Source organism: Pseudomonas sp. Irchel s3f19, from assembly GCF_900187555.1.
GTDB lineage: Bacteria > Pseudomonadota > Gammaproteobacteria > Pseudomonadales > Pseudomonadaceae > Aquipseudomonas > Aquipseudomonas capeferrum.
Genome location: NZ_FYDW01000004.1, coordinates 338,986 through 396,499, shown reverse-complemented (window position 1 = coordinate 396,499; position 57,514 = coordinate 338,986). Strand labels below are relative to the sequence as shown.

At 62.2% G+C, this 57,514-nt stretch carries 50 protein-coding genes (2 of these 50 running past the window's edge); 33 read left to right on the top strand and 17 right to left on the bottom strand.

Going from position 1 to position 57,514, the window contains the following annotated elements:
• The 4 genes from CKW22_RS13715 to pdeM form a co-directional block, all read left to right on the top strand.
• Window positions 1-1,116 carry the 3' portion of an ATP-dependent DNA ligase gene (locus CKW22_RS13715; protein WP_033702650.1) on the top strand. It extends 543 nt beyond the left edge of the window, so the window shows 1,116 of its 1,659 coding nt (coding positions 544-1,659); the start codon falls outside the window, past its left edge; the stop codon is at window positions 1,114-1,116.
• A gap of 83 nt (window positions 1,117-1,199) precedes the next feature.
• A complete protein-coding gene (locus CKW22_RS13710; RefSeq protein ID WP_095064238.1) occupies window positions 1,200-2,315 on the top strand; it encodes a succinylglutamate desuccinylase/aspartoacylase family protein in 1,116 nt (371 codons plus the stop codon).
• A 68-nt stretch (window positions 2,316-2,383) separates the two neighbouring features.
• Window positions 2,384-4,837, top strand: a complete 2,454-nt coding sequence (locus tag CKW22_RS13705; protein WP_095064237.1) for a ligase-associated DNA damage response DEXH box helicase — start codon at window positions 2,384-2,386, stop codon at window positions 4,835-4,837.
• On the top strand, window positions 4,834-5,487 hold the full coding sequence (gene pdeM / locus CKW22_RS13700) for a ligase-associated DNA damage response endonuclease PdeM (protein ID WP_047583671.1): 654 nt from the start codon (window positions 4,834-4,836) through the stop codon (window positions 5,485-5,487). Before CKW22_RS13705 ends, pdeM begins: the two co-directional genes overlap by 4 nt.
• Before the next feature lie 10 nt (window positions 5,488-5,497).
• Here the strand turns inward: pdeM and CKW22_RS13695 are convergent, their stop codons facing one another.
• A complete protein-coding gene (locus CKW22_RS13695) occupies window positions 5,498-5,722 on the bottom strand; it encodes a hypothetical protein (RefSeq protein ID WP_033702655.1) in 225 nt (74 codons plus the stop codon).
• 94 nt (window positions 5,723-5,816) lie between these two features.
• Window positions 5,817-6,383, bottom strand: a complete 567-nt coding sequence (gene dcd, locus CKW22_RS13690) for a dCTP deaminase (RefSeq protein ID WP_012313046.1) — start codon at window positions 6,381-6,383, stop codon at window positions 5,817-5,819.
• 337 nt (window positions 6,384-6,720) lie between these two features.
• Between dcd and CKW22_RS13685 the strand changes: the two genes are divergently transcribed.
• Window positions 6,721-6,930 carry a cold-shock protein gene (locus CKW22_RS13685; RefSeq protein WP_012273869.1) on the top strand — a complete coding sequence of 70 codons (210 nt, stop codon included), beginning with the start codon at window positions 6,721-6,723 and terminating at the stop codon, window positions 6,928-6,930.
• Between the two features lie 132 nt (window positions 6,931-7,062).
• On the opposite strand, the gene apbC is transcribed toward CKW22_RS13685, so the two are convergent.
• Window positions 7,063-8,157 (bottom strand): iron-sulfur cluster carrier protein ApbC, encoded by a 1,095-nt coding sequence (gene apbC, locus CKW22_RS13680; RefSeq protein WP_033702656.1) that lies wholly within the window; start codon window positions 8,155-8,157, stop codon window positions 7,063-7,065.
• A gap of 158 nt (window positions 8,158-8,315) precedes the next feature.
• Here apbC and metG point away from each other — a divergent pair, with 158 nt between their 5' ends.
• From metG to CKW22_RS27535, 7 genes are all read left to right on the top strand, one after another.
• The gene (metG, locus tag CKW22_RS13675) at window positions 8,316-10,361 is read left to right on the top strand and encodes a methionine--tRNA ligase (RefSeq protein WP_033702657.1); all 2,046 of its coding nucleotides are present in this window, start codon (window positions 8,316-8,318) and stop codon (window positions 10,359-10,361) included.
• Between the two features lie 87 nt (window positions 10,362-10,448).
• On the top strand, window positions 10,449-10,997 hold the full coding sequence (locus CKW22_RS13670) for an Rnf-Nqr domain containing protein (protein ID WP_033702989.1): 549 nt from the start codon (window positions 10,449-10,451) through the stop codon (window positions 10,995-10,997).
• On the top strand, window positions 10,994-11,962 hold the full coding sequence (locus CKW22_RS13665) for an RnfABCDGE type electron transport complex subunit D (RefSeq protein WP_033702658.1): 969 nt from the start codon (window positions 10,994-10,996) through the stop codon (window positions 11,960-11,962). The genes CKW22_RS13670 and CKW22_RS13665 overlap by 4 nt, the downstream gene beginning before the upstream one ends.
• 8 nt (window positions 11,963-11,970) lie before the next feature.
• Window positions 11,971-12,561, top strand: a complete 591-nt coding sequence (locus CKW22_RS13660) for an RnfABCDGE type electron transport complex subunit G (RefSeq protein WP_033702659.1) — start codon at window positions 11,971-11,973, stop codon at window positions 12,559-12,561.
• Window positions 12,554-13,078, top strand: a complete 525-nt coding sequence (locus CKW22_RS13655) for an Rnf-Nqr domain containing protein (RefSeq protein ID WP_033702660.1) — start codon at window positions 12,554-12,556, stop codon at window positions 13,076-13,078. The genes CKW22_RS13660 and CKW22_RS13655 overlap by 8 nt, the downstream gene beginning before the upstream one ends.
• A gap of 4 nt (window positions 13,079-13,082) precedes the next feature.
• Window positions 13,083-13,721 (top strand): endonuclease III, encoded by a 639-nt coding sequence (gene nth / locus CKW22_RS13650; RefSeq protein WP_095064235.1) that lies wholly within the window; start codon window positions 13,083-13,085, stop codon window positions 13,719-13,721.
• A gap of 104 nt (window positions 13,722-13,825) precedes the next feature.
• Window positions 13,826-14,002, top strand: a complete 177-nt coding sequence (locus tag CKW22_RS27535) for a PA3496 family putative envelope integrity protein (protein WP_033702662.1) — start codon at window positions 13,826-13,828, stop codon at window positions 14,000-14,002.
• A gap of 45 nt (window positions 14,003-14,047) precedes the next feature.
• Here the strand turns inward: CKW22_RS27535 and CKW22_RS13640 are convergent, their stop codons facing one another.
• Window positions 14,048-14,674: a response regulator transcription factor gene (locus CKW22_RS13640; RefSeq protein ID WP_033702663.1), complete on the bottom strand. Its 627-nt coding sequence runs from the start codon at window positions 14,672-14,674 to the stop codon at window positions 14,048-14,050.
• A 369-nt stretch (window positions 14,675-15,043) separates the two neighbouring features.
• Here CKW22_RS13640 and CKW22_RS13635 point away from each other — a divergent pair, with 369 nt between their 5' ends.
• Window positions 15,044-15,487: a hypothetical protein gene (locus tag CKW22_RS13635; RefSeq protein ID WP_033702664.1), complete on the top strand. Its 444-nt coding sequence runs from the start codon at window positions 15,044-15,046 to the stop codon at window positions 15,485-15,487.
• A gap of 70 nt (window positions 15,488-15,557) precedes the next feature.
• Here CKW22_RS13635 and CKW22_RS13630 read toward each other — a convergent pair whose 3' ends face one another.
• Both CKW22_RS13630 and CKW22_RS13625 read right to left on the bottom strand, forming a co-directional pair.
• Entirely contained in the window at window positions 15,558-16,775 is a 1,218-nt protein-coding gene (locus CKW22_RS13630) for an argininosuccinate synthase (RefSeq protein ID WP_033702665.1), read from the bottom strand.
• A gap of 169 nt (window positions 16,776-16,944) precedes the next feature.
• On the bottom strand, window positions 16,945-17,910 hold the full coding sequence (locus CKW22_RS13625) for an OmpA family protein (protein ID WP_033702666.1): 966 nt from the start codon (window positions 17,908-17,910) through the stop codon (window positions 16,945-16,947).
• A gap of 130 nt (window positions 17,911-18,040) precedes the next feature.
• Here CKW22_RS13625 and pyrC point away from each other — a divergent pair, with 130 nt between their 5' ends.
• Both pyrC and rnt read left to right on the top strand, forming a co-directional pair.
• Window positions 18,041-19,087 (top strand): dihydroorotase, encoded by a 1,047-nt coding sequence (gene pyrC / locus CKW22_RS13620; RefSeq protein WP_033702667.1) that lies wholly within the window; start codon window positions 18,041-18,043, stop codon window positions 19,085-19,087.
• A gap of 59 nt (window positions 19,088-19,146) precedes the next feature.
• A complete protein-coding gene (rnt, locus tag CKW22_RS13615) occupies window positions 19,147-19,758 on the top strand; it encodes a ribonuclease T (protein ID WP_371097688.1) in 612 nt (203 codons plus the stop codon).
• Window positions 19,759-19,893: 135 nt separating this feature from the next.
• Here rnt and CKW22_RS13610 read toward each other — a convergent pair whose 3' ends face one another.
• Complete coding sequence (locus CKW22_RS13610; RefSeq protein WP_033702669.1) at window positions 19,894-20,496, bottom strand: peroxiredoxin; 603 nt, start codon at window positions 20,494-20,496, stop codon at window positions 19,894-19,896.
• Between the two features lie 213 nt (window positions 20,497-20,709).
• Here CKW22_RS13610 and CKW22_RS13600 point away from each other — a divergent pair, with 213 nt between their 5' ends.
• Complete coding sequence (locus tag CKW22_RS13600) at window positions 20,710-20,928, top strand: bacterioferritin-associated ferredoxin (protein ID WP_095064234.1); 219 nt, start codon at window positions 20,710-20,712, stop codon at window positions 20,926-20,928.
• Window positions 20,929-21,129: 201 nt separating this feature from the next.
• Window positions 21,130-21,603, top strand: coding sequence for a bacterioferritin (gene bfr, locus CKW22_RS13595; protein ID WP_027594191.1), 474 nt, complete (start codon window positions 21,130-21,132; stop codon window positions 21,601-21,603).
• Window positions 21,604-21,660: 57 nt separating this feature from the next.
• On the opposite strand, the gene grxD is transcribed toward bfr, so the two are convergent.
• Together grxD and CKW22_RS13585 are read right to left on the bottom strand one after the other, a co-directional pair.
• On the bottom strand, window positions 21,661-21,996 hold the full coding sequence (gene grxD / locus CKW22_RS13590; protein WP_033702671.1) for a Grx4 family monothiol glutaredoxin: 336 nt from the start codon (window positions 21,994-21,996) through the stop codon (window positions 21,661-21,663).
• Between the two features lie 91 nt (window positions 21,997-22,087).
• Window positions 22,088-24,196, bottom strand: coding sequence for a molybdopterin oxidoreductase family protein (locus CKW22_RS13585; RefSeq protein WP_047583667.1), 2,109 nt, complete (start codon window positions 24,194-24,196; stop codon window positions 22,088-22,090).
• A 364-nt stretch (window positions 24,197-24,560) separates the two neighbouring features.
• Here CKW22_RS13585 and argF point away from each other — a divergent pair, with 364 nt between their 5' ends.
• Both argF and CKW22_RS13575 read left to right on the top strand, forming a co-directional pair.
• Window positions 24,561-25,481, top strand: a complete 921-nt coding sequence (gene argF / locus CKW22_RS13580) for an ornithine carbamoyltransferase (RefSeq protein WP_033702673.1) — start codon at window positions 24,561-24,563, stop codon at window positions 25,479-25,481.
• The gene (locus CKW22_RS13575; protein WP_033702674.1) at window positions 25,478-26,587 is read left to right on the top strand and encodes an ABC transporter ATP-binding protein; all 1,110 of its coding nucleotides are present in this window, start codon (window positions 25,478-25,480) and stop codon (window positions 26,585-26,587) included. Before argF ends, CKW22_RS13575 begins: the two co-directional genes overlap by 4 nt.
• 41 nt (window positions 26,588-26,628) lie before the next feature.
• Here CKW22_RS13575 and ybaK read toward each other — a convergent pair whose 3' ends face one another.
• Window positions 26,629-27,099 (bottom strand): Cys-tRNA(Pro) deacylase, encoded by a 471-nt coding sequence (gene ybaK, locus CKW22_RS13570; RefSeq protein ID WP_095064233.1) that lies wholly within the window; start codon window positions 27,097-27,099, stop codon window positions 26,629-26,631.
• A 302-nt stretch (window positions 27,100-27,401) separates the two neighbouring features.
• On the opposite strand from ybaK, the gene CKW22_RS13565 reads away from it, so the two are divergent.
• From CKW22_RS13565 to glpD, 4 genes are all read left to right on the top strand, one after another.
• Window positions 27,402-28,253 (top strand): MIP/aquaporin family protein, encoded by an 852-nt coding sequence (locus CKW22_RS13565; RefSeq protein ID WP_095064232.1) that lies wholly within the window; start codon window positions 27,402-27,404, stop codon window positions 28,251-28,253.
• A gap of 51 nt (window positions 28,254-28,304) precedes the next feature.
• The gene (gene glpK / locus CKW22_RS13560; RefSeq protein WP_095064231.1) at window positions 28,305-29,804 is read left to right on the top strand and encodes a glycerol kinase GlpK; all 1,500 of its coding nucleotides are present in this window, start codon (window positions 28,305-28,307) and stop codon (window positions 29,802-29,804) included.
• 129 nt (window positions 29,805-29,933) lie between these two features.
• Entirely contained in the window at window positions 29,934-30,689 is a 756-nt protein-coding gene (glpR, locus tag CKW22_RS13555) for a DNA-binding transcriptional repressor GlpR (RefSeq protein ID WP_033702678.1), read from the top strand.
• A gap of 520 nt (window positions 30,690-31,209) precedes the next feature.
• On the top strand, window positions 31,210-32,739 hold the full coding sequence (gene glpD / locus CKW22_RS13550) for a glycerol-3-phosphate dehydrogenase (RefSeq protein WP_047583643.1): 1,530 nt from the start codon (window positions 31,210-31,212) through the stop codon (window positions 32,737-32,739).
• A gap of 35 nt (window positions 32,740-32,774) precedes the next feature.
• Here glpD and CKW22_RS13545 read toward each other — a convergent pair whose 3' ends face one another.
• Window positions 32,775-36,902, bottom strand: coding sequence for an NEL-type E3 ubiquitin ligase domain-containing protein (locus CKW22_RS13545; RefSeq protein WP_095064230.1), 4,128 nt, complete (start codon window positions 36,900-36,902; stop codon window positions 32,775-32,777).
• 319 nt (window positions 36,903-37,221) lie between these two features.
• Between CKW22_RS13545 and CKW22_RS13540 the strand changes: the two genes are divergently transcribed.
• The 6 genes from CKW22_RS13540 to CKW22_RS13515 all read left to right on the top strand — a co-directional run bounded on the left by CKW22_RS13540 (window position 37,222) and on the right by CKW22_RS13515 (window position 43,728).
• The gene (locus tag CKW22_RS13540) at window positions 37,222-38,139 is read left to right on the top strand and encodes a glutamate/aspartate ABC transporter substrate-binding protein (protein WP_033702990.1); all 918 of its coding nucleotides are present in this window, start codon (window positions 37,222-37,224) and stop codon (window positions 38,137-38,139) included.
• Between the two features lie 142 nt (window positions 38,140-38,281).
• Window positions 38,282-39,028 (top strand): amino acid ABC transporter permease, encoded by a 747-nt coding sequence (locus CKW22_RS13535; RefSeq protein ID WP_033702681.1) that lies wholly within the window; start codon window positions 38,282-38,284, stop codon window positions 39,026-39,028.
• On the top strand, window positions 39,029-39,700 hold the full coding sequence (locus CKW22_RS13530) for an amino acid ABC transporter permease (protein WP_033702682.1): 672 nt from the start codon (window positions 39,029-39,031) through the stop codon (window positions 39,698-39,700). It abuts the gene before it with no gap.
• Complete coding sequence (locus tag CKW22_RS13525; protein ID WP_033702683.1) at window positions 39,697-40,431, top strand: amino acid ABC transporter ATP-binding protein; 735 nt, start codon at window positions 39,697-39,699, stop codon at window positions 40,429-40,431. The genes CKW22_RS13530 and CKW22_RS13525 overlap by 4 nt, the downstream gene beginning before the upstream one ends.
• A gap of 67 nt (window positions 40,432-40,498) precedes the next feature.
• Window positions 40,499-42,403, top strand: a complete 1,905-nt coding sequence (locus CKW22_RS13520) for an ATP-binding protein (RefSeq protein ID WP_033702684.1) — start codon at window positions 40,499-40,501, stop codon at window positions 42,401-42,403.
• Window positions 42,400-43,728, top strand: a complete 1,329-nt coding sequence (locus CKW22_RS13515; RefSeq protein ID WP_033702685.1) for a sigma-54 dependent transcriptional regulator — start codon at window positions 42,400-42,402, stop codon at window positions 43,726-43,728. Before CKW22_RS13520 ends, CKW22_RS13515 begins: the two co-directional genes overlap by 4 nt.
• Window positions 43,729-43,765: 37 nt before the next feature.
• Here CKW22_RS13515 and CKW22_RS13510 read toward each other — a convergent pair whose 3' ends face one another.
• Window positions 43,766-44,761: an alpha/beta fold hydrolase gene (locus CKW22_RS13510; protein WP_033702686.1), complete on the bottom strand. Its 996-nt coding sequence runs from the start codon at window positions 44,759-44,761 to the stop codon at window positions 43,766-43,768.
• A 207-nt stretch (window positions 44,762-44,968) separates the two neighbouring features.
• Between CKW22_RS13510 and metR the strand changes: the two genes are divergently transcribed.
• Window positions 44,969-45,886: a transcriptional regulator MetR gene (gene metR / locus CKW22_RS13505; RefSeq protein ID WP_033702687.1), complete on the top strand. Its 918-nt coding sequence runs from the start codon at window positions 44,969-44,971 to the stop codon at window positions 45,884-45,886.
• Here metR and CKW22_RS13500 read toward each other — a convergent pair.
• A complete protein-coding gene (locus tag CKW22_RS13500; RefSeq protein ID WP_095064229.1) occupies window positions 45,870-46,310 on the bottom strand; it encodes an NUDIX domain-containing protein in 441 nt (146 codons plus the stop codon). The two genes, metR and CKW22_RS13500, sit on opposite strands and share 17 nt — an antisense overlap.
• A gap of 129 nt (window positions 46,311-46,439) precedes the next feature.
• On the opposite strand from CKW22_RS13500, the gene CKW22_RS13495 reads away from it, so the two are divergent.
• Together CKW22_RS13495 and CKW22_RS13490 are read left to right on the top strand one after the other, a co-directional pair.
• On the top strand, window positions 46,440-50,723 hold the full coding sequence (locus tag CKW22_RS13495; RefSeq protein WP_095064228.1) for a DEAD/DEAH box helicase: 4,284 nt from the start codon (window positions 46,440-46,442) through the stop codon (window positions 50,721-50,723).
• Between the two features lie 126 nt (window positions 50,724-50,849).
• Window positions 50,850-52,460, top strand: a complete 1,611-nt coding sequence (locus CKW22_RS13490) for an FMN-binding glutamate synthase family protein (protein ID WP_033702690.1) — start codon at window positions 50,850-50,852, stop codon at window positions 52,458-52,460.
• A gap of 13 nt (window positions 52,461-52,473) precedes the next feature.
• Here the strand turns inward: CKW22_RS13490 and CKW22_RS13485 are convergent, their stop codons facing one another.
• From CKW22_RS13485 to CKW22_RS13470, 4 genes are all read right to left on the bottom strand, one after another.
• Window positions 52,474-53,985 (bottom strand): glycosyltransferase family 39 protein, encoded by a 1,512-nt coding sequence (locus CKW22_RS13485; protein ID WP_095064227.1) that lies wholly within the window; start codon window positions 53,983-53,985, stop codon window positions 52,474-52,476.
• On the bottom strand, window positions 53,985-54,947 hold the full coding sequence (locus CKW22_RS13480) for a glycosyltransferase family 2 protein (RefSeq protein WP_033702691.1): 963 nt from the start codon (window positions 54,945-54,947) through the stop codon (window positions 53,985-53,987). Before CKW22_RS13480 ends, CKW22_RS13485 begins: the two co-directional genes overlap by 1 nt.
• Window positions 54,932-55,315 (bottom strand): GtrA family protein, encoded by a 384-nt coding sequence (locus CKW22_RS13475; RefSeq protein WP_033702993.1) that lies wholly within the window; start codon window positions 55,313-55,315, stop codon window positions 54,932-54,934. The genes CKW22_RS13480 and CKW22_RS13475 overlap by 16 nt, the downstream gene beginning before the upstream one ends.
• A 146-nt stretch (window positions 55,316-55,461) precedes the next feature.
• Window positions 55,462-56,880, bottom strand: coding sequence for an amino acid permease (locus CKW22_RS13470; protein ID WP_033702692.1), 1,419 nt, complete (start codon window positions 56,878-56,880; stop codon window positions 55,462-55,464).
• A gap of 424 nt (window positions 56,881-57,304) precedes the next feature.
• Here CKW22_RS13470 and CKW22_RS13465 point away from each other — a divergent pair, with 424 nt between their 5' ends.
• On the top strand, window positions 57,305-57,514 hold the 5' end (the start) of the coding sequence (locus tag CKW22_RS13465; RefSeq protein ID WP_047583636.1) for a biosynthetic peptidoglycan transglycosylase. 2,928 nt of this gene lie beyond the right edge of the window; the window shows 210 of its 3,138 coding nt (coding positions 1-210); it begins with the start codon at window positions 57,305-57,307; its stop codon lies off the right edge, out of view.

Sequence of the window (57,514 nt, the reverse complement as noted above, 5' to 3'; positions counted from 1 at the left end):
GGCCACCGCCCCAGCGCCGCCGATTACCACCGTTTGGTGGCCGCCGAGTCGGCCGATGAGCACAGCCAGCGCGGCGGCCAGCCGTATCCATTCTTCCTGGCGCATGCGTTGCAGGCGCCAACCGAGCAGTTCGATGCGCTGCTCGGGCCACCGAGCGATTGGCAGGTCGAATGGAAATGGGACGGCATCCGCGCCCAGGTGGTCAAGCGTGACGGCCAGCTGTGGGTCTGGTCACGCGGCGAAGAACTGGTCACCGATCGCTTCCCCGAGCTGCACAGCTTGGCGCAAACCTTGCCGGATGGCGTTGTGCTCGATGGCGAGATTCTGGTCTGGAAGCCTGGCGCCACCCGCGGTGCGCTGGCCGTGCAGCCCTTCGCCCTGCTGCAACAGCGCCTGGGCCGCAAGACCTTGGGCAAGAAGCTGTTGGCCGATGCCCCCGTGGTGCTGCAGGCCTACGACCTGCTGGAATGGCAGGGCGAGGATTGGCGCAACCGCGCGCAGCACGCGCGTCGTCGGCAACTGGAGCGCCTGGTGGCAGAATACCCACTGGCGCCGGTGCTGCTCTCGCCGTTACTCGAAGGGCTGAGCTGGGCCGACCTCGCCGAGCAGCGTGAGCAGTCGCGTAGCCTGGGCGTGGAAGGCCTGATGCTCAAGCAGCGTGAGGCCCTGTATGGCGTAGGCCGCACCAAGGACATGGGCACCTGGTGGAAATGGAAGATCGACCCGTTCAGCGTCGATGCCGTATTGATTTACGCCCAACGCGGCCATGGCCGCCGCGCCAGCCTCTACAGCGACTACACGTTTGCCGTGTGGAACGCGCCCCCGGGCAGCCCCGAGCGGGCCTTGGTTCCCTTCGCCAAGGCCTATTCCGGGCTGAGCGATGAAGAGATGCGCAAGGTCGACGCGATCATCCGCAAGACCACCGTTGAAACGTTCGGCCCGGTGCGCAGCGTGACCCCAACCCTGGTCTTTGAACTGGGCTTCGAGGGCATTGCCCTGTCCAGCCGCCACAAAAGCGGCATCGCCGTGCGCTTTCCGCGCATGCTGCGCTGGCGCCTGGACAAACCGGTGGAAGAAGCCGACGACCTGGCCACATTGCAGGCATTGCTGATCTGAAGAGGCACAGAGTGGCAAACTATGCTTCTATCTTTGTGCCGACCCGTGTCGCAGACCGTTTTCGCCACGTAGCCAGGACCCCCATGCACCATTCGACCCACGACCTGCTTGCCCCCGTACCGGGCATCTCACGCCAACTGCACAGCTTCCACTTTGGCCCACGCGGTGGCGGCAAGGTGTACATCCAGGCCTCGCTGCATGCCGACGAACTGCCCGGCATGCTGGTGGCGTGGCACCTCAAGCGGCGGCTGGCCGAGTTGGAGCAGCAGGGCCGTCTGCAACGGGAAATCATCCTGGTGCCGGTGGCTAACCCGGTAGGCCTGGAACAGGTACTGCTGGACGCACCGCTGGGGCGCTTCGAACTGCAAAGCGGCGAGAACTTCAATCGCAATTTCGTCGACTTGTCGGACAGCATCGGTGATCAGATCGAACAGCACCTGACCCAGGACCCGGCCCACAACATTGCCCTGATCCGTGAATACCTGCGCCGCGGGCTGGACGCATACCCCACCCGCACGCCCCTCCAGGCCCAGCGCCTGATCCTGCAGCGCCTGGCCTGTGACGCCGACCTGATACTGGACCTGCACTGCGACTTCGAAGCCGTCGAGCACCTGTACACCACACCCGAAGCCTGGCCACAGATCGAGCCACTGGCCCGTTATTTGGGGGCCCAGGCCAGCTTGCTGGCCACCGACTCCGGCGGGCAATCGTTCGATGAATGTTTGAGCCTGGTCTGGTGGCAGTTGCAGCAACGCTTCGGCAAGCGTTTCCCGATCCCGCTGGGCTGCTGTGCGGTGACCGTCGAGTTGCGTGGGCAGGCGGATGTTAGCCACGAACTGGCCGGCAAGGACTGCCAGGCGATACTCGACTTCCTGACCCATGCCGGCGTCATCGAAGGGGCCCACGCGCCCCTTCCACCGCTGCCCCGCCCGGCCACGCCGTTAGCCGCCGTGGAACCGATATCTGCACCGCTGGGCGGCTTGCTGGTGTACCACGCCCGCCCAGGCCAGCACCTGCAAGCCGACCAGTTGATCGCCGAAGTCATCGACCCGCTCAACGACCGGGTAACCGCCGTGCGCAACAGCCAACCCGGCCTGCTGTACGCCCGCAGCGTGCGGCGCATGGCGACGGCGGGCATGGTCATCGCCCATGTGGCCGGCGAGCACGTGTGCCGCAGCGGCTACCTACTGGGTAACTGATCCGGTAAAACCAATCGGCCGGGCAAGCGGTCAGTAGAAGCACAACCTTCGAAGGATCGCCTGCCCCCATGCCCGCCTCCACCGACCTCGCCAATGCCTGGTTCGCCCAGCGCGGCTGGAAGCCGTTCGCCTTCCAGCGGCGTGTCTGGGCAGCCGTCGAGCGCGGTGAATCCGGGCTGTTGCACGCCAGTACCGGCGCCGGTAAAACCTACGCGGTCTGGCTGGCAGCGCTTCGCGCGTTCGCCACCAGCCCCTCTGGCCGCCAACCGGCCCCCTTGCAGGTGCTTTGGGTCACGCCCATGCGCGCCTTGGCCGCCGATACCGCGCGCGCCTTGCAAGCACCGCTCAATGAACTGGGGCTGAACTGGAGCGTTGGAGTCCGCAGTGGCGATACCCGCAGCGCAGAGCGTGCGCGGCAGGCAAGACGCCTGCCCAGCGTATTGATCACCACACCCGAAAGCCTGACCTTGCTGCTGACCCGGGCGCAGGCCCGCGAGGACTTCGCTGGCCTGCGCCTGGTGGTGGTGGACGAGTGGCATGAGCTGCTCGGCAACAAGCGTGGCGTGCAATTGCAGCTGGCCTTGGCGCGCCTGCGCCACTGGCACCCGCAGTTGCTGACCTGGGGGCTTTCGGCGACCCTCGGCAACCTGCAACACGCGCTTGAAGTGCTGTTGCCTCACGAAGGGTTGCTGGTGCAAGGCCGACAGGACAAACACCTGCAAGTCGACACCCTGCTGCCGCCAGAGATCGAGCGTTTCCCCTGGGCAGGGCACATGGGCCTGAAGATGCTCGACCAGGTCAGCACGCAAATCGACAATAGCGCCAGCAGCCTGGTCTTCACCAATACCCGCGCCCAGGCCGAACTCTGGTACCAGGCATTGCTCGATGCACGCCCAGACTGGGCCGGCCTGATCGCCCTGCACCATGCCTCACTGGCCCGCGATACCCGCGACTGGGTCGAACGCAACCTGAAGCAAGGCACGCTGAAAGCGGTCATCTGCACCTCCAGCCTGGACCTGGGCGTGGACTTCTTGCCTGTGGAGCGGGTGTTGCAGATCGGCTCGGCCAAAGGTATCGCCCGCCTGATGCAGCGTGCCGGGCGCTCCGGGCATGCACCCGGGCGCCCCTCGCGGGTGACCCTGGTGCCCACCCACAGCCTGGAGCTGGTGGAGGCGGCGGCGGCCCGAAAGGCGCTGCTTGCCGGGCAGATCGAGGCCAGAAGTTCGCCACGCCTGTGCATGGATGTACTGGTGCAACACCTGGTCAGCATGGCCCTGGGCAGCGGCTTTCGGCCCGATCAGTTGCTTGACGAAGTGCGCAGCACCTGGGCCTTTCGCACGTTGCGCGACAGCCAGTGGCAGTGGGCGCTGGACTTCGTCTGCCACGGCGGCAACTCGCTCAGCGCCTACCCGGACTACCAGCGTGTCGAGGCCCAGGCCGACGGCGTCTGGCGGGTTGCCAGCGAGCGCCTGGCACGCCGGCACCGCATGGGCATCGGCACCATCGTCAGCGACGCCAGCCTGCAGCTCAAGTACTGGAGCAAGGGCGGTGGCGGCAAGTCGCTGGGCAGTGTCGAAGAGGCCTTCATCGCCCGCCTGCGTCCGGGTGACAGCCTGGTCTTCGCCGGCCGGGTGCTGGAGTTGGTGCGGGTCGAAAACATGACCGCCTACGTACGTCGCAGCACCTCGCGCAAAGCCGCCGTGGCACGCTGGAATGGCGGGCGCATGCCACTGTCCAGCGAACTGGCCGATGCCCTGGTCGAACAGCTCGATGCCGCCGCCCACCAACATTACGACGGCCCGGAAATGCGCGCCGTACGCCCCCTGCTGGAGCTGCAGGCGCGCTGGTCGGCCCTGCCAACCACCGGCACGCTGCTGGCAGAAACCCTGAAATCACGCCAGGGCTGGCACCTGTTTCTCTATCCGTTCGCCGGGCGCATGGCCAACCTGGGGCTGGCCAACCTGATTGCCTGGCGAGTCAGCCGGGTACAGCCACTGTCTGTGTCCATCGCCGTCAGTGACTATGGCTTTGAACTGCTCAGCCCGAGCGCCGTGGACTGGGCGGCGCACTTGCCCACTGCGCTATCGCCCGAGCAGCTGCTGGAGGACGTATTGGCCAGCCTCAACGCGGGCGAGATGGCGCTGCGGCGCTTTCGCGAGATCGCCCAGATCGCCGGGCTGGTGTTTGGCGGCTACCCGGCAGCGCAAAAGAGCACCCGGCAGATCCAGGCGTCGAGCGGGCTTTTCTACGAGGTGTTTCGCAAGCACGATGCCGACAATCTGCTGCTCGGCCAGGCCCGGGACGAAGTGCTGCGCGAAGAACTGGAGATCGATCGGCTGCAGCGCCAGTTGCTGAAGATGGGCCAACTGCGGCTGGACCTGCATGAGTTGCGCCGCCCCGGCCCATTGGCCTTCGCCTTGCTGGTGGAAGGCATGCGCGAAACCTTGAGCACTGAAAAGCTGGCTGACCGCATTGCGCGAATGGTGGCAGACCTGGAGAACGCAGCGAGTGGCACGCGATGAATGATTACCTGGCCATCGAACACTGCGAAGAAACGCTTTGGCTGTTGCCGGACAAAGCCCTGTACTGGCCTGCCCGCCGCGCCCTGCTGGTAGCCGATGTGCATATCGGCAAGGCCGCCAGTTATCGCGCCCTTCATCAACCCGTGCCGCGCGGTACTACCGAAGCCACCTTGGCACGCCTGAATACCCTGCTGACCAACCATGACTGCCAATTACTGGTCGTGCTCGGCGATTTTCTGCATGCCCGCACCGGCCGCGCACCTGCGACGCTGGCCAGGCTGCAGGCGTGGCGCCAACGGCATGCCGAGCTACGGATCGTGCTGGTGCGTGGCAACCATGATCGCCACGCGGGCGACCCACCGGCTGAACTGGGTATCGAAGTGGTGGAAGAGCCGTGGGTGTTGGCACCTTTTGCCTTGCAGCACGAGCCTCTCGCCCACCCCCAGTACCCGGTGCTGGCGGGGCATGTTCACCCTGTGTTCGTCTTGCAGGGGCGAGCCAGGCAGCGACTGCGCCTGCCTTGCTTTCTGATCGATGACAAAGTCAGCCTGCTACCCGCCTTCGGTGAGTTCACCGGTGGCTGGCGCGTCCACCCCGATAGCACCAGCCGAGTGTTTCTGACCGGCGCTGAACGGGTATGGGCGCTATAGCAGCAGCGGCTTAGGCGACCGGCGCGGGAGGCGGCTCATCGGGCAAGGTCGGTTCACCTGGCTCCATGGGCGTTTCACCGGGTTGCGATGGTTGCGGGGTATCGGGACCTGGCTGGTGAGGCACGCCCCCCGCCTGCATCGGCAGCGGATGCGCCAGCAATGACCAAGGCAACAACCCGACCTGATTGGGCTGCAAGCCAGCCAGCTTGGCACTGATTGCGGGATGGAGTTTCATTGGCGGCTCCTGACGGGCGCCGATACGCATCATGCACATCGGCAGTTACCCGTTGGAGTACCAAACACACGGGGAATTCCCCGCGCTCGTCGGCTCAGGTGCGTGGCAAGGTGACGCCGCGCTGGCCCTGGTACTTGCCGCCGCGGTCCTTGTACGACACCTCGCACTCTTCGTCGGATTCGAGGAAGAGCATCTGCGCCACACCTTCGTTGGCATAAATTTTTGCCGGCAGGGTGGTGGTGTTGGAGAACTCAAGGGTCACGTGGCCTTCCCATTCCGGTTCGAGCGGGGTGACGTTGACGATGATGCCGCAGCGCGCGTAAGTGCTTTTGCCCAGGCAGATGGTCAGCACGTTGCGTGGAATGCGGAAGTACTCCACAGTGCGGGCCAGGGCGAAGGAGTTTGGCGGGATGATGCAGACGTCGCTCTTGACGTCGACGAAGCTGCCGGCGTCGAAGTTTTTCGGGTCGACGGTGGCCGAATTGATGTTGGTGAACACCTTGAATTCGTCGGCGCAGCGCACGTCGTAGCCGTAGCTGGAGACGCCGAAGGAGATGACCCGGCTGTCGTGCTCGCCGCGCACCTGGCGCTCGACGAACGGTTCGATCATGCCGTGTTCCTGCGCCATGCGGCGAATCCACTTGTCCGATTTGATGCTCATGGCGGGTGTCCTGAAGAGTTGCTAGGTGAAAATCGTGAGGCGCATCTTACCGGTCCCGGCGCTCGCTTCAAAGTTCCATCCTGCATTCTGGCTATAATCCCCGCCGGGCGGGGCCTACAGCCGCCGCCGATCTGAATTTCAGTAAAGCGGCTTCTGGCCATTGGCAGGTTGCAGAAAGTGGGGTAAGGTGACGCCACTGTGCTGCACGTGACACCGAGAATCTCTAGTTTGATGCACGATCTGATCGGCCCATCTCTGAATTTTCTGCTCTCTTTGCACTCAGTCCCGGGCAGGGTTTTTCCTGACCGTAATCAACTTTGTCCAAGGAGACAGAAACATGTCCAATCGCCAAAACGGTACCGTTAAGTGGTTCAACGATGAGAAAGGCTACGGCTTCATCACCCCTCAGTCGGGTGACGACCTCTTCGTACACTTCAAAGCCATCCAAGCTGACGGCTTCAAGACCCTGAAAGAAGGCCAGGCTGTTACCTTCGTCGCTACCCGCGGCCAGAAAGGTATGCAGGCTGAAGAAGTTCAGATCGCCTAAGTCGATCTAAGCTTACAAGCTTTCAAAAAACCCGCCTTCTGGCGGGTTTTTTTATGCCTTCTGCAATGGCATGCCCTGTAGAAGCGGCCTTGCCGGGCCGTTCCTGCAGAGACCGCTGCAGCGGCGAGGATATCAATCCTCGCTGATGGTAATGCTCGGCATCGCCGGCGCCGCCGCTTCCTGCAGGACGATGCGCGCGCCCACCTGGCGGGCCAACTCCTGATAGACCATGGCGATCTGGCTTTCCGGCTCGGCAATCGCCGTCGGCTTGCCGCTGTCGGCCTGCTCACGGATCAGCATCGACAGCGGCAGCGAGGCCAGCAGGTCGACGCCGTATTGGGCCGCCAGCTTTTCACCGCCACCTTCGCCGAACAGGTGCTCGGCATGGCCACAGTTCGAACAGATGTGCACGGCCATGTTCTCCACCACACCCAGCACCGGGATGTTGACCTTGCGGAACATTTCCACGCCCTTCTTGGCGTCCAGCAGGGCCAGGTCTTGCGGGGTGGTGACGATCACCGAGCCGGCCACCGGTACTTTCTGCGCCAGGGTCAGCTGAATGTCACCGGTGCCCGGCGGCATGTCGATCACCAGGTAATCGAGGTCATCCCAGGCGGTCTGGGTCACCAGTTGCAGCAGCGCACCGGACACCATCGGGCCACGCCATACCATCGGCGTGTTGTCGTCGGTGAGAAACGCCATGGACATGACTTCCACACCATGCGCCTTGATCGGCACAAACCACTTCTGCTCGCGAATCTGTGGCCGGGTGCCTTCAGCGATGCCGAACATCACGCCCTGGCTTGGGCCATAGATATCCGCGTCGAGAATACCTACCCGGGCGCCTTCACGGGCCAGGGCCAGGGCCAGGTTGGCAGCAGTGGTCGACTTGCCGACGCCACCCTTGCCCGAAGCCACGGCGATGATGTTCTTGACGTTGGCCATGGCCGGCACCTGGGCCTGGGCCTTGTGCGCGGCGACCACGCAGTCGATCGACACCTGGGCACTGGTGACGCCGTCAAGGTTGCCGATTGCTGTCTGCAATACCTGGGCCCAGCCGTTCTTGAACAACCCTGCGGCATACCCCAGTTGCAACTGCACACTGACCTGACCGCCCTGGATATCGACGGCGCGCACACAACCGGCGCTGACCGGATCCTGGTTCAGATAGGGGTCGGTGTACTGGCGAAGCACGCCTTCGACGGCGGCACGGGTGACGGCACTCATGGAGACTCCCATTGGCAAACTGAATGTAAAACAGGCGCCTATCCTAACCCGTCAATCGTCAGCAGGTGCGACTGTGGGGTGAAATATGTTCGCCAGCCCTTTATAGTGGCCGATCACCCTCATTTTTACCCCGTAGCCAGATAAGTAGCCGAGCCACCATGTCCGAGCCACGTCAGATTCTCGTCACCAGCGCCTTGCCCTATGCCAATGGATCAATCCATCTTGGCCATATGCTCGAGTACATCCAGACAGACATGTGGGTCCGCTTCCAGAAGCTACGCGGCAACCAGTGCATCTACGTCTGCGCCGACGACGCCCACGGCTCGGCCATCATGCTGCGCGCCGAAAAGGAAGGCATCACGCCCGAACAGCTGATCGCCAACGTCCAGGCCGAGCACAGCGGCGACTTCGCCGATTTCCTGGTGGACTTCGACAACTTCCACTCGACCCACAGCGAAGAGAACCGCGAGCTGTCCGGCCTGATCTACACGCGCCTGCGTGAGGCCGGGCACATTGCCACCCGTTCGGTGACCCAGTATTTCGACCCTGAAAAGGGCATGTTCCTGGCCGACCGCTTCATCAAGGGCACCTGCCCCAAGTGCGCGGCCGAAGACCAGTACGGCGACAACTGCGAAAAGTGCGGCGCCACCTACGCCCCCACCGAGCTGAAGAACCCCAAGTCGGCCATCTCCGGTGCCACCCCGGTGCTGCGTGATTCCCAGCACTTCTTCTTCAAGCTGCCCGACTTCCAGGCGATGCTGCAGCAGTGGACCCGCAGCGGCACCTTGCAGGAGGCCGTCGCCAACAAGCTCGCCGAATGGCTGGACTCGGGCCTGCAGGAGTGGGACATCTCCCGCGATGCGCCGTACTTCGGCTTCGAGATCCCGGGCGAGCCGGGCAAATACTTCTACGTCTGGCTGGATGCGCCAATCGGCTACATGGCCAGCTTCAAGAACCTCTGCGCGCGCCGCCCGGAGCTGGACTTCGATGCGTTCTGGAAAGAAGACTCCACTGCCGAGCTGTACCACTTCATCGGCAAGGACATCGTCAACTTCCACGCATTGTTCTGGCCAGCCATGCTCGAAGGCGCGGGTTTCCGCAAGCCAACCGCAGTCAACGTGCACGGCTACCTGACCGTCAACGGCGCCAAGATGTCCAAGTCGCGCGGCACCTTCATCAAGGCGCGCACCTACCTGGACCACCTGCAACCGGAATACCTGCGCTACTACTACGCGGCCAAACTGGGCCGTGGCGTAGATGACCTGGACCTGAACCTGGAAGACTTCGTGCAGAAGGTCAACTCCGACCTGGTCGGCAAGGTGGTCAATATCGCCAGCCGTTGCGCAGGCTTCATTCACAAAGGCAACGAAGGTGTGATGGTGGCCGGCGATGCCGCACCTGAGCTGACCGAGGCCTTCCTGGCCGCCGCACCGTCCATTGCCGAGGCCTACGAGAGCCGCGACTTCGCCCGTGCGATGCGCGAAATCATGGCCCTGGCCGACCGCGCCAACGCCTGGATCGCCGAAAAGGCCCCTTGGTCGCTGGCCAAGCAGGAAGGCAAGCAGGACGAGGTGCAAGCCATCTGCGCTCAGGGCGTAAACCTGTTCCGCCAGTTGGTGATCTTCCTCAAACCGGTACTGCCGTTACTGGCTGCCGACGCCGAGGCCTTCCTCAATGTCGCGCCGCTGACCTGGAACGACCACCAGTCGCGCCTGGAAAACCACCGCCTGAACGCTTTCAAGGCACTGATGAGCCGCATCGAACCGGCCAAGGTCGAAGCCATGGTCGCCGCGAGCAAGGAAGACTTGCTGGCTGCTGCCGGCCAGGCCCAGGCCCCGGCCGGCAATGGCGAGCTGACCAAGGAGCCGCTGTCGGCGGAAATCGAGTTCGACACCTTTGCCGCCGTCGACTTGCGCGTGGCCCTGATCGTCAAGGCCGAGGCCGTCGCAGGTGCCGACAAGTTGCTGCAACTGACACTGGACATCGGTGACGAACGCCGCAACGTGTTCTCCGGTATCAAGTCGGCCTACCCCGACCCCTCCAAGCTGGAAGGCCGCCTGACCATGATGGTAGCCAACCTAAAGCCTCGCAAGATGCGCTTTGGCGTGTCCGAAGGCATGGTCATGGCTGCCGGCCCTGGCGGTGAAGAGATCTACCTGCTCAGCCCCGACAGCGGCGCCAAACCAGGCCAGCGCATCAAGTAAGCCCCCTGCCCCGGCCTCAGTGCCGGGGCAGTTCCATCCCCCGCTGAATGCCGGACAATCGCTGTGATTCCCGGCTATCGTCAGTTCATGAGTGACTACATTCTGGTTCTGGTCAGCGCCACGCTGGTCAATCATCTGTGCTTGGCGCAACAGCCGACTTCCCGGCTGCGCTTGCATGTGCTCGGGCTGGCCTGCGCCTTGGCCATCGTGCTGGGGCTGATTGGCGCCCACCTGCTGAGGTGGCTGGTGCTCGACCCTTGGCAACTCCACGAACTGAGCCTGTTCCTGTTGCTGCCCTGGCTGGCGCTTCTGGCCTTCGGCATCCCCTGGGCACTGGCAAGGCTGCGCCCTGCTTGGCCGGTGGCTGACCTGCCCACACTGCTGCTGTGCAACGCCAGCGTGCTGGGCCTAGCGCTGCAAGGGGCAGGTGACGGCAATGCCTGGTCGGCAACACTGACCAAAGGCCTGCTGGCAGGCGCAGGCTTGTGGCTTGCTCTGGTTCTTTTCGCCGACTTGCGCCAGCGCAGCGCCCAGGCCGACATCCCAGTCGCCCTGCGCGGCCTGCCCATAGAGCTGCTTGGCGCCGGAGTGATGGCCATGGCGTTTTCCGGCTTCAACGGACTCTTTGCGCAATGAAGCCCGACCCCCGCCTGCGCACGAGCATGGCCCTGGTGCTACTGGCCTGCCTCCCCGGTTTGCTGACACTACTGTGGCAACAGGGCTGGGGGCTGCTGTGCAACCTGCTGCTATGCGCCAGTGCAGCGCTGCTCTGTGAAACACTGATATTGAAGCTGCGTGGCGAGCCCGTCAGCCTGGCACTGACCGACGGCAGTGCACTGGTGACCGCCGTGCTACTGACGGCGGCGTTGCCCACCCTGGCCCCTTGGTGGCTGCCCATGATCGCCGCTGGCACGGCTATCGGCATCGGTAAACAGGCCTTTGGCGGGGTCGGCCGCAACCTGTTCAACCCGGCCATGCTGGGCTATGCCTTCGTGTTGCTGAGCTTTCCCTCACAGATGAACCATTGGCCAGGTCAGCCGGCTGGCTTGTTCGAGACCCTGCAGCAGGTATTTGGCGGCGCCGAGCACATCGATGCCTGGGCCCAGCCGACCCTACTCGATGGCCTGCGCCATAACCGCAGCCTGACCGTTGATGAATTGTTCGCCACCCACCCGGGCTTCGGCAATATCGGCGGGCGCGGCGCGGAATGGGCCAACCTGGCGTTTTTGCTGGGTGGGCTGTTTCTCTTGCAGCGCAAGGTGTTTAGCTGGCATGCGCCAGCAGGTTTGCTGGCGGGGTTGTCGCTGTTCAGCCTGCTGGCCTGGAACGGCTCAGGCTCGGACTCCAATGGCTCCCCCTTGCTGCACCTGTTTTCTGGCTCGACCATGCTCGCCGCTTTTTTCATCGCCACCGAGCCTGTCTCCGGCCCCAGGAGCGATTGGGCCAAGCTGGTGTTCGGCTTTGCTGTGGGCCTGTTAATCTACCTGATCCGCACCTGGGGCAGTTACCCCGACGGCACGGCGTTCGCCATTCTGCTGATGAACCTTGCGGTCCCCAGCCTTGAACGGCTTGCCTTGCGCCGCCAGCAGGCTGCCCGGTGAGCCCCCATATGCGCACGGCAGGGTTGCTGCTGGTGACTGCGGTACTGGCATTGTCGACCGCGCTGATCTGGCGCGAGTGGACCCTCCCCGCCGTCAGCCAAGCCGAAAAGCAGCTGCAGAGCCGTCAGAGGCTCGCCGTCCTGCCAGAGGGCAGTTACGACAACCTGCCGTTGGATACCCCACTGCCAAGGCCTGCCTCGCATCGCCCGCACAGTCGCATCGTGGCGGCCTACCGGGCTACGCTGGCGGGTAAGCCTGCGGCCATCGTCCTGGTGACCCAGGCCCAAGGCTATGCCGGGCCAGTGGTGCTAAGCATCGCCATCGCCCCTGATGGGCGACTGATCGGTAGCCAGGTGGTCGAACAGCAGGAAAGCCCCGGGCTCGGTGGTCGCCTTGCCGACCCGCAAGTGAACTGGCTGAAGCAATTTGCCAATCGCCGCCTGAGTGATCACTGGGCATTGAAGCGTGACCAGGGCGATTTCGACCAACTCGCAGGCGCAACAGTGACCTCGCGGGCAGTTATCGAGGCATTGCAAGATGCCCTGGTCTATTTCGATGAACATCGCCACGACCTCCTTGGGGACCCTGCCGATGAATAAGGGCTACTTGCTGGCCGCCAGCCTTGCCCCTCTTCTGGGAGCCACGCAAACGTTGCTCTTGGCCGCAGCCCTAGGTGCGTGCGCGGTGATGATGATCGGCCTGCATCAAGTAGTGCTGGTGCCGTTGCGCAACCGCCTGAAAGGCGCCGCACACATGCTGGCAAGCCTGCTGTTATTGGCGGCCCTGGCCAGTTGCCTGCAATTGGCCCTGTGGGCCTGGCTGCTGCCGGTAGCACTGCTGCTGGGCCCGTACCCTGCGCTACTGTGCCTGCCGTGCCTGGTAGCAGACTATCTGCTGCCACATGAAGGGCGTTGGCGCTCACTGTTGTTGAATCTGGCTGGCCTGCTGGCCGCCTGCCTGCTGCTCGGCGCCTGCCGCCAATGGCTGGCCGAAGGGCTGGGCCTGCACCTTGCCAGCCTCGCCCCTGGCGCGCTGCTACTGCTCGGACTGCTGTTGGCCTTGTACAATCACCTGCGTCCGGGCACCGCCCACCCACGTCGTCAAGGAAAGCGCTGATTCCATGAATGCCGCAAAACGCCTGGAGATCTTTCGCAGGCTGCACGAAGACAACCCCGCCCCGAAAACGGAACTGGCCTATACCACACCGTTCGAACTGCTCGTCGCCGTCACGCTTTCAGCGCAATCCACTGACGTAGGCGTGAACAAGGCCACCGCTCGCCTGTTCCCCGTGGCCAATACGCCGGAAGCGATCTACGCCCTGGGCGTCGAAGGGCTGAGCGCATACATCAAGACCATCGGGCTCTATAACAGCAAAGCCAAGAACGTGATCGAGGCCTGCCGACTGCTGATCGAGCGCCATGACAGCCAGGTGCCAGAAACCCGGGAAGCCCTTGAAGCGCTGCCTGGCGTTGGGCGCAAGACTGCCAACGTGGTACTCAACACGGCGTTCCGGCAGCCAACCATGGCGGTGGACACGCACATTTTCAGGGTCAGTAATCGCACCGGCATTGCACCCGGCAAAACGGTGCTTGAGGTCGAGAAGAAGCTGGTCAAGTTTGTACCCAAGGACTACCTGCTCGATGCCCACCACTGGCTCATCCTGCATGGGCGCTACGTATGCCAGGCACGCAAGCCCAGGTGCGGGAGCTGTCGGATCGAAGACCTCTGCGAATACAAGCAGAAGACGTCTGACGATTGAGCCGATAGCGAAAAACCACCCGGCACGATTGAAAAAATCTTTTTTACCAGCGTCAGCTTTCTGGTTATAAGGACGGCCAATGGCCCCTTGGCTTGGAGCGACTCATGAGTGCCGATAAAGACGACCTGTCAATCGAAGATGATTTTGTTGCCGTGGATGATGAAGCGGAGCCGCAGGTAGAAACTGCAAAGACCAACCTGAGCAAACGCCGCACGATCGACAACCTGCTGGAAGAGCGGCGCCTGCAGAAACAACTGGCCGATTTCGACTACGATCTGTAGCTTTTTTTGCAAAGCCTCCCTCAGGGAGGCTTTGCATGCTGGCGGTCAGTTAAGCCCGTGGCGCTGAGCCAGTTCGATCAGGTCTACCAACGACCTGGCGTTCAGCTTGAGCAGCAAGCGTGACTTGTAAGTGCTGACGGTCTTGTTGCTGAGGAACATGCTGTCGGCAATTTCCTTGTTGGATCGCCCGCGCGACAGCTGCTGTAAAACGGTCATTTCCCGGGCCGAGAGGCGGTTGACCATATCCGTCTCGCTGCCACCACTGCCCCTGCCCCGTGACGCATGCAAGGCCTGGTTGGGGAAGTAGCTGTAGCCTGACAGCACGGCCTTGATGGCGCTTAGCAGCTCGGTCAACTCCTGTTGTTTGCACACATACCCCGCCGCCCCCGCCTGCATGCAACGCATCGAGAAGTTACCAGGCACCTGCGAGGTCAGCACCAACACTTTGCTGCCTGGGCTGAAGGCTGCCATGCGGGCGATGACTTCAAGGCCATCGAGTTTTGGAATACCGATATCGAGCACCACGATATCCGGTAGGTGTTCACGCGTCAGTTGCAAGGCGGCCACGCCGTTATCGGTTTCCGCAACGACGTCGTACCCGTGCCGCTCCATCAGCATGCGCACGGCCAGGCGTATAACCGGATGATCATCCACGATAAGGACTTTATTCATGCGATATCCATTCATTATTGATTTTTGCTGTGGCACGCCACGATAACCGACAGAACGCTTCAGGGTGCAACGATTTGCCAGTGAAACTCATGAATAGAGAAAACTTACAACACTTGCAGAAATTTCCTACAAAAGCATGTGCAGAGCCAACAGTGAAACTTAATGATCCGCAATTAAAACCTATCATCGCCCCAATCGACATGACCAGCTGAAAACGAACCTTCGCGTGCAGATTATTCCACTTCACAGGCGCTGAAAAAACCAGGCTTAACAGGTATTCAAAGACAATTCTCAACCGGGAAACAATCCAATCTTTAGTTGAGCGCCCGCGTAGGGTAATGATGAACAAAACCGCAGGAGACAGCCCTCATGCCCGAAGCACAACCTGTCGCCCCGCTGACGATCATTGCCATCTTCGCGGGGATTATCGAAGCATCCGCCCTTGCGACACTGCCGTTCCTCAGCGAATCCAGCCAGAGCCTCTATACATGGTTCCTGGTGGGCTTTCCGTTTTTCCTTACAGCGCTGTTCTTTTTGACGTTAAACTTCAATTACAAGTCGTTTTATAATCCTGTATCAAGCAAAACAACCAGCGACAGCCCCACCGCGACGGTCACGGAAGTACCCGAGCCTATTACCGTTATCTTCTCCGGCCCAGATGCCCAGCCCATGCTGGAACAGCAAGTCCGCCTTGCCCTCGCGCAATCGCCTGAACCCGCGCACCGCTGGCGCTTCTGTAATCTCGAGAAAAACCAATGCGCAAGGCTGTCGGTCTGCACCCTCGAGCAAGATGCCGCCAATCTCAGGGGATGACGACCCGCTGGATGTCGACGCAAAAAAAAACCCCGGCCTGAGCCGGGGTTCGTGCGATGCGTGCCAGTACTCAGAGCAACGAACGGCCCTTGTTGGCGGCAATGCGCATACGCAGCGCATTGAGCTTGATGAAGCCGGCAGCGTCCGCCTGGTTGTAGGCGCCGCCATCTTCCTCGAAGGTCGCAATGTTGGCATCGAACAGCGAGTCGTCCGACTTGCGGCCAACCACGGTGACATTGCCTTTGTACAGCTTCAGGCGTACCACGCCATTCACGTTGACCTGCGACGCGTCGATCATCTGCTGCAGCATCACACGCTCCGGGCTCCACCAGTAACCGGTGTAGATCAGGCTGGCATACTTCGGCATCAGCTCATCTTTCAAGTGAGCGACTTCACGGTCCAGGGTGATCGACTCGATCGCACGGTGGGCGCGCAGCATGATGGTGCCGCCAGGGGTTTCGTAGCAGCCACGAGACTTCATGCCGACGTAACGGTTCTCGACGATGTCCAGACGGCCGATGCCGTTGGCACCACCGATGCGGTTCAGGTCGGCCAGAACGGTGGCCGGGGACTTCTCGACACCATCGATGGCGACGATGTCACCGTTGAGGTAAGTCAGCTCGATATAAGTAGCCTGGTCCGGGGCGTTCTCCGGAGAGACGCTCCAGCGCCACATGTCTTCCTCGTGCTCGGTCCAGGTATCTTCCAGGACACCGCCTTCGTAGGAGATGTGCAGCAGGTTGGCGTCCATCGAGTACGGCGACTTCTTCTTGCCGTGACGCTCGATCGGGATGCCATGCTTCTCGGCGTAGTCCATCAGCTTCTCGCGGGACAGCAGGTCCCACTCACGCCAAGGGGCGATGACCTTGACGCCCGGCTTGAGCGCATAGGCACCCAGCTCGAAACGAACCTGGTCATTGCCTTTACCGGTTGCACCATGGGAAATGGCGTCAGCACCGGTTTCGTTGGCGATTTCGATCAGGCGCTTGGCGATCAGCGGACGGGCGATGGAGGTACCCAGCAGGTACTCGCCTTCGTAGACGGTGTTGGCGCGGAACATCGGGAACACGAAGTCACGCACGAATTCTTCGCGCAGGTCGTCGATGTAGATCTCTTTCACACCCATTGCCTGTGCCTTGGCACGGGCCGGCTCGACCTCTTCGCCCTGACCCAGGTCAGCGGTGAAGGTCACCACTTCGCAGTTGTAGGTATCCTGCAGCCACTTGAGAATCACCGAAGTATCAAGGCCGCCGGAATACGCCAGTACGACCTTATTTACGTCCGCCATGCCATCACTCCACGGGGTTGTACGGAAAGGGGTCGATTCTAACGGCGTTATGGAAAAATTTACAGTGGGGCGACAGCTTCTGACGACAAAGCGACAGTAATTGTCGATGGCGCGACGTCTGTCGGGCGCTATGGGACGGCTGCGAGGGGGCGCGCCGCCCATCTCACTTTCAGGGCACTTTCGCACCCGGTGCGGGGGACGCCGGCGCGGCAATAGGCGGACTGGCAGCAGCAGGCAGCTGTACAGGTTTTTCCACCGGCTTCTCGACGGGTGTCTCAGCGACTGCAACCCGATCCAGTTCGATATTCACCCGTCGATTGCGCGCCCGGTTGGCAGCACTGTTGTTCTTCGCCAGCGGATACCGCTCGCCGTGGAAGCGCACGGTGATCTGCGCCTCCGGCACGCCATGGGCTTTGAAATAGTCCGCCACCGTCATCGCCCTGCGCCGGGATAAATCACGGTTGGTCAGGCGGTTGCCGCTGTTGTCGGAATGGCCGTTGAGCTCGATGTGATTAACCGTCGGGTCGGCCTTGATATAGTCAAGAACCACATCCAGCCGTGCCTTGGCCGAATCGTCAAGTTCGATGCCACCGCCAGGGAAACCCACCTGAGTCTGGCGAACCTGGTCATAGTTCATCGCCAGCAACTTGCTGGCACACACCTGGTAGTCGCCATAGGCCTTGGCGAAACTGACCGGCAACACCCGCACTTCCATGGCCCGGCCCGCTTCGCCGGTGTAGTTGCGTACCACCGTGCTGCGCCCATCGAGCAGACCATTGATCAGGCGGCTGGCCTGACCCTGGGACGAGCTGAACAGCACGCCCGTGCGCGCCATGCGCACGGTGCCCAGGTTGATGTCACCGCGCCCAGGCTGCCAGGGCGCCGCCGCCGCCAGCAGTGTGGCAGGCCCGGCCCCCAGCACATTGCTGTGCGAGCGCAGTTGGAACACCGGCTGCTCACCTGCCCGGCGCACGAATTCGCCACTGCCAAAACCGTCGATCGGCTGGATCAGACGGCACTCGAACTGGTCGCCCTCGACTTGCCAGGCAATGTTCTCCATGCGCGTCTGGAAAGTCAGTGCACCGGCCGGCAGGCTGGCGAACAGGGTGAACATGGCTAGGTAACGCTGGCGCACGGGCGGCTCCACAAATTCTGACGGCTTACCTGCAGGGTATCGGACGCCGTCCGAAAAACTTGATAGCCGTGCTCGGGCCAGGGTTTTCCGGTAGCATTGGGCCTTGAGTTCGACCCGCCTGGAATCCCCAATGTCCGATCGCCTGACCCTCCTGCGTCCCGACGACTGGCACATCCATCTGCGCGATGGTGCCGTCCTGCCCCATACCGTTGGTGATGTGGCGCGTACCTTCGCCCGTGCCATCATCATGCCCAACCTCGTACCGCCGGTGCGCAATGCCGTCGAAGCCGGTGCCTACCGTGAGCGCATCCTCAATGCGCGTCCGGCCGGCAGCCGCTTCGAACCGCTGATGGTGCTTTACCTCACCGACCGCACCAGCCCCGAGGACATCCGCGCGGCCAAGGCCAGCGGTATCGTGTATGCCGCCAAGCTGTACCCGGCCGGCGCCACGACAAACTCCGATTCAGGCGTGACCAGCATCGACAACATCTTCCCCGCCATCGAAGCGCTGGCCGAAGTCGGCATGCCACTGTTGGTGCACGGTGAAGTGACGCGTAGCGAGATCGATGTCTTCGATCGCGAAAAGCGCTTCATCGACGAACACATGCGTCGCGTGGTCGAACGCTTCCCGACGCTCAAGGTGGTGTTCGAGCACATCACCACCAGCGATGCCGCGCAGTTCGTCAGCGAAGCGCCGGCCAACGTCGGCGCGACCATTACCGCCCAGCACCTGTTGTACAACCGCAACCACATGCTGGTGGGCGGCATCCGCCCGCACTTCTACTGCCTGCCGATCCTCAAGCGCAACACCCACCAGGTGGCGCTGCTGGACGCGGCCACCAGTGGCAACCCGAAATTCTTCCTCGGCACTGACTCGGCCCCTCACGCCCGTCACGCCAAGGAAGCCGCCTGCGGTTGCGCCGGTTGCTACACCGCTTATGCGGCCATCGAGATGTACGCCGAAGCGTTCGAGCAGCGCAATGCGCTGGACAAGCTGGAAGGCTTTGCCAGCCTGCACGGCCCGGCATTCTATGGCCTGCCGGCGAACACCGACACCATCACCCTGGTCCGTGAAGAGTGGACCGCACCAGAAAGCCTGCCGTTCGGCGAGCAGACGGTGATACCGCTGCGCGCTGGCGAGAAGCTGCGCTGGCGCCTGCTGGAGGAAAACGCGTGAGCGAAGACCTCTACGAAGACGATCAGGACAGCCAGGCCGGGGGTGGCTCGCGCCACCCGATGGCAGAGCGCTTCCGTGGCTACTTGCCGGTGGTGGTGGATGTCGAGACCGGCGGCTTCAATAGTGCCACCGACGCCCTGCTGGAAATCGCCGCCGTCACCATCGGCATGGACGAGAAGGGCTTCCTGTTCCCCGAACACACCTACTTCCACCGGGTTGAGCCGTTCGAAGGGGCCAATATCGAGGCGGCCGCGCTGGAGTTCACCGGCATCAAGCTGGACCACCCGCTGCGCATGGCAGTGAGTGAAGAAAGCGCGTTGACCGATATCTTCCGAGGCGTGCGCAAGGCGCTCAAGGCCAACGGCTGCAAGCGGGCCATCCTGGTCGGCCACAACAGCAGCTTCGACTTGGGCTTCCTTAACGCTGCGGTCAACCGCAACGACCTCAAGCGCAACCCCTTCCACCCGTTTTCCAGCTTCGATACCGCCACCCTCGCCGGCCTGGCGTATGGCCAGACCGTGCTGGCGCGGGCCTGCCAGAGCGCCGACATCGACTTTGATGGGCGTGAAGCGCATTCGGCGCGTTACGACACCGAGAAGACGGCCGAGCTGTTCTGCGGCATCGTCAACCGCTGGAAAGAAATGGGCGGCTGGCGCGATTTCAACGACTAAGCAGCCACAAGCTTCAAGCAGCAAGAAAGGGCAGACAGCACACGCTCGGTTTTTCTTGAAGCTTGCAGCTTGCAGCTAGAAACTTGAAACAAAAAAAACCGGCCACGAAGGCCGGTTTTTTTATGCGCGCGGCAATTACAGCTTGCCAGCGTTCTCGCTCAGGTAAGCAGCAACGCCTTCTGGCGAAGCGTTCATGCCTTTGTCGCCTTTTTTCCAGTTGGCAGGGCAGACTTCGCCGTGCTCTTCGTGGAACTGCAGGGCATCGACCAGACGCAGCAGCTCGTCCATGTTACGGCCCAGTGGCAGGTCGTTGACGATCTGCGAACGGACCACACCGTTGGTGTCGATCAGGAAGGCGCCACGGAAGGCCACGCCGCCTTCGGACTCAACGTCGTAGGCCTTGCAGATTTCATGGGTGATGTCGGCAGCCAAGGTGTACTTGACCTGGCCGATACCGCCGTTGTTGACCGGGGTGTTACGCCAGGCGTTGTGGGTGAAGTGCGAGTCGATCGAAACGCCGATCACTTCCACGTTGCGGGCCTGGAAGTCAGGGATGCGGTTGTCCAGGGCAATCAGCTCGGACGGGCAGACGAAGGTGAAGTCCAGCGGGTAGAAGAACACCAGGCCGTACTTGCCCTTGATGGCCGAGGCCAGGTTGAAGCTGTCGACGATTTCGCCGTTGCCCAGCACAGCCGGAACGGTGAAATCGGGGGCTTGTTTACCAACGAGTACGCTCATTGTTATCTCCTGATGAGGGTGAAAAACCGTTTGCCGGGCCAGACGGGCTTGCCCGACATCCAACAAAGGCCGACCATCATACACGGCTTCTCATGACAGACCGAATCCAACCACCGGTCGCTCAAGCACGGCCCTCTCAGAAAGTCTTTTGACAAGCATTCTCATTACGATTAAGCTCCAACCCATCGACTCAACCAGCGATGGTCCGACTTTATGTATGTGTGTCTTTGTGTCGGCGTGACCGACGGACAGATCCGCGATGCGATCTTTGAAGGATGCTGCAGCTACAAGGAAGTTCGAGCCGCGACCAATGTCGCCAGCCAATGTGGCAAATGCGCCTGCCTTGCCAAGCAAGTGGTCCGCGAGACCCTGACCGAGCTTCAGGTCAGCCAGGCCGCCCTGCCCTATCCGGTAGAATTTACCGCTGCCTGAAACCACTCATTTTGAAGAACCGGACCTTGTGTCCGGTTTTTTTATGCCCGAAATTCAATAACTTAGCACTCCAACGCGCTTCACAAACATTCTTATTCCTATTCATTTTCACTTATTATTCAATAACTTAGGTTTGACAGCCCTAAGTATCGGGCTCAAACTTCCCTGTATTGGCACACTTCTACAGGGCAGGAACCCGTCATGAAAGGCGACGTAAGCGTCATCCAGCATCTCAACAAGATCCTCGGAAACGAGCTGGTCGCGATCAACCAGTACTTCCTGCACGCACGCATGTACGAAGATTGGGGCCTGAACAAACTCGGCAAGCACGAGTACAAAGAATCCATCGATGAGATGAAGCACGCTGACAAACTGATCAAGCGTATTCTCTTCCTCGAAGGCATCCCCAACGTGCAGGACCTGGGCAAGCTGCTGATCGGCGAGCACACCAAAGAAATGCTCGAGTGCGACCTGAAGATCGAGCAGAAAGGCCTGATCGACCTGAAAGCCGCCATCGCTCACTGCGAAACCGTCGGCGACTTCGGCTCGCGTGAAATGCTCGAAGACATCCTCGAGTCCGAGGAAGAGCACATCGACTGGCTGGAAACCCAGCTGAGCCTGATCGACAAGATCAGCATCGAGAACTACCTGCAATCGCAGATGGGCGAAGAGTAAAATCGCCGCCCATAAAAAAACCCGCCATGAGCGGGTTTTTTTATGTCTGCGCGAAGATCAGGCTTCAGCAGCCTTTGCCTTGGCAGCAGCGTCCTTGATCAGGGCCTGCAGCTCACCCTTCTCGAACATTTCGAGCATGATGTCGCTACCGCCGACCAGCTCGCCCGCTACCCACAGCTGCGGGAAGGTTGGCCAGTTGGCGTACTTGGGCAGGTTGGCACGGATTTCCGGGTTCTGCAGGATGTCGACGTAGGCGAACTTCTCGCCACAACCCATCACAGCTTGCGATGCCTTGGCCGAGAACCCGCACTGCGGGGCATTCGGCGAGCCTTTCATGTAAAGCAGAATGGTGTTGTTGGCAATCTGCTCTTTGATCGTTTCGATGATATCCATGGAACACCTCGTCTGAACTTTCCGACTCGATGGTCGGCACGGTGACGCATTGTATCGGAAAGCCGAGCGCTGTGCGCGGCCTTGCCATTGCTCAGGCGGCCTCCACGTGCACAGGCACGCCATTGAGGGCGGCATTGCCCGACACCTGATCGCGCAAGCGCTCATCGGTCAGGTCGTTGGCACTGACCCCGGGCTGCCCGTGGGCTATCCGCAATTGCACGCCCTGGCGCCCATGGCCATAGCCGTGCGGCAGGCTGACCACGCCTGGCATCATGTCCGTGCACGCCTGCACCTCGACTTCGAGGGTGCCGGTACGTGAGCGTATGCGCACGCGCTGGCCATCGTGCAACTGCCGCTGCTGCAAATCCTCAGGGTGCATCAACAGCTGATGACGCGGCTTGCCTTTGACCAGCCGGTGGAAGTTGTGCATCCACGAGTTGTTGCTGCGCACGTGGCGGCGGCCGATCAGCAACAGCGCGCCAGCAGCCATCGGCGCCTGCCGCGCAAGCCTGGCCAAGTCATCCAGCAACACCTGCGGTGCCGCCTCGATGGCCTGGCTGGCAGTGTTCAGGCGGGCCTGCAGATTGGCGCCTAGCGGGCCCAGGTCGAGCCCGTGGGGGTGCCGATCGAGTGCTTCCAGCGAGAGCTTCCAGGCCGAGCCTTCGCCGTAGCGCCCTTTGCGCAAGGCCCAATCGATCATCTGCGCCGGCGCCAGGGTTGGCTTGAGTTCAAGGGCGGCCCGTTCGGCCAAGGCCTTGGCCAGGCCGACAAAGATCTCCCAGTCATGCAGCGCGCCTTCGGGCTTGGCCAGGATCGCGCGGTTGAAACGGGTCACATTGCGCACCGCCAGCAGGTTGAAGGTGCTGTCGTAGTGATCGTTCTCAAGTGCCGACGTGGACGGCAGGATCAGGTCGGCATGGCGCGTGCTTTCATTGATGTACAGGTCGATGCTGAGCATGAACTCGAGCCCCGCCAGCGCCCCGTCCAGTTGCCGACCGTTGGGCGTGGACAGCACAGGGTTGCCCGCCACCGTCACCAAGGCCCGCACCTGCCCGTCCCCGGGCGTGAGGATTTCTTCGGCCAAGGCGGCGACCGGCAGCTCGCCAGCGTACTCCGGCAGCCCCGAAACCCGGCTTTGCCAGGCATTGAAGTGCCCGCCCGAGGTACTCGCCACCAGATCCACCGCAGGCTCGGTACACAAGGCGCCACCCACCCGATCCAGGTTGCCGGTTACCAGGTTGATCAATTGCACCAGCCAATGGCACAGGGTGCCGAAGGCCTGGGTCGAGACGCCCATGCGGCCATAGCAGACCGCCTTGTCGGCTGCCGCAAAATCACGCGCCAGCTGACGGATATCGGCGGCAGCGATGCCGCACAACGGGCTCATGGCGTCGGCGGTGAACAGGGCGAGTGCACTGCGCACCTGATCCAGGCCATTGATCGGCAAGTGTGATCCACGGGTCAGGCCTTCGTCGAACAAGGTATTGAGCAGGCCACTGAGCAATGCAGCATCGCCGCCGGGAAGAATGAACAGGTGCCGGTCGGCCATGGCCGCTGTTTCGCTGCGCCGTGGGTCCACCACCACCAACTGCCCGCCCCGCATACGCAGCGCCTTCAGGCGCTTTTCCACATCAGGCACGGTCATGATGCTGCCATTGGACGCCAGCGGGTTGCCTCCCAGAATCAGCATGAAGTCGGTGTGGTCGATGTCCGGTATCGGCAACAACAGACCGTGGCCGTACATCAGGTGGCTGGTCAGGTGCTGGGGCAACTGGTCCACCGAGGTGGCTGAAAACCGATTGCGGGTCTTCAACAAACCGAGGAAATAGTTGCTGTGGGTCATCAGCCCATAGTTGTGCACGCTCGGGTTGCCTTGATACACCGCCACCGCGTTGCGACCATGCGCCTGCTGGATGCTCCAGAGCTTGTCGGCCGCCAGGGCGAAAGCCTCGTCCCAGCTGACCGCCTGCCAGCGCTCGCCAATCCGACGGTGGGGCTGACGCAGGCGGTCGGGATCGTTCTGGATATCTTGCAGGGCCACTGCCTTGGGGCAGATGTGGCCGCGGCTGAACGGGTCGTCCGGGTCGCCTTTGATCGAGGTGATCCGCGCCTGCCCGTCGTCCTCATGGCTGACTTCGATGTTCAGCCCGCAGATCGCTTCGCACAGGTGACAGGCACGGTGATGCAGGGTCTTGGTCATGGCCGCCTCTGCCTGATGATGGGTCTGATGGCGACTATGCGCCCAGCCGAACGCCCTCGCCAGCGCGCTTCGTGCCATGAATTGCCCGACATCAGGCAAACGATTCGCGACACGCATTTGCCAAATCGCGGGCAAGCCGTGTACAACCTCTGTAGCAAATAAAAAACAGCGCACGCTCAATGGGTAACGACACCCCTTGCAACAGAGCCGCTGTTTCCCCTCTTGGTTTCAGGCGACATTTAATTATAGTATTGCGCCTTTCCCTATTTCGTCCGCCCCGTGCGGCTTACGCCGCAGGTCACTCCCGTTGTCAAAAAAAACCATACGGTCGACCTGCATACCGTTGCAGATAAGGTAGTCAATCATGAGCGCTAGGCACTTTCTCTCCCTGCTGGACTTCACCACCGACGAATTGCTCGGGGTGATCCGCCGCGGCATCGAGCTGAAGGACCTGCGCAAGCGAAGCGTGCTGTTCGAGCCCCTCAAAAGCCGTGTGCTGGGGATGATCTTCGAAAAGTCATCGACCCGTACCCGCGTGTCGTTCGAGGCCGGCATGATCCAGCTGGGCGGCCAGGCCATCTTCCTGTCGCCTCGCGATACCCAGCTGGGCCGTGGCGAACCGATCGGTGACAGCGCTATCGTCCTGTCGAGCATGCTCGACGTGGTGATGATCCGTACCCACGCCCACAGCACCCTCACCGAGTTCGCGGCGAAGTCGAGCGTGCCGGTGATCAATGCCCTGTCCGACGAGTCGCACCCGTGCCAGCTGCTGGCCGACATGCAGACGTTCCTCGAACACCGCGGCTCGATCCAAGGCAAGACCGTGGCGTGGATCGGTGATGGCTTCAACATGTGCAACTCCTATATCGAAGCCGCCCGTCAGTTCGATTTCCAGCTGCGCATCGCCTGCCCGGAAGGTTACGAGCCGGATCCACGCTTCATGGCATTAGGCGGTGATCGCGTGCAAATCATCCGCGACCCCAAGGAAGCCGTGCGTGGCGCGCACCTGGTGACCACCGATGTCTGGACTTCCATGGGCCAGGAGGAGGAAACTGCACGGCGCCTGGCGCACTTCGCGCCTTACCAGGTCACCCGCGAACTGCTCGACCTGGCGGCACCCGACGCCCTGTTCATGCACTGCCTGCCAGCCCACCGTGGCGAGGAAATCAGCCATGACCTGCTCGACGACCCTCGTTCGGTCGCCTGGGACCAGGCTGAAAACCGCCTGCATGCACAGAAGGCCCTTCTCGAATTCCTTGTAGAACCGGCTTACCACCACGCATGAGTCAACCCCTACTGCTCAACCTGCGCAACCTCGCCTGCGGCTATGGCGACCAGCGCATCGTCCAGAACCTCAACCTGCACCTGAACGCAGGCGACATTGGTTGCCTGCTGGGTTCATCCGGTTGCGGCAAGACCACCACCCTGCGCGCCATCGCCGGTTTCGAACCTATCCATGAAGGCGAGATCCAGCTGGCGGGCGAGGTCATCTCCCGGCCAGGCTTCACCCTGGCCCCAGAAAAGCGCCGCATCGGCATGGTGTTCCAGGACTACGCCCTGTTCCCGCACCTGACCGTGGCCCAGAACATCGCCTTCGGCATTGCCAAGCACCCGCGCCAGGCGCAGGTCGTCGAAGAGATGCTCGAGCTGGTCAAGCTCGGTGGGCTGGGCGGCCGCTATCCGCATGAGCTGTCCGGTGGGCAACAGCAACGGGTCGCGCTGGCCCGCGCGCTGGCCCCGGAGCCTCAGTTGCTGCTGCTCGACGAGCCGTTCTCCAACCTCGACGTGGAACTGCGCCGGCGCTTGAGCCATGAAGTGCGCGACATCCTCAAGAGCCGTGGCACCAGCGCCATTCTGGTGACCCATGACCAGGAAGAGGCGTTTGCCGTCAGCGATCACGTGGGTGTGTTCAAGGAAGGTCGCCTGGAGCAGTGGGACACCCCTTACAACCTCTACCACGAGCCGCAGACGCCGTTCGTGGCCAGCTTCATTGGTCAGGGCTATTTCATCCGTGGCCAGATGAGCAGCCATGAGGCGGTCAATACCGAACTCGGTGAGCTGCGCGGCAACCGTGCGTACATCATGGCGCCGGGGAGTTCGGTAGATGTGCTGCTGCGCCCTGACGACATCGTGCATGCGCCAGACAGCCCGCTGCGGGCGAGCATCGTAGGCAAGAGCTTCCTGGGTGCGTCGACGCTGTATCGACTGCAACTGGTTACCGGTAGCCAGCTGGAGGCGATCTTCCCCAGCCATGTCGATCATCAGGTCGGTGAGGAAGTCGGGATTGCCGTGGCCGCCGATCACCTGGTGCTGTTCCCGGTGCCGGGCAGTGTCGCGGCGCAGTTGCCGCGGCAGGAGAACGGCGTTCGTCGGTACAGTTCGGCGACCTGATTCACGATTGCCGGGGCTGCTGCGCAGCGGCCCCAGCCATTTCAGCCCCGGCCGATACCGGCAAACGTGCCCTGAGTATGTTCAGCCAGCACCGCAGCCGCCAACTCCACCTCCAGCCCGCGCCGCCCGGCGCTGACATGGATAGTTGCAAAGTGTTGCGCCGACTCGTCGATAAAAGTGCGCAGGCGCTTCTTCTGGCCCAACGGGCTGATACCGCCCACCAAGTATCCCGTGGCGCGCTGAGCCTCCGCCGCGTCGGCCATCTCGCACTTCTTCACACCGGCCGCATGGGCCAGTGCCTTGAGGTCCAGGGTGCCCACCACCGGTACCACGGCCACCAGTAATTCGCCTTTCTCACTGCTCGCCAACAAGGTCTTGAACACCTGCTGCGGCTCTAGCCCGAGCTTTTCCGCTGCCTCCAACCCATACGACGCCGACTTCGGATCGTGCTCATAACTGTGCACGCGATGTTCAGCGCGGGCTTTTTTCAACACGTCTAGGGCGGGGGTCATGCGCAGCTCCGGTCAAGTACAAGTCGGCGGCTACTTTAGGACATATCCCACATCACAGCCAATACACAGCTTACGCGCCTCTCTAGCGTGCGGTTTCGCGCGCCCTAACAACGTCCAGATCGTGACTGACCGTTCACTTTCGACCTTTGACATAAGCGTTTCTTGTCTATATTTTTTCGTTTCTGAATAAATGGTGCACTTTTAAGGTGCATTTCCAACTTCTGCCTGGGGTCAATGGGGATCGACACCGGGCTTTGCTGTCGAGCGCCACGCGCCTCACAACAAAAAAAACGAGGTCATACATGACGACTGCTCTACGCGAACCCACTCTGTCCAGCCAGTGCCTGGCCGAGTTCCTCGGCACTGCGCTGCTGATCTTCTTCGGCACCGGCTGCGTGGCCGCGCTCAAAGTCGCGGGTGCCAGCTTCGGCCTGTGGGAAATCAGCATCATCTGGGGCGTCGGCGTCAGCATGGCTATCTACTTCACTGCGGGCGTTTCAGGTGCGCACCTGAACCCGGCCGTGAGCATCGCCCTCACCCTGTTCGCCGGTTTCGACAAGCGCAAGCTGCCGTTCTACATGCTCGCCCAGGTCTGTGGCGCCTTCTGCGGCGCAGCGCTGGTCTACACCTTGTACAGCAATCTGTTCTTCGATTTCGAACAAGCCCATGCCATATTGCGAGGCAGTACCGAAAGCCTCGAACTGGCCTCGGTGTTCTCTACCTACCCGCACCCCTCACTTTCGACCGGCCAGGCATTTCTGGTGGAAGTCGTCATCACGGCCATCCTCATGGCCGTGATCATGGCCCTGACCGACGACAACAATGGCCTGCCACGTGGCGCCGTCGCGCCGCTGCTGATCGGCCTGCTGATTGCCGTGATCGGCAGCGCCATGGGGCCGCTGACCGGCTTCGCGATGAACCCAGCCCGCGATTTCGGACCAAAACTGATGACCTTCCTGGCCGGTTGGGGCGAAATCGCCTTCACTGGCGGACGAGATATTCCCTATTTCCTGGTTCCGGTGTTCGCACCGATCCTCGGCGCATGCCTGGGCGCCGCCGCGTATCGCGGCCTGATCGCCCGCAACCTGCCGGTGGCGCCCACCGCGAACCCTGAGACAAACGACAATCGCCAGGGCGATACTCAAGTCAACTGATGCGGCCTCACGCCCAAGCCCTGACTTCCTCATTTTGCAAGGCCAACGACCATGACAGACACCCTGGATAAGCACTACATCATCGCCCTGGACCAGGGCACCACCAGCTCGCGTGCGATCATTTTCGACCGCGACGCCAATGTGGTCGGCACCTCCCAGCGCGAATTCGTCCAGCACTACCCGCAGGCTGGCTGGGTCGAACACGACCCGATGGAGATCTTCGCCACCCAGAGCGCCACCATGGTCGAAGCCCTGGCTCAGGCCGGCATAAGCCACGCCCAGGTCGCTGCACTCGGCATCACCAACCAGCGCGAAACCACGGTGGTGTGGGACAAGGAAACCGGCCGCCCGGTTTACAACGCCATTGTCTGGCAGTGCCGCCGCAGCACCGAAATCTGCGCGCAGCTCAAGCGTGATGGCCACGAAGACTACATCCGCGAGACCACGGGCCTGGTCACCGACCCCTACTTCTCCGGCACCAAACTGAAGTGGATCCTCGACAATGTCGAAGGTGCCCGTGAACGCGCCGAACGCGGCGAACTGCTGTTCGGCACCATCGATACCTGGCTGATCTGGAAGTTCTCGGGCGGCAAGGTGCATGTCACCGACTACACCAACGCCTCCCGTACGCTGATGTTCAACATCCACAGCCTGGAATGGGACGACAAGCTGCTGGAAATTCTTGGCATTCCACGCCAGATGCTGCCCCAGGTACGCCCCTCTTCCGAAGTCTACGGCCACACCAAGAGCGGCATCGCCATCGCCGGTATCGCCGGCGACCAGCAGTCCGCGCTGTTCGGCCAGATGTGCGTTGAGCCCGGTCAGGCCAAGAACACCTACGGCACCGGCTGCTTCCTGCTGATGAACACCGGCGACAAGGCCGTCACGTCGTCCCACGGCTTGCTCACCACCATCGCCTGCGGCCCCCGCGGCGAAGTGGCCTACGCACTGGAAGGCGCCGTGTTCAACGGTGGCTCCACCGTGCAGTGGCTGCGCGACGAACTGAAGATCGTCAACGATGCCCTCGACACCGAGTACTTCGCCAGCAAGGTCAAGGACAGCAACGGTGTGTACCTGGTGCCCGCCTTCACCGGCCTGGGCGCCCCCTACTGGGACCCCTATGCCCGTGGTGCCCTGTTCGGCCTGACGCGTGGGGTGAAGGTCGACCATATCATCCGTGCTGCATTGGAATCGATCGCCTACCAGACCCGTGACGTGCTTGACGCCATGCAACAGGATTGCGGCCAACGCCTGTCCGAACTGCGCGTCGACGGCGGCGCGGTAGCCAACAACTTCCTTATGCAGTTCCAGTCCGACATCCTCGGCACCTGTGTGGAGCGCCCGAAAATGCGTGAAACCACAGCCCTTGGCGCCGCCTACCTGGCGGGCCTTGCCTGTGGCTTCTGGAGCAGCCTGGACGAGTTGCGCGACAAAGCGATCATCGAGCGCGAGTTCAGCCCACAACTGGATGAGACGCAAAAAGAGAAGCTGTACGCCGGGTGGAAGAAGGCGGTCGATCGTACCCGCGACTGGGAAGACCACGCGGTTTGAATCGGCGTTGAAGCGTGCGGCGTCATCGCGGGCTTGCCTGCGATGACGCCGACACCAACGTCCGCTGGCCGTCATCCCCTTCCTACGGCATCATTGCAGAATTTGTCCGGCTGCCCAAAAGGACCGCCCATGAATCTGCCCCCCCGCCAACAACAAATCCTCGAGCTGGTACGCGAACGCGGCTACGTCAGCATCGAAGAAATGGCACAGCTGTTCGTCGTCACCCCGCAAACCATCCGGCGCGACATCAACCAGCTCGCCGAGCTCAACCTGCTGCGCCGCTACCACGGTGGCGCCGCCTACGATTCGAGCATCGAAAACACCGCCTACGCCATGCGTGCCGACCAGATGCGCGATGAAAAGCAGCGTATCGCCGATGCCGTTGCCCAGCAGATTCCCGACCATGCCTCGCTGTTCATCAACATCGGTACCACCACCGAATCGATTGCCCGTGCGTTGCTGAACCATAGCCACCTGAAGGTGATTACCAACAACCTGCACGTGGCCTCGATTCTGGCTGCCAAGGACGATTTCGAAGTGTTGGTGGCCGGTGGCACGGTGCGGCGTGATGGTGGGGTGGTGGGCCAGGCCAGTGTCGATTTCATCAGCCAGTTCAAGGTCGACTTCGCCCTGGTCGGGATCAGCGGCATCGATGAGGATGGCAGCCTGCTCGACTTCGACTACCAGGAAGTTCGGGTTTCCCAGGCAATCATTGCCAATGCCCGGCAGGTTATTCTGGCTGCCGACTCCAGCAAGTTCGGGCGCAATGCCATGGTTCGCCTGGGGTCGATCAACCTGGTCGATTGCCTGGTGACCGACCAGACGCCTACGGCGGCCCTGAACCAGTTGCTCAATCAGTACAAGATTCGCCTTGAGGTGGTTTGAGCCCTGAGACTTCGAAGGCCTGGCTGGGAATAGAGTGAGGGCTGAAAGTCACCTGCCTTGAGTTTTGCAGAGGCGTCAAAATCGAGCGCCGCCCGCGCGGCGCTTCGCGGCACAAGGCCGCTCCCACATTTGTTTTCGGCCAATTATTCCTGAGGTATTGGCGCGACCCCTTTGGAGCCCGCCTCGATATCGCGTCGTACAAACAAGCGGGCGCGCGCAAATGCCACAGACCTCACTGGCCCGAAACAAATGTGGGAGCGGCCTTGCGCCGCGAAGCGCCGCGCGGGCGGCGCTCGATCTCACAGGCGCCAAAGATGTTGTGACAAGCACTTGCAACCCCACACCCTTCCAGAACACCCCGCCAACACCCCCGCGATTTTCGAATTTGTTCATTTCCTTCTCATTCAATCAGTTTTTTCTATAACCCACGACTGGATACTGCCTTTCCATTGCGCTAATATTTTCGGAAACGAACATCAATGTTCATATTCGATGTGAACAGCCCCAGGAGGCCTTGCCCGTGTCCCAGCCCGTTTCGTCCCAGCCCCCCCTCGCCGACTGCTATGACCTCGCCGTGATCGGCGGTGGCATCAATGGCGTGGGCATCGCTGCCGACGCCGCCGGGCGTGGCCTCAAGGTCTTCCTCTGCGAAAAGGACGACCTGGCCCAGCACACCTCCTCCGCCAGCAGCAAGCTGATCCATGGCGGCCTTCGTTACCTGGAGCACTACGAGTTCCGGCTGGTCCGCGAAGCACTGGCCGAGCGTGAAGTGCTGCTGGCCAAGGCACCGCATATCGTCAAGCCCATGCGCTTCGTGTTGCCACACCGCCCGCACTTGCGCCCGGCCTGGATGATCCGTGCCGGCCTGTTCCTCTACGATCACCTGGGCAAGCGCAAGCGCCTGGGCGCCTCGCGCAGCCTGCGCTTCGGCCCGGGCTACCCGCTCAAACCGGCGATCACCCGTGGCTTCGAATACGCCGACTGCGCCGTTGACGACGCACGCCTGGTGGTGCTCAACGCCATGGCCGCACGCGAAAACGGTGCACACATCCATACCCGTACCCGTTGCCTGCGCGCCGAACGCGTCGACGGCCTGTGGCACGTGGAGTTGCAGCAAGCCGATGGCAGCGTGCACAGCATTCGCGCCCGGGCATTGGTCAACGCCGCCGGCCCTTGGGTCGCCAGCTTCATCAAGGATGACCTCAAGCTCGATGCGCCGTACGGCATTCGCCTGATCCAGGGCAGCCACCTGATCGTGCCGCGCCTGTACGAAGGGGATCACGCCTACATCCTGCAGAACGAAGACCAACGTATCGTCTTCTGCATCCCCTATCTGGACCGTTTCACCTTGATCGGCACCACCGACCGCGAGTACAGCGGCGACCCGGCCAAGGTGGCGATCACCGAGCAGGAAACCGACTATCTGCTGAAGGTGGTCAACGCGCACTTCAATCATCAACTGAGCCGCAGCGATATCCTGCACACCTACTCCGGCGTGCGCCCGCTGTGCAACGACGAATCGGATAACCCGTCCGCCGTCACCCGTGATTACACCCTCGCGCTTTCCGCCGCTCAAGGCGAGGCGCCTTTGCTGTCGGTGTTTGGCGGCAAACTGACCACGTACCGCAAGCTGGCCGAGTCGGCCATGGCAGAACTCAAGCCGTTTTTCAGCCAGATGAGCCAGAGCTGGACAGCCCACTCTGCCCTGCCCGGTGGTGAAGGCATGAGCACGCCTCAGGCCCTGGTCGACGACCTGCTCACGCAGCACCAATGGCTCGCGCCGGATATCGCCAAGCGCTGGGCAGTGACCTACGGCAGCCGCACCTGGCAGTTGCTGGAAGGTGTGAACGGCCCGGACGATCTGGGCCAGGCGATTGGTGGTGGCCTGTTCACCCGGGAAGTCGATTACCTGCGCGAAACCGAATGGGCTGTCAGCACTCAGGATATCCTCTGGCGCAGAACCAAACTGGGCCTGTTCACCAGCGACAGCGAACAGCGCGCACTGGCTGATTACCTTGCTCAGGGCGACGCACGCAGCAACGCCGCCTGAACCCTGCGCGGCGACCGCCTGACGGTCGCCCGCACTCAGAACTCCCGACCGTACGCCTCCTTTGCCAACTGCAGGTAAAGGGCACGCTCTTCGCCATTTAGCGTTTCCATCAATGCCGCAGCGCGCTCAAGGTACTGCTGCTCGCCCGAGTCGCCAGCCTGAAGCTCATAAGCCTCCAGCTGTTCATGAAACGGTGCGGCCAAGGCTTCGAAGCGCTCAGGGTAGCGATTGCGCACATAGCCTTGCCAGAACTCTCGTTGCGCCAGTGACTGGCTCAGCACGTCGGTATTTTCACCGGCCAGCACACTAGCACCCGCACGCATGATCCGCGTACGGGTCACACCGCTGTGCTCAAGGTAATTCATATGCCGCGGTTGGGCCGGTAGATCGAGCCTGTCAGCCAGGTGAACCCGGTAGGCAAGGTAAACTTCGATGTCATCCACCGCGGCAAAAGGGTCCTGGCGCATTTCCTGGATATGCCGAGCGGCAATACTGTCCACTTCGTCCAGGCGATAAAGCGAGCGCCCGAGCCTCAGCAAGGTCGCCTCGGCCCGCGCGCCCCCCTCACCGGCCGCGTGCAAGGCAATATGGGTTCTGACTTCCAGTTGGCTGAGGATCAGTAACAGCCGGTCCTCACAGGTCCTGCGTCCTTGCGTCTGCCAGAACACCGCTTCACGCACGTCAGTGTTGTCCGCGCAAAGCTCGAGTATCCGCCACACCCTGGCGCGGTAGTAGCGCGGGTGATCGAGGAAGTCATCAGAACTTGCGAAATCTGCCAGAAAACGAAACAGATCTACCGACTGTGTCTCCTGAAACAAACTCGTCCAGATCTGCGTGCGCTGGGTGCGTACGGCTTCGTCGGTACCCTCCATCCATCGATCCAGCAGCGTACTGTCGGCGATGGCGTGTTGATAAGAGCTACGCCGGTGGAGGGTCGCAACCGTGTGACTGTGGGCAATCAGCTCCTCGCCCGCTTCGTCCAGAGGGTTGTCATGCAGTGCCAACCGTTGCAGTCGATCGCTCAAGCTGCGCAACTGCCCGTTCAACTGACGAATCTGATTCTCGCGAACATCCACCAACCCCCTCCAAGGCATCTGGCCGTCATCTGGCAATTCTTGCAGCCCGGTTCCGCGCAGCGACACTTCGCGCAAGTTACGCAACCCTGAAAGGTCTGGCGCCTGGCCCAAGGGGTTATAGTTCAGATCAAGTTGCTGGAGCATCGCAAGGCTTGCCAGCCTTTGACTGCCCGCCCCATCGACGGTAATCCAGTTACCCGACAGTCGCAGCGTACGCAGCTCGGTTAAACGTTCCAGGCCAAGTGGCAAGGTGCTCAACTGATTGTCCCGCAGGTCCAGTTCGCGCAGGTGGGTGAACCTGCCCAGGAAATCCTCATCGACCTGCTCAAGGCTCATGTTGCGTAACGTCAAGCGTCGCACATGGCCAAACTCGATGCCTGCCGGCAAGGCCGGCAAGCTGCCCACCTGTTCGCCATCGATATGCAGGACAAAGTCATCACCGGCAAGGCCGACCGTCTTGCGCCGCCAGGCACGACGAATCTGGTTGGCCACGCGTCGCCGCCTGAGCCCATCCATGAAGCTCACCCGCTGCCGCTGCCAGGCGTCAAGTGCACCGCGCAGGCTTTCCAGCCGCTGCTGAAGGCTGCTGAGATGGTCCCAAAGGCCGACCCTGCGTTGCATCAGGTCGAGCAGGTAAGCGTCCAATTGAGCATCGGTCAGGGTAGGGAAAATTTCATGTAAGCCGCGCCGGATCGCCTGACGGCTGCTCTCGCCGCCGCCACTCAGTGCATAGCCAATTCGGCCGTCTGCTATGCGCTGCGGCGGTCGATAGCGTTCAGCGATAGGCGGCAAGCCCATCATTTTTGCGGTTTTTTCGCGATCGACGCTGGCTTGTCGGGAGAGCCTTTGGCCGAGTTCAGGGGCCATCAACTCGGGGCCGCCAAGCGCCACTTTCTGATCGTCCTCCAGGGTGTGCAGCAAACACGGCAACAAGCCCGTAGCTGACCCTGCTGGGGTGGCATCACTCAAGTAATAACCCTGCTCGGTCTGGATGATGCGTCTGACTTGCAACGCGTCGTTAGCGCCCTTCGACGCCAGCAAGCGACCGCCCGCTTCCCCAAGGCGCAGTTCAATGCGCACCGACGGCGGCCAAGGCGCCAGTTCATTGATCAGCTCCAAGGCCAAGCGCTGGGTATCGAAATTGATCTCACCTTCATGCTCGAACCCCATCAGTGCGCGGTCCAGCCGACTTTCCCGCAAGAACCAGCGTGCACGCTCGGCCATTGCCAATGGCACACGACCACTGGCCAGCAGCGCCTTGATTTGCTCACCGTTTGCCAGCTCGAGAATTTCTTCGGCGCAACGCACGGACAAGCCCGGAAATACCCTCATCAGTATTGCGCCAGCAGCAGAGGGTACAGCCTGGCGAATAGCCAGTTCGCGCTCGAAAGCGGCGCCACGCAGGTGCGGCTCAAGGACATGGCACTCGTGGCGTGCATGGGCATCAAGCAGCCGTGCTGGGGCTGGCGCCTCTTGCAGGTGCAGATGGCGCAACTGATTGTGTCCGAGCCCGGTTACCCGAAGCAGCGTTTCGGCAGTCTGGTCAGAGGCTTGCGCGAAGTCCCCGCCAAATCTGCGCATCAGCGGGCCACCGCCATCGAGGTGATGGGGCGAGAGCGGCCGGTCCGCCAACCTGCAGCGGCCCTCGCCTTCGTGCAGGGGCGTGAGCGCATCGACAAACGGCACCCGTTCCAGCACCCGGCCCACACCCACTACCCCGACGCCCACCGCGGCACCGACAGCAAGGTTCTCTGCCACGCCAAACAGGTGATCCAGTGCCCCTTGGCGGTCCCCTATCCGCCAATCGGCATAGCTTTTGTAGACTTCGCTGACCACGTCCACCGCAGCCACGGCAAACATCACCTCCCCCAATACCGGAATGAACAGCGCAGCCAGGTTGAGCACATCGAGCCCCGCACTCTTGAGCGCTTCCAGCCGCTGATGGCGCTCGATGGCGGTTTCGTCTGCGGTGGGCACTGCCAGGATTCTTGCATCATCAAGCATCTTGTCGACCTGCAAGCCACGCAGATAGGCGAACAAGGGCGTATCGATGGCGAAATTGCGCCCATCCAGAACAGCTGGCGCTTGCACGCTGCTGGCTTCGATCAGGCGCTCCAGGGTGGCCGTGAAGCTGGGCCGGTCGCGTTCACTGATGAAGCGTCTGAAAAAGGATCGGTAATGAGGCGCACGCAACCGTTTGGCCAATGACTGGTACAAGGTCTCCCAGGAGGCGTGCCTGGTCACCGGCCGATACGGATCCCGCGGTATCCAACTGATGATCCCCACCAGCGGCCCCTCAGCACGCTCGCGTAGCTCCAGGGTGACAAGACCATGGATACGCTTGCCCAGCAGATATAACTGGCGGGGCGTGACAACACCCGGGGTCGCCGGCACGATGGGGTTGCTTGCGAACACCGGCAACAAGCGCAAGTAGTCGACTTCGTCCAGCTCGGACTTGATCCTTGCAATACGCACTGCAACGTCCAGCTGGGCACGCAGGTTTTCTTCGAACATGCGCTCTACAGCGACACGGGCAAAACCCTCGGGTGCCGGGGGCCTGCTTGTGGGAAAAAGTTGCGAGCGGAGCATGTTCTGATACTGGCCGCCAATGTCCAGTTCCCTGCAACAGCGGGCAAACGCTTCGAACTTCAGCGAAAGCTTCTCCCCACGGCCGTCCTGCAGGTAGGCACGTCGATGGAGTGACGGCAAGGTCTCGTCCTCGTGAAAATTATGCAACGCAGCCGTCAGCAACGGTTGCACGCTGTGGAGTGTCCTCCACGGTGTATGCAGGCGTGGTGCTGCGCTGGGCAGAGGCACATCGTCCTCGATGTAGACCTGCATGCTTCGCACATCGACATCGTCCAGGCCCTTGGCGCGCAATGCCTTTTCGAGCAGGGGCGTGGCAAAAGCCTCCAGGCTGGGAATGCCTGCCAACCTGTTTTTGACATTTTCCGCAGCGGCCTGCTGCTGGCGCAGCGCCCTGTGCAAGGTCAGAAGAAGATCGACATTGGCAGTTCTCAGCCAATCGGCAAGCTGGCGGGCAATGAAGGCATCGACGGAATCGGAGGGGATCGGAATGACGGACACGGCATGCGCTCCTGATGATGAGGCAGCCAGCTCAACATTTGCGTTTCATGCCGGTGTGTTACTTAAAGCTGATGCCCCCGTTCGGATTGCCGAACGAAAAAAACCCACGCATTCGGCGTTCCGACTATGGGTTATTCCAGAAAAACCTTGAGATAGGGCTGATGCCCAGGCTTTTCGGGGGGTTATGATCATTCACAGAGTTTGGCACGAGTCATGCTCTACACTTGGAAGCCGAATGCACCGCTTCATGCTGTATTCGTTGAACGAAAGAGTCCGCCAACGGCTCCATAAAAAAAACAAACACGTCGAGGAAAATTTGATGCGTATCGTTCGTCAATTGCTGGGCGCCGCCATCGCGGCTGCAGTCATCGCTTCGCCTGTCATGGCCGAGGAGCTGACCGGCACCCTGAAGAAGATCAAGGACTCGGGCACCATCACACTGGGGCACCGTGACTCATCCATTCCATTTTCCTACCTGGCAGGCAGCACCACGCCCGTCGGCTACTCCCACGACATCCAGCTCGCTGTGGTCGAAGCGCTGAAGAAGCAGCTGGGCACCGACATCAAGGTCAAGTACAACCTCGTCACCTCCCAGACCCGTATTCCTCTGGTGCAGAACGGCACCGTCGACCTGGAATGCGGCTCCACCACCAACAACGTCGAGCGCCAGCAGCAGGTCGGTTTCTCGGTCGGCATCTTTGAAGTCGGTACCCGTCTGCTGACCAAGGTCAAGGACGGTCAGCCATCCTATAAAGACTTCCCGGACCTGGCCGGCAAGAACGTGGTGACCACCGCCGGTACCACCTCCGAGCGCATCCTCAAGGCGATGAACGCCGACAAGCAGATGAAGATGAACGTGATTTCCGCCAAGGACCACGGTGAAGCCTTCAACATGCTCGAAAGCGGCCGCGCCGTGGCCTTCATGATGGACGACGCCCTGCTGGCCGGTGAAATGGCCAAGGCGCGTAAACCTGCGGATTGGGTCATCACCGGTACTCCACAGTCGTACGAAATCTACGGCTGCATGGTGCGCAAGGAAGACGCTGCGTTCAAGAAAGCGGTCGACGACGCCATCGTGGGCTACTTCAAATCGGGTGAAGTCAACAAGAGCTACGACAAGTGGTTCATGCAACCGATCCCGCCAAAAGGCCTGAACCTGCAGTTCCAGATGAGCGACGAACTGAAAAAACTGATCGCCGAGCCGACCGACAAGGCCGCGGACGAGAAGAAGTCCTGATCCTCAGATAGTGGCCTGGTGCGCAAGCGCACGAATCTATTCTGCAGGCCACTCATTAGTGTCTAACCTTTCATCCGAGGGCGCCGAGCGCCCCCGGATGCTCGAAGGTGCCCGTGAAACAACCGTCTGAGGGGAAATCCCGATGAATTACAACTGGGACTGGGGCGTGTTCTTCAAGTCCACCGGCGTGGGCAGCGAAACCTATCTGGACTGGTACATCACCGGCCTGGGCTGGACCATCGCCATCGCCATCACCGCCTGGATCATCGCACTGCTGCTGGGGTCGGTACTCGGCGTCATGCGTACCGTGCCTAACCGCCTTGTATCGGGCATCGCCACCGCCTACGTGGAGCTGTTCCGTAACGTACCGCTGCTGGTGCAATTGTTCATCTGGTACTTCCTGGTACCGGACCTGCTGCCCGAGGGCCTGCAGGAATGGTTCAAGCAGGACCTCAACCCGACCACCTCGGCGCTGATCAGCGTGGTTGTCTGCCTGGGCCTGTTCACCGCCGCGCGAGTCTGCGAACAGGTGCGGACCGGTATCCAGGCGCTGCCCCGCGGCCAAGAGGCCGCCGCCCGTGCCATGGGTTTCAGCCTGCCGCAGATCTACACCAACGTGCTGCTGCCGCAAGCGTACCGGATCATCATTCCGCCGCTCACCTCCGAGTTTCTCAACGTGTTCAAGAACTCCTCGGTGGCCTCGCTGATCGGCCTGATGGAGCTGCTGGCACAGACCAAACAGACGGCGGAATTTTCCGCCAACCTGTTCGAGGCATTCACCCTGGCCACGCTGATCTACTTCACCCTGAACATGGGCCTGATGCTGCTCATGCGCCTGGTCGAGAAGAAAGTTGCCGTGCCTGGCCTGATTTCCGTGGGGGGCAAGTAAATGGACATGGATTTCAGCGAAATCATCCCGGCCCTGCCTGCCCTGTGGGGCGGCATGGTCATGACCCTGCAATTGATGGTCATGGGCGTGGTCGGCGGCATCGCGCTCGGCACCCTGCTGGCATTGATGCGCCTGTCGTCGAGCAAGCTGCTGTCGCGTGTGGCGGGTGCCTACGTCAACTACTTCCGCTCGATCCCGCTGCTGCTGGTGATCACCTGGTTCTACCTGGCGGTGCCGTTCGTGCTGCGCTGGATCACCGGCGAAGATACCCCCGTCGGTGCGTTCACCTCCTGCGTCGTCGCGTTCATGATGTTCGAGGCGGCGTACTTCTGCGAAATCGTCCGCGCCGGCGTGCAGTCGATTTCCAAAGGGCAGATGGGTGCCGCTCAAGCACTGGGCATGAATTACGCCCAGACCATGCGCCTGATCATCCTGCCCCAGGCCTTCCGCAAGATGACCCCGCTGCTGCTGCAGCAGAGCATCATCCTGTTCCAGGACACCTCGCTGGTGTATACCGTGGGCCTGGTCGACTTCCTCAACTCGGCACGCTCCAACGGCGACATCATCGGGCGCTCCCATGAGTTCCTGATCTTCGCCGGGGTTGTCTACTTCATCATCAGCTTCTCCGCTTCGTGGCTGGTCAAGCGCCTGCAAAAAAGGATCACCGTATGATTTCCATCAAGAACGTCAACAAGTGGTACGGCGACTTCCAGGTACTGACCGACTGCAGCACCGACGTCAAGAAAGGTGAAGTAGTGGTAGTGTGCGGCCCGTCGGGCTCGGGCAAGTCCACCCTGATCAAGTGTGTCAACGCCCTGGAACCGTTCCAGAAAGGCGACGTGGTGGTCGATGGCACCTCGATTGCCGACCCGAAGACCAACCTGCCCAAGCTGCGTTCGCGGGTCGGCATGGTGTTCCAGCACTTCGAGCTGTTCCCGCACCTGACCATCACCGAGAACCTGACCATCGCCCAGCGCAAGGTACTTGGCCGCAGCGAGGTGGAAGCCACCAAGAAGGGCCTGGCCCTGCTCGAACGCGTCGGCCTCAGCGCCCATGCCAAGAAGCACCCCGGCCAGCTCTCCGGCGGCCAGCAGCAGCGTGTGGCGATCGCCCGCGCCCTGGCGATGGACCCGATCGTCATGCTGTTCGACGAACCGACCTCGGCACTGGACCCGGAAATGGTCAGCGAGGTGCTGGATGTGATGGTGCAACTGGCCCACGAAGGCATGACCATGATGTGCGTGACCCACGAGATGGGCTTTGCCCGCAAGGTCGCCAATCGGGTCATCTTCATGGACAAGGGCAGCATCATCGAAGACTGCACCAAAGAGGAGTTCTTCGGTGACCAGAGCGCCCGCGACCAACGCACCCAGCACTTCCTGAGCAAGATCCTGCAACACTAAGTCGGCCTCCAGCTCCGCTGCTCGCCCCCTCCGGGCAGCGGATGCTGGTCGTGACAAGGCCACTGTGATGAAATGCGACCCTTCGCTACTGCTCCCTGCCAAGCCTGCCGTGAATTCCCGCCTGATCCGCCAATTGCTGTTGCCGCCTTTGATCATCCTGCTGATGGTCGGCTTGGGGCTGGCCGGTTACCTGGTCAGCGAGAGCAACGGTATCCGCAGCCTTAGCGAAAACGGCGAGCGTCAGCTGGAGCTGCACGCGCGCACGGTCGAAAGCGAGATCAGCAAGTACACCTACCTGCCCAGCTTGCTGGAGCTTGAAGACAGCGTCTCGCACCTGCTCACCGACCCTGACGGCGGCTCCCGCCAGGCCGTCAACGAATACCTCGAAGGTTTGAATCGGCGCAGCCGCAGCCGGGCGATCTTCGTCCTCGACACCAATGGCCGGGTGCAGGCCACCAGCAACTGGCGCGATGCCGATTCGTTCCTCGGTGAAGACCTGTCGTTCCGAGCCTATTTCCAGACGGCCGTGCGCGGCGAACCCGGGCGCTTCTACGGCATCGGCAGCACCACCGGCGAGGCTGGCTACTACCTGGCCCACGGGCTGGAAGAACACGGCAAGATCATTGGCGTGGCGGTGATCAAGGTGCGCCTGGACACCCTTGAGGAGCGCTGGCAACGGGCCCGCCTGGAGGCTTTCGTCAGTGACGAAAACGGCATCATCATCCTCTCCAGCGACCCGGCCCGGCGCCTGAAATCGGTGCGCCCGCTGACCCCGCAAATCAAGGAGCGCCTGGCGCGCAGCCTGCAGTATTACTGGTGGCCGTTGAACGAGCTGCAACCATTGGCGCGGGAAACCCTGGCCGATGGCGTCGAGAAGCTGACCTTCCCGGCCAACAGCGAAACGGTTCAGGGCAAAGCCCATGAAGTGGCCTACCTGGCACAAACCCGGCGCCTGGTGGATACCCCGTGGCACTTCACCCTGCTGACCCCGCTGCAGGACTTGCGCCGTGAATCCATGGTGCAGGGCATCCTGGTTGGGGTGGCATTCGCCCTGCTGGCGATTCTGGGTATCGCCTGGAATGAACGGCGCAAGGTCATCGCCACCCGCCTGGCCGCCCGCGAGGCACTGCAGGAAGCCAACAGCCAGCTCGAACGGCGTATCACCGAGCGCACCGCCGACCTGCGCGCCAGCAATGAACGGCTCAAGGGGCAGATCCGCGAGCGCCGGCATGCCGAGCAAACCCTGCGCCACGCCCAGGACGAGCTGGTCCAGGCAGGCAAGCTGGCCGCCATCGGGCAGATGTCCACCAGCATCGCCCACGAACTCAACCAGCCCTTGGCCGCGTTGCGCACCTTGTCGGGCAACACCGTGCGCTTCCTCGAACGCGGCGCACTGGAAACGGCCAGCACCAACCTGCGCACCATGAACGACCTGATCGATCGCATGGGCCGTATCACCGCCAGCCTGCGTTCGTTCGCCCGTCGTGGCGACGACAGTGGCCAGGCGTCGCTGGCCAAGGCAGTGGACGCCTCATTGCAGGTGCTGGCCAACCGTATCAGTGGCTGCCACTTGCAGTTGCACCATCAGTTCGAAGACCAGCAACTGGCCATTGACCAGACCCGCCTGGAGCAGATCCTGGTCAACCTGATCGGCAATGCCCTCGACGCCATGGCCACCCAGCCCTTGCCAGAGCTGTGGCTGGAAGGCGAGCTGCAGGGCGACAAATATCGCCTGCGCGTGCGCGACAATGGCCATGGCATCGACGCCGAGGCGCGCAAGCACCTGTTCGAACCCTTCTTCACCACCAAACCCGGCGAACATGGCCTGGGCCTGGGCCTGACCTTGTCGGCGAGCCTTGCCGCCGCCGCCAAGGGCAGCCTGAACGTCGAGCACCCCGCCAGTGGCGGCACGGCCTTTGTCCTGGCCCTGCCTCTGGTATCCCCCCCTAGCGAACCGGCGGAGCACCCATGAACCAAGCGCCTCTTACCGTCCTGATCGTCGAAGACGACCCGCATGTGCTGCTCGGCTGCCAGCAGGCGCTGGCGCTGGAAGACATCGCCTGTGAAGGGGTCGGCAGCGCCGAACAGGCCCTGGAACGCATCAGCGACGACTTCGCCGGCATCGTCGTCAGCGATATCCGCTTGCCGGGCATCGACGGCCTCGAACTGCTCAACCGCCTCAAAGCCCGCGACCGCAGCCTGCCCGTGGTGCTGATCACCGGCCATGGCGACATCGACATGGCGGTCGGCGCCATGCGCAATGGCGCCTATGACTTCATGGAGAAACCCTTCTCGCCTGAGCGCCTGGTCGATGTGGTGCGCCGCGCCCTCGAACATCGCGGCCTTTCCCGCGAAGTGGTGGCCCTGCGCCGCCAATTGGCCGAACAGAGCAGCCTGGAGGGTCGCATCATTGGCCGCTCGGCCGCCATGGAGCAACTGCGCGAGTTGATCGCCAATGTGGCCGACACCTCGGCCAACGTGCTGATCGAAGGCGAGACCGGCACCGGCAAGGAACTGGTCGCCCGCTGCCTGCACGACTTCAGCCGCCGCCAGGGCCAGCCTTTCGTGGCCCTGAACTGCGGGGGCCTGCCCGAGAACCTGTTCGAAAGCGAGATCTTCGGCCACGAAGCCAACGCCTTCACCGGTGCGGGCAAACGCCGAATCGGCAAGATCGAACACGCCAACGGCGGCACGCTGTTCCTCGACGAAGTCGAAAGCATGCCGATCAACCTGCAGATCAAACTGCTGCGGGTGTTGCAGGAGCGCACCCTGGAACGGCTGGGCTCGAACCAGAGCATTGCGGTGGATTGCCGGGTGATTGCCGCGACCAAGGCCGACCTCGATGCCATGGGCCAGAACGGGCAGTTTCGCAGCGACCTGTACTACCGGCTGAACGTGGTGACGCTGGAACTACCGCCACTGCGCGAACGCCGCGAAGACATCCTGCAACTGTTCGAACACTTCCTGCAGCAATCGGCCCTGCGCTTCGACCGCGAAACGCCGACCTTGGACAGCCAGACCCTGTCGCGGCTGATGGCCCATGACTGGCCCGGCAACGTGCGCGAACTGCGCAACGTGGCCGAGCGTTATGCCTTGGGCCTGCCGGCGTTCAAGAAAGGCCCGAGTGGTGGCGCCAGCCAGGGCCTGGGCTTTTCCGAGGCCGTGGAGGCCTTCGAGCGCAACCTGCTCAGCGATGCCCTGCAGCGCACCGGCGGCAACCTCAGCCAGGCCAGCCAGGAACTGGGCATGGCCAAGACCACGCTGTTCGACAAAGTGAAAAAGTACGGGCTGGGCTGAAAGATCGGCATCGCCCTCTTCGCGGACAAAACCGCTCTCAAAGGCCTGCGATATGCGTCGCGTCCTGCCGGTGTGACTGCAGGTAAGGCAGCACCGCCCCCAGCAACGGCGCCTTGAACGGCTCCTGGAAGCGGTGCGCCAACCCCGGTATCAAGCGCAACTGGCTGCCCTGGATATGCGCTGCCAGGTGCACCCCATGCATCACCGGCAACAAGGGGTCGGCCGTGCCGTGCACCACAAGGGTCGGCACGCGCAACTGATTGAGCAGCGCTACCCGGCTCGGTTCGGCAAGGATCGCCATGATCTGGCGCTTGGCGCCCTCAGGGTTGAACGCCCGGTCATAGGCCACGGCCGCCTGCTGCATCAGCACCGCACGGTCATCGTGCACCTCGGGGCTGCCCAGTGCTGCCAGCAAATCAGCCTGCTGTTCGATGGCCACCTCGCGGTTCGGCGCACTGCGCCGGGCCAGCAACTGCACCAGGGCCGGATCTGGCGCGGGCAACCCTGCGGCCCCCGAGCTGGACATCACCAGCGTCAAGCTGCGCACCCGCTCCGGCGCCATCGCCGCCAGGTGCTGCGCGATCATCCCCCCCATGCTGACACCCAGCACATGGAATTGGTCTATGCCCAGTGAGTCCATCAGGCGCAGCCCATCCCCGGCCATGTCGGTCAACGTATACGGCGCGGCGACTGGCAAACCCAGCTTGTAGCGCAGCAGCTCGACAGTCAGATTGGCCGAAGGGGGCAGTTGGTTCCAGCGTGACAGGCCGACATCGCGGTTGTCATAGCGAATGACCCGAAAACCCTGGCGGCACAAGGCTTCGACCACGTCGTCCGGCCAGTGGATCAGTTGCCCGCCCAGGCCCATGACCAGCAGCAGTGCCGGGTCTCGAGGCGCACCCACGCTCTGGTAGACCAGGCTCAGGTTACCCAGCTCCGCCCGCTGAGCCGCCACGTGAACGTCGCAGCGCTGCTCGGCGAAGCTAGCCGGCACGCTGACAAGAAAGAACAAAAACAGCAGAAAAGCCCGCATGAAAGAAACACCAGAATGCAGATCCCCAGTAGAACGCGAGTCTGATGAAAATCATTCAAGCGCGCTGCCACAGTTCAATGACAATTTCGTGAACCTCGCCAGGCGGTCAGCGTGGCAACACACGTAAACCCTGATGACAGCCAGGCCAACTTGAGCCAGACTCAACGACTACCCCGTTGCCTCCCGTATTCCCAATGGAAAGTCGTTGTGCTTGAAATTCGCCACCTGAAAACCCTTCATGCCCTGCGTGAGTCCGACAGCCTGGTGGAGGCCGCCGAGCGCCTGCACCTGACGCAGTCAGCCCTGTCGCACCAGTTCAAGGAGCTCGAAGAGCGCCTTGGCCTGCCGCTGTTCGTGCGCAAGACCAAGCCGATCCGCTTTACCAGCGCCGGGCTGCGCCTGCTGCAACTGGCCGATGCCACCTTGCCGCTGCTGCGCGGCGCCGAACGTGACATCGCCCGCCTGGCCGGCGGCACCGCCGGGCGCCTGCACATGGCCATCGAATGCCATAGCTGCTTCCAATGGCTGATGCCGACCATCGACCAGTTCCGCGATGCCTGGCCGGAAGTGGAGCTGGACCTGGCCTCAGGGTTCGCCTTCGCCCCGCTGCCAGCCCTGGCCCGGGGTGACCTGGACCTGGTGGTCACCTCCGACCCGCTGGACCTGGCCGGTATCACCTACGTACCACTGTTCACCTACGAAGCCATGATTGCCGTCGCCAACCAGCATCCGCTGGCCAGCAAGCCTTACATCGTGCCGCAGGACCTGCTCGACCAGACCTTGATCACCTACCCGGTGGAACGCGACCGCCTGGACATCTTCACCCGCTTCCTGGAGCCGGCCGACATCGAACCGGCCGCCGTGCGTACCTCCGAGCTGACCGTGATGATGATGCAACTGGTTGCCAGCGGCCGTGGGGTGTGCGGCATGCCGCACTGGGCGCTGCACGAGTACAGCTCGCGCGGCTATGTGAAGGGCAAGCGCCTGGGCGAAAAGGGCCTGTTCGCCACGCTTTATGCGGCCGTGCGCACCGACATGCTCGACGCACCGTACATGCGCGACTTCCTGTTGACCGCCAAGGACACCTCGTTCGCCACCCTCGACGGGGTCAGCGCGGTACGCTGACCGCTTTGCGGTAGAGCGGCAGGATCAAGTCGCGGGTCAATGGCGCCAGCTCAAGAGTGGGCGCCTGGTCGGCGGCCAGCCAGACCACTTCTTCGATTTCCGCCGCTGGCACCACGGCCTCGGCGCTGTCGACCCGAAACAGCTCGGCCTGTACCTCATGACCTGGCTCGTTGGCCGCCGGGGCGCTGAAGCGGCCCAGGAGGATGGCCTGTGCAGGGTCGATGCGCAGGCCCAATTCCTCGTGCAGTTCGCGCACCAGTGCGGCCACCGCTGTCTCCCCTGCATCGATCTTGCCCCCAGGCTGCATGAAGGCCCGGGTGCCGCGTTTGCGGACCAGCAGGGTGCGGCCCTGGGGGTCGATCAGCAGGGTGCGGCCCTGGGGGTCGATCAGCAGGGCGGCGGCAATGCGGATGGTCTTGGTCATGGGATGGGCTCACAGGCAAAGCCAGAGAGCATCCCATGGGGCTCATGGCCAGACAAGCACAGGTAGCCTCCCCCATGCACAGACGAACGGCCCCTTGCCAACCCGCCGCCGACCCTCCATAACCAACACATGAACCTGCCCGCCCAACAGCACCCGGTGCTCGCACTGTTCCACCCCGCCGTCGGCACCTGGTTCCGTCGCCATTTCGCCACGGTCACCGACGCCCAGGCCCGTGCCTGGCCATTGATTCACGCCGGTCAGTCGATGCTGCTGGCCGCGCCGACCGGTTCGGGCAAGACCTTGAGCGCCTTCCTCGCGGTGCTCGATGAGCTGTTCCGCCAAGGCCTTGAACACGGCGGCGAACTGCCCGCACAGACGCAGGTGGTCTACGTCTCGCCGCTCAAGGCCCTGTCCAACGATATTCGCCTGAACCTGCAGGCCCCGCTCGAAGGCATCAGCCAGGCGCTCGAAGACCAGGGCCTTGAAGCGCCCCGTATCACCACCGCCGTGCGCACTGGCGACACACCGCAGAAAGAACGTGCAGCCATGCGCAAGCTCGCCCCGCACATCCTGGTGACCACGCCGGAGTCACTCTATGTGCTGATGGGCTCGGCCTCGGGCCGTGCCGGCCTTGCCAATGTGCACACGGTGATCGTCGATGAGATTCACGCCCTGGCCGGCAACAAACGCGGCGCCCATCTGGCGCTGACCCTTGAGCGCCTGCAAGCCCTCGCCGAACGGCCCTTGCGGCGCATCGGCCTATCCGCCACCCAGCGGCCGGTGGCGCGCGTGGCGCAGTTTCTGGTGGGTCATCAGCGCCCCTGTGCGATCGTCGATATCGGCCACGCACGCACGCGCGACCTGGCCCTGGAAGTACCACCCGTGCCCCTGGGTGCGGTGATGGCCACCGACGTGTGGAACCTGGTCTACGACCGCCTGGCAACCCTGGCCCGCGAACACCGCACGACGTTGGTATTCGTCAACACCCGGCGCCTGGCCGAACGCCTGACCCGCCACCTCAGCGACCGCCTGGGCAAAGAAGCCGTGGCCGCGCACCACGGTAGCCTGGCCAAGGAGCTGCGCCTGGACGCCGAACAGCGCCTGAAGCAGGGCCAGTTGCAGGTGTTGGTGGCCACGGCTTCGCTGGAGCTGGGCATCGATATCGGCGATGTCGACCTGGTCTGCCAGATCGCCTCGCCAGGTTCGATCGCGGCCTTTTTGCAACGTGTCGGCCGCTCGGGCCACCAGGTCGAGGGCATTCCCAAAGGCCGGCTGTTCCCTACCTCGCGGGACGACCTGATCGAATGCACGGCCCTGCTCGACTGTGTGCGCCGAGGCGAGCTCGACCAACTGCACATCGCCAAGGCCCCGCTGGATGTATTGGCCCAGCAAATCGTCGCCGAAGCCAGCAACCAGCCGTGGCAGGAGCAGGCGCTGTTCGACTGCCTGCGCCAGGCAACGCCCTACGCCGAACTCGACGTGCAGCACTACCAGGCGCTGCTGAGCATGCTTGCCGAGGGCTACAACGGCCGCCAAGGCATCCGCAGCGCCTACCTGCACCGCGACGCGGTGAGCGGCACCTTGCGCGGCCGTCGCGGCAGCCAGCTGACGGCCTTGACCAGTGGCGGCACCATCCCCGAGACCGCCGACTACGCCGTGCTGCTCGAACCCCAGGCGCTGAGCATCGGCAGCGTCAACGAAGACTTCGCGGTAGAAAGCATTGCCGGCGATATTTTCCAGTTGGGCAATGCCTCGTACCGGATCCTGCGGGTCGAACCTGGCCGCGTGCGGGTCGAGGACGCCCATGGCCTGCCGCCGACCATTCCGTTCTGGCTGGGTGAAGCACCAGGGCGCAGCGATGAGCTGTCAGCGGCGGTCGCCCGCTTGCAGGCACGCATCGACGAGCGGCTGGGGTTGCCGGGTGCAGATAGCGCGGCGGTGGTGCAGTGGCTGCAGCGCAGCTTCGAACTGGGCGAAGACAGCGCCAGCCAGTTGCTCGATTACCTGGGGCGCACGCGGGAAGTACTGGGCGCCCTGCCCTCGCAACAGACGCTGATCATGGAGCGCTTCTTCGACGAGTCCGGCGGCACCCAACTGATCATCCACTCGCCCTATGGCAGCCGTATCAACCGCGCCTGGGGCCTGGCCCTGCGCAAGCGCTTCTGCCGCACGTTCAATTTCGAGCTGCAAGCGGCGGCCAGCGAAGATGCCATCGTGCTGTCGTTGTCCATCAGCCACAGTTTCGCCCTGGACGAGGTGTGGCGCTACCTGACCAGCCGCAATGCCGAACAGGTCCTCATCCAGGCCCTGCTCGACGCGCCGCTGTTCGGTGTGCGCTGGCGCTGGAACGCTGCCGTGGCCATGGCCTTGCCGCGCTTCGTCGGTGGGCGCAAGGTGGCGCCGCAGATCCAGCGGATGAAAAGCGAAGACCTGATTGCGTCGGTGTTCCCCGACCAGATCGCCTGCCTGGAAAACATCGTCGGCGAACGGCAGATCCCCGATCATCCGCTGGTCGAGCAGACCCTCGACGACTGCCTGCACGAGGCCATGGACAGCGAAGGCTGGCTGGCCCTGCTGCGGCGTATGGAGAGCGGCGAGGTGCGAATGATCAGCCGCGACCTGCCGGCACCGTCACCGCTGGCCTCGGCTATCCTCAACGCCAGGCCCTACGCGTTTCTGGACGATGCACCGCTGGAAGAACGCCGAACCCAGGCGGTACTCAACCGACGCTGGAGCGACGTGCGCAGTGGCGATGATCTGGGCGCGCTGGACGCCGACGCCATCCGCGCCGTGGAAGACGAGGCCTGGCCGCAACCGGTCAACGCCGATGAGATGCACGAGGCGTTGATGAGCCTGGGCGCCATCACCCAGCATGAAGCCCAGGCCAACGCCAGTTGGGCCCTGTTGCTTCGGCAACTGGCCAAGGCAGGCCGAGCCGCGCACCTGCCCGATCAACAGCTCTGGCTGCCCCGTGAGCGCCTGAACCTGCTGCAGGCGCTGTATCCAGGTGCAGCCACAGAGCCGGCCTTGAACCTGCTGCCCGGCTTTGATCAGGCCATCGACCCCGACACTGCGCTGAGCGAGCTGCTGCGCGCCCGCCTGGGAGGTTACGGCCCGCAGACCTTGGCGCAGATCGCCACCCCCCTGGGCAAACCCCTGCCGGACATCGAGCAGGCCCTGGCTCGCCTGGAAAGCGAAGGCTATGTGCTGCGCGGCCATTTCAGCCCAGGTGCACACGACCTGCAGTGGTGCGAGCGCCACTTGCTGGCGCGCATCCACCGCTACACGGTCAAACGCCTGCGCCGGGAGATAGAGCCGGTCAGCCTGCGGGACTTCATGCGCTTTCTGTTCGATTGGCAGCACCTGGCCGCAGACGAACGCCTGCGCGGGCCGCAGGCGGTGGCCGAGGTACTGGGCCAACTGCAGGGGTTTCCGAGTGCTGCGGGTGCCTGGGAAGCCGAGCTGTTGCCTGCGCGGATCAAGGACTACAGCCCGCACTGGCTCGACGACGCGTGCCGCAGCGGGCAGTTCGCCTGGAGCCGCCTGGCAGCGACGCAGTCGAGCAGCACATTGGCCAGCACCCCGCTGGTGTTGTTGCCCCGGGACCAGCTCAATACCTGGCGCAGCCTCGCGCCAGCCCCTTCCCCCGAGGCGCTAGGCCCGCGCGCGCAACGTGTGCATGAAGCGCTGAAAACGGAAGGTGCGCTGTTCTTCGATGAACTGGCCAAAGAGGCGCACCTGTTGCCCAGTGAGCTGGAAACGGCACTGCAGGAGCTGGTGGGCTCAGGCCTGGCCGGCGCCGACAGCTTCACCGGCCTGCGCAGCCTGATCACACCAGCGGCTAAACGCGCGCCACGCCACAGCCGCCGCGGCCATGCGCCGTTTTCGAACAGCATGGCCCACGCCGGGCGCTGGGCGTTGTTGCGGCGCGGTACCGCCAGCCTGAACGAAGACCAGCGCCTGGAACACATTGCCCGCACCCTGCTGCGTCGCTACGGGGTGATCTGCTGGCGCCTGCTGGAACGCGAGAGCGATGTGCTGCCCCCGTGGCGAGCGTTGCTGCGCTGTTATCACCGGCTGGAAGCCCGCGGCGAAATTCGTGGCGGGCGGTTTATCGCCGGGTTGGCCGGCGAGCAGTTCGCCTTGCCGGAGGCGGTAGGCCTGTTGCGGCAAGTGCGACGGCGTGAGCCGGAGGGCGCCCTGGTGATGGTCAGTGCCAGCGACCCGCTGAACCTGGTGGGCTCGCTACTGCCGGGGGCCAAGGTACCGGCCGTGAGCGGCAATCGCTTGCTGTACCGCGATGGGGTACCCGTAGCGATGCGGGTTGCCGGGCGATACCAATTCCTCATCGACGCGTCGTTGGAAGAACAGCAAGCCTGGCGCCACCGGCTGTTACTCAAGCAGCACGACTGAGCACCCAGCCCGTTGTGCGAATGATTTTCGATACCCCGATTTTCATTTTCACTACCGCCCAACCGGGCTATGGTCGGGGTTTGCCCCAGGCCCCTGAGCCTGACCGCGCCATCGCAAGGACCCCGTATGAGCCTGTCACTTCTCAGCCGCTACGCCTTCTTCGCCGCCTGTGTACTGTTCACCCTGGCGAGCCTGCCCTTCACCCACCACGAGTGGTTGTGGCCCTTCACCCTGACCACTGCCGTACTCAGCCTGATCGGCGTGTTCGACCTGCTGCAAAAGCGCCACGCAGTACGCCGCAACTACCCGATCCTCGGCAACATCCGCTACCTGGTCGAGGGCATTCGCCCGGAAATCCGCCAGTACCTGCTCGAAGCCGACAGCGACGCCCTGCCCTTCTCCCGCGCTCAGCGCTCGCTGGTGTATGCCCGGGCCAAGAACGAAGCCTCGGACAAACCCTTCGGCACCCTGATCGACGTCTACCAGTCCGGCTTCGAATTCATCGGCCACTCCATGCGCCCGGCACCGCTGACCGACCCTGCGGGTTTTCGCATCGTCGTCGGCGGGCCGCAGTGCAGCCAGCCGTATTCGGCGTCGATCTTCAACATTTCGGCGATGAGTTTCGGTTCACTCAGCGCCAACGCCATCCGCGCCCTGAACGAAGGCGCCAAGCTGGGCAACTTCGCCCACGACACCGGCGAAGGCAGCATCAGCCCCTACCACCGCGAACACGGTGGCGACCTGGTGTGGGAGCTGGGCAGCGGCTACTTTGGCTGCCGTACCGCAGACGGGCGGTTCGACCCGGAACGCTTCGCCGCCCAGGCACGTACCCCCCAGGTACGGATGATCGAAATCAAGATGAGCCAAGGCGCCAAGCCCGGCCACGGCGGCATCCTGCCCAAGCACAAGGTGACCCAGGAAATTGCCGAAACCCGCGGCATCCTCATGGGCGAGGACTGCATTTCGCCGTCGCGCCACAGCGCCTTCTCGACGCCGATTGAAATGATGCAGTTCATTGCCCAGTTGCGCGAGCTGTCCGGCGGCAAGCCGGTGGGCTTCAAGTTCTGCCTGGGCCACCCATGGGAGTTCATGGGCATCGCCAAGGCCATGCTGGAAACTGGCATCCTCCCCGATTTCATCGTCGTCGACGGCAAGGAAGGGGGCACTGGCGCGGCGCCAGTGGAGTTCACCGACCATATCGGCGTGCCGCTGCGCGAAGGCTTGCTGTTCGTGCATAACACCTTGGTCGGCCTGAACCTGCGCGACAAGATCAAGCTCGGTGCCAGTGGCAAGATCGTCAGTGCTTTCGACATCGCCAGCGTATTGGCCATCGGCGCCGACTGGGCCAACGCAGCGCGTGGTTTCATGTTCGCGATTGGTTGCATCCAGTCGCAGAGCTGCCATACCAACAAGTGCCCGACCGGTGTGGCCACTCAGGACCCGTTGCGCCAGCGCGCACTGGTGGTGCCGGACAAGGCCCAGCGGGTATTGAACTTCCACCACAACACCCTGCGCGCCCTGGCCGAAATGCTCGCTGCGGCCGGCCTGGAACACCCGGCACAGCTGGAAGCCAAGCACTTGGTGCGACGGGTATCGGCCACCGAGATCAAGCTGTTCTCGCAGATGCATGTGTTCCTCAAACCAGGGGAGTTGCTGACCGGTGAGGTGGATGGGCAGTTCTATTCGCGGATGTGGCAGATGGCGCGGGCCGACAGTTTCGAGCCACAAGCGGCCTGAGGCGGCTCACGGTTCAGCGATTGGCTTGTTCAGGCACTGCAAACAACAATGCCTTGAACGAGCCCTCGACGATTTCATCAACTTTCACCCACCCGTCGACGGGCATACGCGGCGTGTAAGCAGACGAAGGTTCAGTCACCAGCCAGAGGCGTTTGAAGTGGTTCGCCAGTCTCTGTGGCGTTGTTACGTAAAGCTCATCTGAGCGTTGATAAAACAACGTCAAGGTACCGTAGGTGGTTGCCGCCTTACCGGTCGCATCAGGTTCAATCTGGGTATAGAGAAATGCCGGGCGTCCCGTGGCATTGTAGTACTCGATCGAGAGGTAGTGCCTTTTGCGATCGCCTAACAAAGCATCCCCTGAGCGCCAGTACTTATTAACATGTGCCATCACCGTACCCAGATCACCACCCGGCTTCGCCTGGTAATTGTAGGCATAGGCCAGCCCTGCAAGTTCGATGAACAGACAGCCAGCAACCGATGCCAGTAACGTTCGCCTCGGCCACGTATCAGCGGCGACCGCTACCAGCAACGGCAGCCCCATGAGGGAGAAAAGCAGATAACGGTTGATGAATAACGGCATGGCATAGGAGATCAGCCAGACGACAAGGATGGGAACAAAGCAATAACTCAATAGCAATACATTCGGCTGCCCACGCGTCGAGACATGGCGCAATACCCGTAGCGAAGCAAACACAAGAAAAATGGACAGCAACACAGACAAGACGTCTGCATAGGCAGCCTCCTCACATTGGGTAAATGCATTCCAGAACGATCGCGGCATGCTCAAGAGGGAAGCCGGATAGTGAACAATCCAGGCCACCAACTCACGGTGATGCAGTTGACGATACAAGATGGGCAGCCAAGGCAGATAGGCCACGACGATTCCCACATGCCCCACCCACCAGGCACGAGCCAATACAAGACGCTTGCCATGTGAATCCGTAGTCACTGACAGGTAGAGCCAATTGGCCAATGCGCACAAGGCTGCAAAGTAGTGGGTGTACAACGCGGCGACCATGAGTAGGCTGTAGGCAACCAGGTAGAGGTTTTTTTGCCTGGATACCCACTGCCAAAGCATGTAGATCGCCGACAACAGCAGCAGACTCAGCAACGCGTACATTCGGGCTTCCTGGCTAAAACGTATGGCCATGGGAAAGAATGCCAACAAGAGGCCAGCAATCATTGCGGCACGCCAAGACGCCAGGTGCCTTGTCAGCAACATACCCATGCCTACCGAAGCGACGCCCGCGCCAACGCTCAAACTACGAACCGCCAGCGCATCACTGCCAAACCACTGCATCCAGTAATGCAGAACCAAGTAATACAGGGGCGGATGGACGTCCCGGGCGGTATGAAACAGTATCTGCTCAGGCGACAGGCGGCTGACTAAGACACTGAATGCCTCATCCAGCCAGATAGTGCGCGTCGTTACCTGATGAAAGCGCAAGGCAGCACTCATCAGCAAAATTGCCACGACCACGCAAGCTTTTGCACGGGTCTCTTGCCAGCGTAGCGAAACGGCCATTATCTCTCCTTGATCAACGCCCGCCCTGATTGCGCCGGGTCACACCCGACCTTGCCCCTGACGACATAACGAGGGCGATGCTTGGATTCCATGTAGATACGGCCAATGTATTCACCCAAGACTCCGATCCCGATCAACTGCACGCCACCGAGAAACAAGATGGCCGTCATCAGCGAGGGATAGCCTGGGACAGGGTTGCCAAAGATCAGCTTGTCAGCGACCAGCACCGCTGCGTAAACCAACGCTGTGAAGGCGATAGTCCCGCCCACATAGGTCCACAGCCGCAACGGTACAGTGCTGAACGAGGTGATGCCGTCCAATGCCAGATTCCATAACTTCCAGGCGTTGAAACGGCTACCGCCCTGAGCCCGTGCAGCGCGCTCATATTCAACCACCGTGGTGCTAAACCCCGCCCAGGACAGCATGCCTTTCATGAACAGCTGTTGTTCAGGCATCGACTTGATCACGTCCACGACTTTGCGGTCGAGCAGCCGGAAGTCACCGACGTTCTCTTCAATGTGTATCTGCGATATCCGCTTGAGCAAAAAGTAGAAGCCTCCGGCCGTTAATCGCTTCAAGTAGCAGTCACTGGAACGGTCCCGGCGCTTGGCAAGCACCACTTCAAAACCGGCTCGCCACTGCTCGATCAACAGGGGTATGACCTCTACCGGATCCTGCAGGTCGACATCGATAGGGATAACTGCATCGCCACGGGCCATTTCCAGCCCAGCGAGGAGTGCCGCTTCCTTGCCAAAGTTACGTGAGAGGTCGACCAGCATGACATCCGGGTCACCCGCAATCAGCTGACGAACCTGCTGTTCACTGCCGTCCTGGCTGCCATCATTGACGAAGATCACCTCGACCCTTGCCGGTTCCCCGTGCAGCGCACGGCGAACCGCGTCATAGAATGGGCGAATTGCCAGTTCTTCATCGAATATCGGGACGATCAGCGAAATAACCATTTGCGCTGCTCCGTGAAGATCCACCGCGACAACAGGAAACCCAGCAGCAGACTCATGGCTGAGTACAACGCGACAGTGACAACCGGCCGCCACTGCTGATTGTCAGCGATAGCCCCCAGCGTCAGGCTGAGGCTGCCCATACCCGCCACGAACACCAGATACCGCAAGAGCGAAATACGCACCTTGAAGGTATATCGGGAGTTGGCCAGAAAAGAGAACGACAACGCTGTGAAGAAGGCAGTGAGGTTACTGATCGCCTGGTCAGTACCGGCAAACAGTTGCATCGCAGTGAACACTGCCACGTGGATGGCGGTATTGAAGATACCGACGATCACGTACTTGAAAAACGCGGGTGCTCTGCATCGCATGGTCACAGATGCCCTTCCTGGCCTGGCCTGAACGCCAAGTTAGGCAATAAACCTAGGGCGTTCTACTGACAAAAATGCCAGTTGACGAGCAATGACCCAGAAGGGCTGTAGCTGAAAGGGCCGCCCGAAGGCGGCCCCCGGCCTCGTCAGGACGCTGGGCTGACGATGCCCTGCGGCTGTTTCGGCGCCAGGCGGAAGGTGTAGTACAAGGCGGTCAGCAACACCAGGAACGCCGGGCCGATGTACAGCGCCACGCGGGTGTCTTCGAAGTACGCCATCAGCCCTACCACCAGCACCAGGAAGGCCAGTGCCAGGTAGGAGCTCAGTGGCCACAGCCACATGCGGTATTTCAGCGCCTTGCGCTCGGCAGTGGTGAGCCCGGCGCGGAACTTCAGCTGCGCCAGCAGGATCATCACCCAAGTCCAGATCGCGCCGAAGGTGGCGATCGACGTCACCCAGACAAAGACCTTTTCCGGCACCAGGTAGTTGGCCAGTACGCCCAGCAGCAGCGCGCCGATCGACAGCAGCAGCGCATTGCGCGGCACGCCGTTTTTCGAGGTGCGGGCAAAGGTGGCCGGGGCCTGGCCATTCTGCGCCAGGCTGTAGAGCATGCGACCGGTGCTGAAGATACCGCCGTTGCACGACGACAGTGCTGCAGTGATGACCACGAAGTTGATGATGCCGGCAGCGGTCTTGATACCAAGGCGTTCGAAGGTCATGACGAACGGGCTGCCCTGGCTGCCGATCTCGTTCCACGGGTAGATCGACAGGATCACGAACAACGCCCCTACGTAGAACAGCAGGATGCGCCAGAACACCGAACCGATAGCCTGCGGAATGGTTTTTTGCGGGTTGCGTGCTTCGCCGGCGGTCAGGCCGATCATTTCCACGCCCAGGTAGGCGAACATCACCATCTGCAGCGACATCAGCACGCCGGTCACGCCGTTGGGCATGAAACCGCCATTGCTCCACAGGTTGGAGATACCCATGGCCACGCCGTCGTTGCCCAAGCCGAAGGCAATGATGCCGATACCGCCCAGGACCATGGCAATGATGGTGACGATCTTGATCAGGGCAAACCAGAACTCGAACTCACCGAACGCCTTGACCGCCACCAGGTTGACCGCGCCCATGCTGCCCAGCGCCGCCAAGGCCCAGATCCAGCGGGGGACGTCGGGGAACCAGATGCCCATGTAGATGGCTACGGCGGTGATTTCCGCCACGCAGGTCACCAGCCACAGGAACCAATAGTTCCAGCCGGTGAGAAAGCCCGCCAACGGGCCGAGGTAATCCTGGGCATAGCGGCTGAACGAGCCGGCAACGGGGTTGTGCACGGCCATCTCGCCGAGGGCACGCATGATCACCAGGATGGCCAGGCCACCAATGATGTAGGACAGCATGATGGCTGGGCCGGCCATTTCGATGGCTTTGGCCGAACCGAGGAAAAGACCGACACCGATACAGGCGCCCAGCGCCATCAGACGGATGTGCCGTTCGCCAAGTTCACGCTTCAGAGGGCCGCCCTGAGCGGTCTCGGCGTGGGCAGGGTGGTTGCCGACGGGCATAGCAATACAACCTCATTTTGTTATTGGATTTGACCTTCGTGCAGCACCGGCCGCGCCGATAGGCGGGACGTAGACTTGCCGGGCTGGCCTCGTGGGCCGGCCCGTGTGCCGGCGTAGAGCGTCCGGCAGGGCGAAGGGGGCGAGCAGTATAGGAAGCTCCCTGTAGGGATTTTCACTGTATAAACGGGGAAATTCGGCGAGAAATCTCGCCCCTGTGGGCGCGGCCTTGAGTCGCGACAAGGGCTGCGAAGCCGCCGTAAAAATCCTGTAGCCACCTTAACAACATCGCCTCACCCCGAAACCCACACCAAAGCCGCATATCCCTACGCCACTTTTCTCGCCCTCTTACAAATTTTTCACCTAACCCGGTCAACGTCTAAGCTTCAGACAAGCAAGACGAAAATACCTGGCCGGATTGAAGACTATGGGCGCACTGTGGCAATCGGAACCAACCAGAACGGAAGCACCCGCAACCCCTCCGGCCGAGACGCCACCTGTAAAGTCCCCACGTCAGCGTCGGCTCTGGTGGCGGCTGATCATCCTCATCCTGCTGGTGGCCATCATCGCCCTCGGCTTTGCCGCCTATGACGAATTCCGCACCTCTAACCTGCAATCGCGGGAATTCAGCAAACTG

Bases quoted from the DNA above. Each gene is read 5' to 3' on its own strand.
- CKW22_RS13710 (WP_095064238.1), top strand. From the start codon at position 1,200: ATGCACCATTCGACCCACGACCTGCTTGCCCCCGTACCGGGCATCTCA.
- CKW22_RS13705 (WP_095064237.1), top strand. From the start codon at position 2,384: ATGCCCGCCTCCACCGACCTCGCCAATGCCTGGTTCGCCCAGCGCGGC.
- pdeM (WP_047583671.1), top strand. From the start codon at position 4,834: ATGAATGATTACCTGGCCATCGAACACTGCGAAGAAACGCTTTGGCTG.
- CKW22_RS13695 (WP_033702655.1), bottom strand. From the start codon at position 5,722: ATGAAACTCCATCCCGCAATCAGTGCCAAGCTGGCTGGCTTGCAGCCC.
- dcd (WP_012313046.1), bottom strand. From the start codon at position 6,383: ATGAGCATCAAATCGGACAAGTGGATTCGCCGCATGGCGCAGGAACAC.
- CKW22_RS13685 (WP_012273869.1), top strand. From the start codon at position 6,721: ATGTCCAATCGCCAAAACGGTACCGTTAAGTGGTTCAACGATGAGAAA.
- apbC (WP_033702656.1), bottom strand. From the start codon at position 8,157: ATGAGTGCCGTCACCCGTGCCGCCGTCGAAGGCGTGCTTCGCCAGTAC.
- metG (WP_033702657.1), top strand. From the start codon at position 8,316: ATGTCCGAGCCACGTCAGATTCTCGTCACCAGCGCCTTGCCCTATGCC.
- CKW22_RS13670 (WP_033702989.1), top strand. From the start codon at position 10,449: ATGAGTGACTACATTCTGGTTCTGGTCAGCGCCACGCTGGTCAATCAT.
- CKW22_RS13665 (WP_033702658.1), top strand. From the start codon at position 10,994: ATGAAGCCCGACCCCCGCCTGCGCACGAGCATGGCCCTGGTGCTACTG.
- CKW22_RS13660 (WP_033702659.1), top strand. From the start codon at position 11,971: ATGCGCACGGCAGGGTTGCTGCTGGTGACTGCGGTACTGGCATTGTCG.
- CKW22_RS13655 (WP_033702660.1), top strand. From the start codon at position 12,554: ATGAATAAGGGCTACTTGCTGGCCGCCAGCCTTGCCCCTCTTCTGGGA.
- nth (WP_095064235.1), top strand. From the start codon at position 13,083: ATGAATGCCGCAAAACGCCTGGAGATCTTTCGCAGGCTGCACGAAGAC.
- CKW22_RS27535 (WP_033702662.1), top strand. From the start codon at position 13,826: ATGAGTGCCGATAAAGACGACCTGTCAATCGAAGATGATTTTGTTGCC.
- CKW22_RS13640 (WP_033702663.1), bottom strand. From the start codon at position 14,674: ATGAATAAAGTCCTTATCGTGGATGATCATCCGGTTATACGCCTGGCC.
- CKW22_RS13635 (WP_033702664.1), top strand. From the start codon at position 15,044: ATGCCCGAAGCACAACCTGTCGCCCCGCTGACGATCATTGCCATCTTC.
- CKW22_RS13630 (WP_033702665.1), bottom strand. From the start codon at position 16,775: ATGGCGGACGTAAATAAGGTCGTACTGGCGTATTCCGGCGGCCTTGAT.
- pyrC (WP_033702667.1), top strand. From the start codon at position 18,041: ATGTCCGATCGCCTGACCCTCCTGCGTCCCGACGACTGGCACATCCAT.
- rnt (WP_371097688.1), top strand. From the start codon at position 19,147: ATGGCAGAGCGCTTCCGTGGCTACTTGCCGGTGGTGGTGGATGTCGAG.
- CKW22_RS13610 (WP_033702669.1), bottom strand. From the start codon at position 20,496: ATGAGCGTACTCGTTGGTAAACAAGCCCCCGATTTCACCGTTCCGGCT.
- CKW22_RS13600 (WP_095064234.1), top strand. From the start codon at position 20,710: ATGTATGTGTGTCTTTGTGTCGGCGTGACCGACGGACAGATCCGCGAT.
- bfr (WP_027594191.1), top strand. From the start codon at position 21,130: ATGAAAGGCGACGTAAGCGTCATCCAGCATCTCAACAAGATCCTCGGA.
- grxD (WP_033702671.1), bottom strand. From the start codon at position 21,996: ATGGATATCATCGAAACGATCAAAGAGCAGATTGCCAACAACACCATT.
- CKW22_RS13585 (WP_047583667.1), bottom strand. From the start codon at position 24,196: ATGACCAAGACCCTGCATCACCGTGCCTGTCACCTGTGCGAAGCGATC.
- argF (WP_033702673.1), top strand. From the start codon at position 24,561: ATGAGCGCTAGGCACTTTCTCTCCCTGCTGGACTTCACCACCGACGAA.
- CKW22_RS13575 (WP_033702674.1), top strand. From the start codon at position 25,478: ATGAGTCAACCCCTACTGCTCAACCTGCGCAACCTCGCCTGCGGCTAT.
- ybaK (WP_095064233.1), bottom strand. From the start codon at position 27,099: ATGACCCCCGCCCTAGACGTGTTGAAAAAAGCCCGCGCTGAACATCGC.
- CKW22_RS13565 (WP_095064232.1), top strand. From the start codon at position 27,402: ATGACGACTGCTCTACGCGAACCCACTCTGTCCAGCCAGTGCCTGGCC.
- glpK (WP_095064231.1), top strand. From the start codon at position 28,305: ATGACAGACACCCTGGATAAGCACTACATCATCGCCCTGGACCAGGGC.
- glpR (WP_033702678.1), top strand. From the start codon at position 29,934: ATGAATCTGCCCCCCCGCCAACAACAAATCCTCGAGCTGGTACGCGAA.
- CKW22_RS13540 (WP_033702990.1), top strand. From the start codon at position 37,222: ATGCGTATCGTTCGTCAATTGCTGGGCGCCGCCATCGCGGCTGCAGTC.
- CKW22_RS13535 (WP_033702681.1), top strand. From the start codon at position 38,282: ATGAATTACAACTGGGACTGGGGCGTGTTCTTCAAGTCCACCGGCGTG.
- CKW22_RS13530 (WP_033702682.1), top strand. From the start codon at position 39,029: ATGGACATGGATTTCAGCGAAATCATCCCGGCCCTGCCTGCCCTGTGG.
- CKW22_RS13525 (WP_033702683.1), top strand. From the start codon at position 39,697: ATGATTTCCATCAAGAACGTCAACAAGTGGTACGGCGACTTCCAGGTA.
- CKW22_RS13520 (WP_033702684.1), top strand. From the start codon at position 40,499: ATGAAATGCGACCCTTCGCTACTGCTCCCTGCCAAGCCTGCCGTGAAT.
- CKW22_RS13515 (WP_033702685.1), top strand. From the start codon at position 42,400: ATGAACCAAGCGCCTCTTACCGTCCTGATCGTCGAAGACGACCCGCAT.
- CKW22_RS13510 (WP_033702686.1), bottom strand. From the start codon at position 44,761: ATGCGGGCTTTTCTGCTGTTTTTGTTCTTTCTTGTCAGCGTGCCGGCT.
- CKW22_RS13500 (WP_095064229.1), bottom strand. From the start codon at position 46,310: ATGACCAAGACCATCCGCATTGCCGCCGCCCTGCTGATCGACCCCCAG.
- CKW22_RS13495 (WP_095064228.1), top strand. From the start codon at position 46,440: ATGAACCTGCCCGCCCAACAGCACCCGGTGCTCGCACTGTTCCACCCC.
- CKW22_RS13490 (WP_033702690.1), top strand. From the start codon at position 50,850: ATGAGCCTGTCACTTCTCAGCCGCTACGCCTTCTTCGCCGCCTGTGTA.
- CKW22_RS13485 (WP_095064227.1), bottom strand. From the start codon at position 53,985: ATGGCCGTTTCGCTACGCTGGCAAGAGACCCGTGCAAAAGCTTGCGTG.
- CKW22_RS13480 (WP_033702691.1), bottom strand. From the start codon at position 54,947: ATGGTTATTTCGCTGATCGTCCCGATATTCGATGAAGAACTGGCAATT.
- CKW22_RS13475 (WP_033702993.1), bottom strand. From the start codon at position 55,315: ATGCGATGCAGAGCACCCGCGTTTTTCAAGTACGTGATCGTCGGTATC.
- CKW22_RS13470 (WP_033702692.1), bottom strand. From the start codon at position 56,880: ATGCCCGTCGGCAACCACCCTGCCCACGCCGAGACCGCTCAGGGCGGC.